Origin of the sequence: Nonomuraea sp. KM90 (assembly GCF_052246675.1) — a bacterium.
Lineage (GTDB): Bacteria > Actinomycetota > Actinomycetes > Streptosporangiales > Streptosporangiaceae > Nonomuraea.
This window is the reverse complement of record NZ_JBQQCB010000093.1, coordinates 1-42,568: the sequence shown is the minus strand read 5'-3', so window position 1 is coordinate 42,568 and position 42,568 is coordinate 1. Positions and strand designations below refer to the sequence as shown.

The following is a 42,568-nucleotide window of genomic DNA, read 5'->3' as shown; positions in this document are numbered from 1 at the left end:
TCGACCGGGACCAGCTGCCCGGATGGGTGAGCGCGATCTCGGCCGCGGTGACCCGGATCCAGCTGGCCCTGGCGCGGCGGCCCTGAGGCCGGCTGCCCCAGGGTGAGCCGCATGAACAGAGCGCTCGGTGCCGGATGACGCCGGAGAGGGCCCCGTACGACGTCCTGATCGTCGGCGGCACCCTGATCGACGGCACGGGCGCCCCGCCCCGCCGCGCCGACCTCGCCGTCAAGGACGGCCGCGTCGCCGCGATCGCCTCTGACCTGGGGGTCTCCGGGGGGCCGGTCGCGGACCTCGTCATCGACGCCAGCGGGCTGGCCGTCGCGCCCGGGTTCGTCGACCTGCACTCGCACGCCGACTTCAGCGTGCTCGACGCGCCGGACGCCGAGGGATGCCTGCGGCAGGGCGTCACCACGCTCGTCACCGGCAACTGCGGCCTGTCGCCCTTCCCCGCCGAGCACGGCCCCCTGCGCGACCTCGACCGGTTCGCCGCCGCCGTGGACGCCGCCCGCCCGGCGGTCAACCTCGCGCCGCTCGTCGGCCACGGCGCCCTGCGCGCCGCCGTCATGGGTCAGGAGCGCCGCCCGGCCGAGCCGGCCGAGCTCGACCGGATGCGGGAGCTGCTGGCCGAGGCGGCCGGGCAGGGCGCGTTCGGGCTCTCCACCGGCCTGATCTACGCGCCCGGGTCGTTCGCCGGCACCGGCGAGGTGGTCGCGCTGGCCGCCGAGGCCGCCAGACACGGCCTGCTGTACGCCACCCACATGCGCGACGAGGGCGACCGGCTCGTCGAGGCCGTCGAGGAGGCGCTCGGCACGGCCCGCGCCTCAGGCGTGCGGCTGCAGATCTCCCACCTGAAGGCGATGGGGCCGGCCAACCACGGCAAGGTCGCCGAGGCGCTGGCGATGATCGACGCGGCGGTCGCCGAAGGGGCCGACGTGGCCTGCGACGTCTACCCGTACACCGCCTCGTCGACCACGCTGACCTCCCGGCTGCCGGGATGGGCGCTGGAGGGCGGGACGCCGGCGCTGCTGGAGCGGCTGGCGGACCCGGAGGCGCGGGAGCGGATGCTGGCCGAGCTGCGGCCCGCGGTCGGCCGTACGTTCCTGCCGGAGGGCGTCGTCATCGCCTCGCTCCCGCCCGGCCCGTACGCGGACCGCGCCGGCGACAGCATCGCCGACCTGGCCAGGGACGGCGGCGTCGAGCCCGCCGTGGTCGTGCTGGACGTCCTGGCCGCCCACCAGGCCCAGGTCATGATCGTCAACCACGCGATGGCCGAGCGGGACGTGGACGCCGTGCTGCGCCATCCCAGCACCGCCTTGGCCAGCGACGGCTGGGTGCTCCGGGCCCCCGGCGACGGCCACCCCCATCCGCGCAACTTCGGCACCTTCGCCCGGGCGCTGGGGCACTACGCGCGCGAGCGCGCCGTGGTCCCGCAGGCCGAGGCGATCCGGAAGATGACCTCGCTGCCCGCCTCCCGCGCCGGGCTCACCGACCGGGGGACGGTGGCGGCCGGGCAGATCGCCGACCTGGCCGTGTTCGACCCGGCGGCGGTCGCCGACCTGGCGACCTACGCCGATCCCTGGCGGTACGCGGAGGGGATGCGGCACGTCCTCGTGTCCGGCGTGCCCGCGCTCCAGGACGGCCGGCTCACGGGCGCCCGGCCGGGCCGCACCCTGCGTCGCGCCAGCTGATGTCACGTCTGATATCACATGCTCGGAGGGAGGGGGTTTGTTCCCTCGCGGCGAGTTCGGCGGACATCATTTTGCGCAATATATGCTGCATGACAGCGAATAAAGCGAAATCTTGCTCCTGCGGTCACGGCTCTTCCTGCTCGTGCGCCAGCGGCTGCAGCTGCGGCTGCAACTCCTGAGCCACGACGCCCTCATCAGCCGCTGGATCCGATGAGGCCCCGGTGCGGGCCGTGGCGGTGACGCCGCCGTCGACCAGCGGATCGGCCCCGGAGACGTAGCTCGTCGCGGGGTCGAGCACGAACGCGGCGGCGGCCGCGATGTCGCCTGCGGTGCCGGCGCGCCTGGCGTTGGAAGCCTCGATCATCGCCTTCGCGCCGGCGCCGTGCTCGCCGCTGAGCACGGACTGTCCCATGGGCGTCGCGATGACCCCGGGGCTGATCGAGTCGACCCGGGCGTCCCCGGCTCCCCAGGTGGTGCTCGCGGCCCGGACGCGTAGCACGTCGGCGTGCTTTGGGCGGGGGACGACCGGCGCGGCCATGCCGACGACCCGTCAGAGATCCCCCACGACCCCGTGGCGGCCTTCCTCGCCGGCGCTCCGCTCGGCAGCGTCCTCGGCCGGCTGCGCCGTGGCTGCCCCGGCGCCGCGCGGCGGATGCGCGCCGCGATCCGGCCCCTGCTCCCCGGTGCCGCCACCGCGGCCGGAGCGGTGCCGGCCGCCCAGTGACGGCTGCTCCGTGCGGCGGTGGTCGCGCCGGATCCAGGTGACGACGCGGGGGCCGGTCGGCCGACCGGGCCGATCCCGGCGGATCCAGGTCGTGGACGGTCGGTCCGCTTCCGGGCGGGGGCACCGGGGGCGGCGGGGCCGTGGGAGATTCATTCGGGCCTCCTCGAATCTTGACGGTTGCCAGGATCCGCCTCCCCGACGTACTTTGTCTATGGCTTAGGCTAAGTCGCCTATAAACGGGAGGAGGCGTCATGCGAAGGGAACCCGGTAAGTGCCCTCCACCCGCGCGTGCGCCTCACCGTTCATGGAGGATCTCGAACGGGCCGGGAAACCGGCCCGGCCCAGTGCCCGGATTCCGTTTCCGCCGCCTGAGAGGGATCACTCCGATGAGAAGAGCTGGTTGGGCGCTCGCCGCCGCGGGCTTACTCGCACTCACCGCATGCGCCGGCCCTGGCGCCGGGGCGAACGCCGGTGGCGCCCCCAAGGAGCTGACCGTCTGGATCATGGGCGACAGCTCCGCCCATTTCGAGCAGCTCGTCAAGCCGTTCGCCGACCGGAGCGGCATCGGCGTCGACACCGTCGCCATCCCGTGGGACTCCATCGACCAGAAGTTCACCACCGCCGTGGCGTCGGGCAACGGACCCGACGTCCTGCAGATCGGCCTGTCGAAGCTGCGCACGTTCGCCGACTCCGGGGCCCTGCTGGAGCTCGACGAGCGGATGCTGAAGGACCATCCGGGCCTCGCCACGGCGAACTTCCTCGACGGCGTCGCCGGATTCGCCACGACGGACGGCGGCCACCCCGTGAGCGTCCCGTGGGTCAGCGACACCCGCGTGCTGTTCTACCGCACCGACATCCTCGCCGACCGGGGCCTCACCGAGCCGCCCGCCACCTGGGACGAGGTCCGCGCCCACGCCAAGGTCCTCGCCGGCCGGGGCAAGGGCCGGTACGGCTTCCACATCCCGCAGTGGGACAACGCGCTGCCCGTCATCATGACCTGGACCCAGGGCGGCCGGATCGTCGACGCCGCCGGTGCGATCGACTTCGACACCCCCGAGTTCCGCAAGGCCGTCGACATCTACACCGGCCTGTACGCCGACGGGAGCGTGCCGGCCGACCCCGACTTCGACCAGGTCCAGGGCTTCGTCTCCGGCGTGACCCCCATGCTGGTCTCCGGCCCCTACCTGGGCAGTGCCATCGCCGCGGCCGCGCCGGAGCTCGACGGCAAGTGGGCGGTCGCCCCGATCCCGGGCGGCGCCGCGCGTACCTCCCTGCTGGCCGGCTCCAACCTCGCCGTGTGGCACGCCAGCGACAACCGGGACGGCGCCCTGCGCCTCCTCGACCACCTCTCCCAGCCACAGACCCAGCTGACCTGGTACGCGCTCGACGGCCAGCTCCCCGTGACCAAGGCCGCGCTCGGCGACCCGAAGCTCACCTCCGACCCGTTCACCGCGGTGTACGCCGAGCAGCTGGCCGACGCCGAACCCCTGCCGCCGGTGCCCAACTGGGACGGCGAGACCGGAAAGGCCCTCCTCGACACCCTCAACTCCATCGTCCTGACCGGCGCGAACCGCGACACCGCCCTGCGGGACCTGTACGCGGCGACCAGCGGCACGTCGGCCGGCTGACCGGCGGCGGGAACCACCATGAGACAGCCGCTCGCCCCCTACGCCTTCGTCGCCCCGGCGCTGCTCCTGCTGCTCGCCTTCGGAGTCCTGCCGATCCTGGTCGCCCTGCCGGTCAGCGTCACCGACCTCAACCTCGGCGGCCTGGCCGACTGGTCCAGGGTCGGCTTCGTCGGCCTGGACAACTACCGCCACCTGTTCGCCGACCGCGCCTTCTGGCAGGCCCTGGCCAACACCGGGATCTTCGCGCTGATCGGCGTGCCCGCCGTGATCGCCGTCTCGTTCGTGGCCGCCCTCCTGCTCCACCGGAGCGAGAACCGCTTCTTCCGGGCGCTGAGGGCGTTCTACTTCGTCCCGGCGATCACCGCGATCGTCGCCGTCTCGCTCGTGTGGGGCTACCTGCTCAACACGCAGTTCGGCCTGGTCAACCACCTGCTGTCGATCGTGGGGCTGCCGCCGGCGCGGTGGCTCGGCGACCCCGTGCTGGTGAAGCTCTCCGTCACGCTCGTCGCGGTCTGGCGCGGCACGGGGCTGAACATCATCATCTTCCTCGCCGCGCTGAAGGCCGTCCCCCGGGAGTATCTGGAGGCCGCGGAGCTCGACGGCGCCTCCGAGCTGCGCAAGGTCGTCTCGATCGTGATCCCGCTGCTGCGGTTCGCGTTCTTCTTCGTCGCCGTCACCACGGTCATCGCCTGGCTGCAGTTCTTCGACGAGCCCTTCGTGCTCACCAAGGGCGGGCCGCTCGGCGAGTCGACGAGCATCTCCCTGTTCCTCTACCAGAAGGGGTTCGCGGCCGGTCAGTTCGGCTACGCCGGCGCCGGGACCGTCGTGCTGTTCGTGATCATCGCCGGGGTGACCCTGATCCAGCTGCGCGCGCGGAGGTCCGATGCGGATCGTTAGCCCGCGCGGCCTGACCGTGACCATCGGCGTCGTCCTGAGCGCCGGGGCGCTGCTGACGGCGTTCCCGTTCCTCTGGATGATCTTCGGGTCGGTGAAGCCGCACTCCGAGGCGGTCGGCCACCCGCCCCGGATCCTGCCGGAGGAGCCCACCCTGCGGTATTTCGCGCAGCTGTTCGGGGAGCTGGACTTCGCCCGCTACCTGGTCAACACGGTCGTGGTCGTGCTGATCAGCATGGCCGGGGTGGTCCTCATGGCGATGGCCGGATACGGGTTCGCCAAGTTCCGCTTCCGGGGCCGCGGCCCGATGTTCTTCCTCGTGCTCGCCACGATGATGATCCCGGTGCAGGTGACCATGATCCCCACCTATCTCATCCTCAACGGCATGAAGCTGACCGACACCCTGGTCGGCATCGCGCTCCCGGGGCTGGTGTCGGGGTTCGGCGTCTTCCTGTTCCGGCAGTTCATGGTCACCGTCCCCACCGAGATGATCGAGGCGGCGCGCATCGACGGGGCCGGCGAGGCGCGCATCTTCTGGCGGATCGTGCTGCCGCTGTCCAGGCCGGTCATGGCCGTCCAGATCATCCTGACCTTCATCGGGGCGTGGAACAGCTTCCTCTGGCCGCTGATCATCGCCGGCGACGAGCGGCTCTACACCCTGTCGGTCGGGGTGTCGCTGCTGAACCGGCAGATCGCCACCAGCCCGTCGCTCCAGATGGCCGGCTCGACCCTCATGGTGGTGCCGGTCCTGATCGTCTTCGTCCTCTTCCAGCGTCACATCGTGCGGGGATTCACCCTGTCCGGTCTCAGGTAAGGCCCTCTAGGAACACAAGGAAGCTCCATGACCAATCGTTTCGCCGGCTTCGTCCGCGCCAGCGGCACCGAGCTCGTCGACGGCTCGGGCACCCCGCTGCTGCTGCGCGGCATCGGCCTCGGCAACTGGCTGCTCGCCGAGGGCTACATGTGGAGGTTCGGCGACGAGATGAATTCGGCCCGCCTGATCGAGCGCCGGGTGGAATCCCTCGTCGGCCCCACCCGGGCCGCCGAGTTCTGGACCAGGTTCCGCGCCGCCTTCGTCGCGGAGGAGGACATCGCCGCCATCGCCCGCATGGGCTTCGACCACGTCAGGGTCCCGCTCAACTCCCGCGAGCTGATCGACGAGGACGGCGCCTTCCTCGGCGGCTTCGCGTACGTCGACGACCTGCTGCGCTGGTGCGCGACCCACAACCTGTGGGTGCTGCTCGACCTGCACGGGGCGCCGGGCGGGCAGACGGGCACCAACATCGACGACTCCCCGAACGGCATGCCCGAGCTGTTCATGGACGAGCGCCACCGGCGCAGGACGATCCGCCTCTGGGAGGAGATCGCCCGGCGGTACGCGGACAACCCCGTCGTGCTCGGCTACGACCTGCTGAACGAGCCGCTGCCGAACGAGTGGCAGCACCTCTACCCCGACGAGCTCGTCGCCCTCTATCGCGACCTGACCGCCGCGATCCGCGCGATCGACCCCGCCCACCTGATCATGTACGAGGGCTCCCACTGGGCGACGAACTGGTCGATCTTCACGGAGGTCTTCGACCCCAACTCCGCCCTGCAGTTCCACCGCTACTGGTGCCCGCCCGACCGGGCGAGCATCCAGCCGTACCTCGACGTCCGGGACCGTCTCGGCGTGCCCGTCTACATGGGAGAGGGCGGTGAGAACACCCCGGAATGGGTCTACACCGCGCACCGGCTGTACGAGGGGCACGGGATCGGCTGGAACCTCTGGCCGTGGAAGAAGCTCGACACGCTCACCTCGCCCGTCTCCGCCCCGCTCCCCGAGGACTGGTCGCTGATCGCCGATCCGGACGCGACGGTGGAACCCGGCCCGGCCTGGAAGATCCTCGAGGGCTTCCTCGACTCCGTGGCGCTGGCCGCCTGCCAGGAGCGTACGGAGATCGTCAACGCCGCTTTCGGGCGGGCCCCGCTGCGGATCCCCGCGTGGGGGTTCGTCGACGGGTCGCCGGAGCACCGCGACCGGTTCGCCGGGTTCGGCCTCGAAGGCATCTGGCACCGTTCCTCCGGGCGGCCGTACACGGAGGCGGAGCTGATGCCCATGACCCTCGACGCCGGGGACGAGCTGCACTTCCCGCTCGAAAGCCGGCCGGCCGGCTGGCGGGCCGACTCCGACGAGCCGGACGCGTTCGAGATCTCCTGGCAGGAGGGCCGCCTGGTCGTCCGCGCGACCAGGACCGCGCGGCTGCGCGCCCTCGACGTGACCGCGGCCGGCTGAGACGGGCGAGGAAGCATGAACGTCGAATCCGGAGGCGGCCGGCGCGTCACCTCGCTCCCCGAGGTGTCCACGGTCACCACCCTGCGGCAGCGGAACAGAGCGCTGGTGCTCAAGCAGGTCATCCTCGCGCAGGAGACCACCCGCGCCGACATCGCCAGGGAGAGCGGCCTGTCCACGGCCTCGGCCGGCAACCTCGTCGCCGAGCTGATCGCCGCGGGCCTCGTCGAGGAGCGCGGATCGGTGTCCTCGCGGGGCGGCCGCCCGATCACGCTGATCGGCCCCCGCGCCGAGAGCGCGATCACGATCGGCGCCGACGTCGGCGAGCGCGGCGTCGCGGTGGAGATGTTCGACCTGGCGATGAACCGGATCGACCGCGAGTTCCGCGGCGGCGCCGAGGACGAGGACCCCGAACGGATCGGCGCCGACATCCACGAGGCCCTGGAGGCCCTGCGCGACCGCAACGCCCGCCGGTGGCCGACCCTGCTCGGCATCGGCCTCGGCCTGCCGGGCATCGTCGAGACCGCCCCTGACGGAGGCCAGATCCTGTACGCCCAGAGCCTCGGCTGGCCGCCCGTCCCGGTCCGGTCCCTGTGCGACGTCGGCAGCATCTCCGTCCTGGCCGAGAACGGCGCCAAGATGCAGGCCCGGGCCGAGCACTGGTTCGGCAACGCCCGCGGCACCGGCCACGCCCTGGTCGCGCTGCTCGGCAGGGGCGTCGGGCTCGGCGTCGTCACCGGGGGCCAGGTGGCCTACGGCGCCCACTCCAGCGCGACGGAGTGGGGGCACATGGTGATCGAGCGCGGCGGCCGGGTGTGCCGGTGCGGGAACCGGGGGTGCGTGGAGGCGTACCTCGGCTCCGACGCGATCCTGTCTGCGTGGCGGGCCAGGGGCGGCGTCTTCGAGGGCACCGGCTGGCGGGCCGTCGGCGAGCTCATCGCCGCGGCGCACCGCGGCGACCCGGACGCGAGCGAGATCGTCGAGGACGTCGTCGACTGCCTGGGGGCCGTGCTGGGCGGCATGGTCAACCTGGCCGGTCCGGAACGGATCGTCATCGGCGGCTGGGTCGGCCTGCGGCTCATGGAGTCGCTCGGTGACCGCATCACCGCCGCGATCAAGAAGTACAGCCTGTCCAGACCGGGCGGCCAGTTCCAGTTGCTGGTCGCCAAGTTCGGGGGTGACGCCGTGGCCACCGGCTCGGCGCTGTTGCCCCTCGAAGCGCTCATCGCCGCCGATCCCATGTCCGAAAGGGGACCCAGATGAACGGCTTACGCGAGGCGAGCTCGTCCCTCGGACGACCGACCATCGATCCGCGTCCCGCGCATCGTACGGTCCTCACCCCCATGCTGGATCCCCGCCGGGCCGAATGCGAAAGGCTCGACCGGCTGGTGGCAGCGGTCCGCTCGGGCGAGAGCCGGAGCCTGGTGTTGCGCGGGGAGCCGGGCGTGGGCAAGTCGGCCCTGCTCGAATACCTGGTGGATCGGGCCGAGGGCTGCCGGGTGGCGCGCGCCGCGGGCATCAGGTCCGAGATGGAGCTGCCGTACGCGGCGGTGCACCAGCTCTGCGCGCCGATGCTGGACCGGCTCGACCGGTTGCCGGAGCCGCAGCGGGACGCGCTGGCCATCGCCTTCGGCCTGTCCGCCGGGCCGCCGCCCGACCGGTTCCTGGTGGGATTGGCCGTGCTGACCCTGCTCACGGAGGTGGCGGAGGTCCAGCCGCTGGTGTGCGTGATCGAGGACGCGCAGTGGCTCGACCGGGCCTCGGCGCGGACGCTCGCGTTCGTCGCGCGGCGGCTGTCCGCCGAGTCGGTGGCGTGCGTGTTCGCGGTCCGCAGCGGCGGCGACACGTACGACCTGGCCGGCCTGCCGGAGCTGGCGATCGGCGGGCTGCGGGAGGAGGACGCGCGGGCACTGCTGCACTCGGTGCTTCCCGGCCCGCTCGATCCGCTGGTACGGGACCGGATCGTCGCCGAGGCGCACGGCAACCCGCTGGCGCTGCTGGAACTGTCGCAGGCGATGACCCCCGCCGAGCTGGCCGGCGGCTTCGGCCTGCCGGACGTGCAGGCGCTGCCCGGCTGGATCGAGGAGAGCTACCGGCGGCGCCTGGACCCGCTGCCGCCGGAGACCCGCTGGTTGTTGCTGGTCGCGGCCGCGGAGCCGCTCGGGGACCCGGTCCTGGTCTGGCGGGCGTCGGCGCGGCTCGGTGTCGGCACGGTCGCGGCGGGTGCGGCGGTGGCGGCCGACCTGTGCGAGTTCGGCGCCCGGGTGCGGTTCTGCCACCCGCTCGCGCGTTCGGCGGTGTACCGGGCCGCGGCGCCGGAGGAGCGCAGGCGGGCGCACCACGTACTGGCCGAGGCGACCGACGCCGGGACCGACCCGGACCGCCGGGCCTGGCACCGCGCGCACGCCGCCGCCGAGCCCGACGAGGAGCTCGCCGCCGACCTGGTCCGCCTGGCCCCCTGCGCGCAGGCCCGCGGCGGCCTGGCGGCGGCGGCCGCGTTCCTGCAGCGGGCGACGGAGCTGACCCCCGAGCCCGCCCGGCGCACCGAGCGCGCGCTCGCCGCGGCACGGGCCAAGCAGGACGCCGGCGCGCCGGAGGCCGCGTCCGGCCTCCTCGGCGTGGCGCTCTCCGGCCCGCTCGACGACCGGCAGCGGGCGCACGCGGCCGTGACGCACGCCGGGATCACGTTCACCGCCGACCACGGGAACGCCGCCCCGCCGCTGTTGCTGGAGGCCGCGCACCGGCTCCGGCCGCTGGACCGGGCGCTGGCCCGCGGGGCCTATCAGGAGGCGTTGACCGCGGCGATGTTCGCCGGCCGGCTGGCGTCCGGGGAAGGCGGCCTGCTCGACGTCGCCGCCGCCGTCCGCGCGGCGTCGGCCGCCTCCCCGGTGTCCGGGCGTACCGAGGACCTGCTGCTCGACGGGCTGGCACTGCTCTTCACCGCGGACGCGGGCACGGCGGCACCGGTGTTGCGCCGGGCCGTGACCGCCCTCCTCGACCCCGCCACCGCCGGCCCTTCGGGAGCCTCCGTTGCGCAGGGACCCACCGGAACCGCCGAAAGCCCCCGAGGAGACGAACTCCAGCAGCTCCGCCTCGCCTCCATCGCCGCCGTGGCGCTGTGGGACGGTGACGCCTGGAGAGAGCTGGCGGAGCGGCACGCCGGCCTGGCGCGGGACACCGGCGCGCTCGCCGAGCTGCCCCTCGCCCTCGGCTCGCGCATCACCGTGCACCTCTTCGAGGGCGAGCTGGACCAGGCGGCGTCGCTGAGCGCGGAGGTGCAGGCGATCACCTCGGCGACCGGGCTGCGGATGACCAACCGGGGCGCCCTCGCGCTCGCCGCGTGGCGCGGCCGTGCGGCGGAGGCCGAGGAGCTGATGCGGACGAGTTCGAGCGAGGCGGCCTCCCGCGGGGAGGGCGCCGGGATGACGGTCGCCGACTGGGCGAGAGCCGTGCTCTGCAACGGTCTGGGCCGGTATGACGAGGCCCGCGCGGCGGCCGGGCGCGCCTGCGCCGACCCGCAGGCCCCGGGCGCCCCGTCCCAGTGGGCGCCGGCCGAACTGGCCGAGGCCGCCGCCCGCAGCGGCGACCTCGAGCTGGCCCGCCGGGCGGTCGAGCAGCTCGCCGAGGCGACCCGCGGCAGCCGGAGCGACTGGGCTCTCGGGATCGAGGCCCGTGCGCGAGCGCTGGTCAGCGAGGAGGGTGCGGCGGAGAGCCGCTACCTGGAGGCGATCGACCGGCTCGGCCGCACCCGTCTGCGCCCCGACCTCGCCCGGGCCCACCTCCTCTACGGCGAATGGCTCCGCCGCGAACGGCGCCGGGTCGAGGCCCGTCAGCACCTCCGTACCGCGCACCGGCTGTTCACCACGATGGGCATGGCGGGCTTCGCCGAGCGGGCGGAGCGGGAGCTGCGGGCCACGGGGGAGAGCTCGCAGCGGCGCGGCGTCCCGTCCGGTGGCGACCTCACCCCTCGCGAGGGCCAGATCGCCCGGCTCGCCACCGAGGGCCTGACCAACTCGGAGATCGGCAGCCAGCTGTTCGTCAGCCCGCGTACCGTCGAATACCACCTCAGCAAGATCTTCGCCAAGCTCGACATCACGTCGCGCAGCCAGCTCGACCGCGTCCTGACCGACGACCACGTCCATGGCCGCCGCGCGGGCTGACCGCCCGGCGGCACGCCGCGGGTGCTTCACGCGCCACGGGCGCGCCGCGTACCGCGGGTGCTCCGCGGCCTCCCCGGGACGCGCGGCGGCCCTGCCTGCCGCCCGCGCGCCCCGGAGAATCCGCGGACAGAGCCGGACGCGCGCCATGCCGGCCGGGCTTTCCCACGGCGTGCTGGTCGAGGTGGATGCGAACCGGTAGCTTGCTGCGTTGGCGGACGTGAATGCCGACAGTGGGGATGCGATGCGATTAATCACGGGGATCGTGCTGCTGCTCGCGGCGGTCGGCGGGTGTACGGTCGCGCCGATCGAGCCGCTGGACCCCGGCGACTACCTCACGTCGAGGCCGCCGGTCGACCTCCGGTCCGTCGACCCGCCCACCCGCTTCGACGACGCCGCCGCCGGGCCGCTGGAGGTCTCCACGGACGCGCACGAGGTGCTGCTGCACGGCACCACAGCGATCGTCCCCATCCACGGCAGCAAACCGACCGCGTCCTCCGGAGAGGAGATCCGCCTGGTCGACACCCGCACCAGCAAGGTGCGGGAGGTGATCAAGCCGACCCACCCGCAGCCGAGGTCCGTCACGGTGATCGCGCTGCCGACGCTCACGTCCGTCGAAGGCCGGCCGACCGTGCTCGCGGCGTTCCTCGGCGAGGCGCCGGGACAGGGCACCACCCCGGGCCGCCCGCTGGTCGAGGTCGTGTCGATCGACCCGGAGAACGGGAAGACCGACTGGCGCGCCGAGATCCCCGTCAAGGGGTGGACGGGGACGGGCTCTCCGAGCGACGTCGAGGTCTCGTTCGCGGGCGTGGCCGACGGGGTGGGGATCGTCCGGATCGTGGACCCGTCACTGTCGGCCGGGCGCGGTGACACGTACGCGCTGGACCTGGGCAGCCGTAAGGTGCGGTGGAGCAGGCGCGGGTTCGAGGCCCGGGCCGTGGCGGCCGGGGTGGTGACGGGCCGGCAGCCCGGAACCGGGCGGACGCCGAAGATCCAGGTCCGCGGGATCGACGCCCGGACCGGCCGGCCGCGATGGGTGTCGCCCCGCGACGCCTTCTCGGTCGAGGTGTTCCCGGCCGGCCCGTCCAAGGCCGTCGTCCGGGGACGCACCGACCCGGACGGGAAGCCGTACGTCGACGTGGTGGAGATCGCGACGGGACGGGTGGTGGCCGTCACCAAGGCGAGGCCCGGCAAGCCGGTCTCCCATCCGTCGAGCTGCCGGTACGACGAGCAGGCCATCACCGTCTGCTCGGGCGGTGACTGGGTCGGCGCGCTCGACGCGCGGACCGGCTCGTGGCTGTGGTCGATCACGAAGAGCGGCGGGCGCCTGGTTCCCCACGTGACCGGAGCCTGGCACGGGGCCGTCTACGGAAGGACCGACAACGGGCCCGTCGTCCTCGACGGCAGGACCGGAAGGGACCGGGAGACCCGACCGGGAGTCGCACCGTCAGTGGTGAACAGCTCCATGGCGATCGGCCCATGGCCCGGCGGGGGTCTCGGGTCGAGCAGCTACCCGGTGATCGGCTGAGACGGCGATCGTCATCGCCCTGCCGACCATCGACAACCGCGGATGCCGGTGAGGGCGTCGAGTGCGGTGCGCCGGCGTACCCCCGCTCGATGGCCATCCGGATCGTGCGCTTCCGGAGAGCGGGGGTACGCGGCGAACCGCGACCGCGGCTGAGGCGCCGGCTGCCGGCTCGCGAACCGGTCGGTCACGCGGGGGTTCTGAGGTGACGGGCGCGTAAGCTGCGGCGTTCGTCGGGGGTGGTGCCGCCCCAGACGCCGTCGGGTTCGCCGGTGCGCAGGGCCCAGTCGAGGCAGGCCGCCCGTACGGGGCAGGCGTGGCAGATGCGGCGCGCCTGGTCGAGGGTCTCGGTTGCCAGGCCGTCCCAGGTGAAGGGGAAGAACAGGCCGGGGTCGGCGTCCTTGCAGGCGGCGCGGGTCGCCCAGTACAGATGCGGTCGTGGCTCGTGGAGCTGGTCAAGGTGGATGGTCATGATCACCGCCTGGTGGATGATGGGGAGCGGGTGCGCGGTCGGGGTGACGGGCCGTGGGGGATCGTTGGTGGTTGATCTCCCGGCGACGACACTTCGACGGTCGCGTGTGCGGGTCCCCCTTCGCATCCGGGAACCCCCAGCCACTCACCGGGGTGGCCGCCTGGCCACGGGGTTTCGGCCCGCCGGCGGGAACGCCGGACGGACACCAGGGGTCGGCGCCGGGCGCCGGCGGATGTCCGATACGGGTGAGGGCGCCGCCCGTCCCGAAGGGGACGCGGTCATGCCGGAACGCGTCGGCTCCCGCCGGGCCGCCGAACCGGCGAACGCGTGGCGGTGCGGGAGGGCCGCGGCGGCTAGGGTTGCTCGTTCAGCACCAGGTCGAGGAGGCCCGGGAAGCGGGCATCGAGGTCGTCGCGGCGCAGGGTGATGAACAGTTTGCGGCCCTCTGGGCGCTGCGAGATCACGCCCGCCTCCCGCAGGACCCGCCAGTGCGTGGTGAGGGTGGATTTGGGCACGCCGGGCACGATCGAGCCGCAGAACTGCTCCTCGCCCGACCCCAGGGCCCGGACGATCTCCGCGCGGACGGGATGGCCGAGGGCCGCGAGCACGTCGAGCAGGTTGAGCTGGTCGCGTGACGGGTGGAGCATGCCTTGATTGTACGCATGTCCCGAACAATGAGTTTGACGCGGCGACCTCGTATGTACGAATATCTCGTACAGTACGACTTTCTCGAACAATGTGAGCGGTGCGGGTCCGGAGGAGTGGTGATGTTCGACGTCGCGATCGTGGGTGGCGGGCCGGTGGGCATGTTGCTGGCCGCCGAGCTCGGGCTGCAGGGCGTCCGGCCGCTCGTGCTCGAACGGCTGGCGATGCCGTCGGGGGAGTCCAAGGCGGGGACGCTGCACGCGCGCACCGCGCAGAGCCTCGACCGGCGGGGGCTGCTCGACCTGGTCGGGAGGTCGAGCAGGGGCAGCGTGAGCTTCCACTTCTCCGGCATGTTCGGGCTCGACCTGGGCGCGGTCGTGGAGGAGGGCGCGAGCATCGTGGGCAGCCCTCAGGCGTGGGCCGAGCAGGTGTTCGCCCGCCAGGCGGCCGCACTCGGCGCGGAGATCAGGCGGGGGCAGGAGGTGACCGGGCTGGTCCAGGACGACGAGCGGGTGGTGCTGACCGTCAACGGGCGGGAGCTGGCCGCGCGCTACGTGGTGGGCGCGGACGGCGCGCGCAGCCTGGTGCGCCGTGCCGCCGGCATCCCGTTCACCGGCACGCAGGCGCGGGTGGCCGCGCTCATGGGCGACGTACGGCTCCTCGACCCGTACGGCGTGCCCCCCGGCTACACCCGCACCCCGCGCGGCTGGATCATCGTCTGGCTCGACCCGGCCGGCCACAGCCGCCTCACCACGTACGACTTCCGCGCCCCGCACCCCGACCGGCAGGCCCCGGTCACGCTCGCCGAGCTGAAGGAGGCTGCCGAGCGCATCCTCGGCAGGCCGGTCCCGATGGCCGAGCCCCGCAACCTGTCCCGGTACGGCGACGCCGCGCTGCAGGCCGAGACGTACCGCGCGGGCCGGGTGCTGCTGGCCGGCGACGCCGCGCACGTGCACTTCCCCTGGGGCGGGCAGGGGCTGAACACCGGGCTGGAGGACGCGTTCAACCTGGGCTGGAAGCTTGCCGCCCAGGTGCACGGCCACGCGCCCGACGGATTGCTCGACACCTACCACGCCGAACGGCACCCGGTGGGCGCCCGCGTGCTCTGGAACGTGCGGGCGCAGACCGCGCTGGCCGACCCGGACCCGTCGGTCGATCCGCTCCGCGAGCTGTTCGCCGAGCTGATGCGCTTCGACGACGTGAACGAGTACCTGAGCGGGATGATCAGCGGCGTGCACACCGCCTACGACGTGGGCGTGCCCGGGGCCGGGCGGATGGCCGTGGACATGGTGCTGAAGATCCCGGAGGGGGCGGGGCCGCCGGTCCGGCTGGTGGAGCTGTTGCGGGCCGGGCGGCCGCTGCTGCTCGATCTGGCCGGCCGTGACGACCTGGTGGCCGTGGCCGAGGGGTGGGCGGATCGGGTGGACGTGGTGCGGGCCGCCGCGGACCATCCCGCCGAGGCGTTGCTGATCCGGCCCGACGGGTACGTGGCTTGGACGTCCGAGGCCGCCGGGCACCCGCTGCGCGACGCGCTCGTCCGCTGGTTCGGCCCGAGCGCCCGAAATGACAGCGCTCAAAATGACAGCGCTCCAAATGACAGCGCCCGAAATGACAGCGCTCAAACGCGATAGCGCTCAAACGTGACGGCGGGCCATCATCGCGGCCTCGCCGGTTCCCGCCATTTCCGAGGACACCTGATCAGCGCCGAAGTTCTTTTCTCCGTCACAAACCATGAATCCTGCACGTCTTCGGCCCGCTGAATTCATGACAACGCATGTGGGGCACACTTTTGTGCCCTGCACATCCTTGACATCGTGGAGACGGTCAGCTCGAAGAAAAGCATGTTGAGGGGACGCCGTCTCTATGGAGATCAAGGTTCTGGGCCCGCTGGTCGCACGTGAGAACGGAATGTCGATCACTCCCATCCCCCGCAAGCCCCGGCAGGTGTTCTCCCTGCTGGCGTTGCAGGCAGGCAACATGGTGACGGTGCCGGCCTTCATCGAGGAGCTGTGGGGGATGCATCCACCCGCCAGCGCCCTGTCGACGCTCCAGACGTACATCCTGCAGGTACGCCGCGGGATCGCCGCCGCGCTGGGCGCGAACTGCACCGACTCGGCCAAGGACGTCCTGAGCACCTCCTACGGGGGCTACCTGCTGGACATCGACCCGGCCGACGTCGACGTCAACCGCTACGAGCACCTGGTGGCCGCGGGAAAGCGGGCCTTCGAGGCCGGCCAGTGGGAATCGGCCTCCGCGCTGTTCAACCAGGCGCTGGACATGTGGCGCGGCGAGGCGCTCGTCGACGTGCACGCCGGCCTGCGGATCGGGGTCGAGGTGGCCCGCCTGGAGGAGAGCAAGCTGGGCGTGCTGGAGGCGCGCATCGAGAGCGACCTGCGGCTGGGCCGGCACGTCGGCCTGCTGGCGGAGCTGTCGGCGCTGACCGCGCGCTACCCGATGCACGAGAACTTCTGGGCCCAGTTCATGATCGCGCTGCATCGGGCGGGCCGGAAGAGTCAAGCGCTGGAGAACTTCGTCAAGCTCCGCACGACGCTCGTGAACGAGCTCGGCGTCGAGCCGTCGGCTCGCCTCCAGCACCTGCAGCAGGCGCTTTTACGGTCCGACCCGAAGCTGGACGCCGGCCGGGTCTACGTATGAGGAGGGGGTCGTGCCGACCTATGTGTGGAATTACCTGACGGAATACCAGCGGGAGCGCGCCGACATTCTGGACGCGGTCGAGACGGTCTTCGAATCCGGCCAGCTGGTGCTGGGCAACAGCGTCGCCTCGTTCGAAGCGGAGTTCGCCGGATATCACGGCGTCCCGCACTGCGTGGGCGTCGACAACGGCACCAACGCGATCGTGCTCGGCCTCCAGGCGCTCGGCGTCGGCCCGGGCGACGAGGTGATCACCGTGTCGAACACGGCGGCGCCCACGGTGGTGGCGATCGACGCGGTCGGCGCGACGCCGGTCTTCGTCGACGTCAGGGCCGAGGACTACCTGATGGACACCACGCGGATCGGGGCCGCGATCACGCCGCGTACCCGCTGTCTGCTCCCGGTGCACCTGTACGGCCAGTGCGTCGAGATGGCGCCGCTGCTGGAGCTGGCCGGGGAGCACGGGCTGCGGGTGCTGGAGGACTGCGCGCAGGCCCACGGCGCCCGCCATCACGGACGGCTGGCCGGCACGATGGGCGACGCCGCGGCCTTCTCCTTCTACCCGACCAAGGTGCTCGGCGCGTACGGCGACGGCGGCGCCACGATCAGCTCCGACCCGCGCGTCGAGGCGAACCTGCGCCGGCTGCGCTACTACGGCATGGAGGAGCGCTACTACGTGGTCGACACGCCGGGGCACAACAGCCGGCTCGACGAGGTGCAGGCGGAGATCCTGCGCAGGAAGCTGCGCCGCCTCGACGCGTACATCGAGGGCCGCCGCGCCGTCGCCCGCCGCTACCAGGAGGGGCTGGGCGACATTTCCGACCTGGTGCTGCCCTCGCTCGCGGCCGGCAACGACCACGTCTACTACGTGTACGTCGCCAGGCACCCCGAGCGCGACCGGATCATCGAGGCGCTCAAGGCCTACGACATCCACCTCAACGTCAGCTACCGGTGGCCGGTGCACACGATGACCGGCTTCGCCCACCTCGGCTACGAGAAGGGGGCGCTGCCGGTGACCGAGCGGCTGGCCGACGAGATCTTCTCGCTGCCGATGTACCCGTCGCTGCCGGCGGAGACGCAGGACAAGGTGATATCCGCGGTGCGTTCCGTACTGGACGTCTGATTGACGGGAGCGGGGGCGGCGCTCAGGCCGTCCCCGCTCCCGTGGAGGCGGACGTGGAGGCGGACGTGGTGGCGGAGGTGGAGGCGGACCACATGGCGTGCACGGACTCGCGCAGGCCGATGCGCGGCTCCCACGACAGCGCGCGCCGGGCCAGGCCGATGTCGAGCTGGGTCCAGTCGCCGCCCTTGCTGCGGACCTCCCGGTCCAGCTGCTTGATCCGGTCGTGGGGGAAGCGGGAGGCCTCGATGAGCCACCCGACCAGCGAGCTGATCGGCACCGCCTCGCCCCGGCCGATGTTGATCACCCGGCTGTCCAGGGGCGCCGTGGCCGCCCGGACGATCGCGGCGGCCACGTCGCGTACGTCGATGAAGTCCCGCCGGGCGTCTGCGACGCTCAGCTCCAGCACCTCGCCGGCCGCCAGAGTGCGCTTGATGCGCAGCGTCAGGGCCGCCAGGAAGCTCTCCTGCGGCGGGTAGGGCCCCGACATGTTGGCCGCCCGCAGCACCACCGCGTCGATCCCGCGCTCGTCGGCGGCCGCCAGCACGGCCTGCGACGTCGCCAGCTTGGCCTGCGCGTACGGCGTGACGGGGCGGGGCACGACGTCCTCGCGCAGCAGCGTGCCGTGCGGGACGGGGCCGTACTCGTGCACCGAGCCGACGTGCACCAGCCGCGGCCGGTGCGCCACCAGGGCGAGTCCCTCCAGCAGCCGGTCGACCAGCCGGAGGTGCGAGTACGTCATCTCCTCGGGCGTGTCGCCCCACCCGCCCGCCGTGTTGACCACGGCATCGGCCCTGGGCGTGCCGAACAGCTCGGCCAGGCGCCGGGGGTCGGCCGCGGTGATGTCGAGAGCGGTGAACGGGGTGCCCGCCAGGTGCGGCGCGGCGGACCTGGCCACGGCCAGCACGTCCCAGCCGTGGGCGGCGAAGGCCGCGCACACCTGCCTGCCGACGCTGCCGGTGCCGCCCAGCACCACGACGCGCGGGGAGGTCATACCCACAGCGCCCGCTCCACCGCTCGGGAGGTCTCGTAGCCGGGCAGCAGCCCGGCCACGCGCGCCTCCTCCAGCGTCGGCGCCACCCGGTCGCGGTCCGACAGGAGCGGCTCGCCCCACTCGGTCGGGATCGGCAGCCCCAGCGCCGGATCCAGCGCCGACAGCGCCAGCTCGTTGGCCGGGGTGTACTCCTCGGAGAGCATGTACGCCATCACGGTGTCGTCGTCCAGGGCGATGAAGGCGTGCCCCACGCCGACGGGGAGGTAGGCGCACTGGAACTCGTGCGGGTCCAGCAGCACGGCCTCCCACCTGCCGTACGTCGGCGAGCCCTCGCGGACGTCGACGACGATGTCGAGCGAGCGCCCCTTCGGGCAGTAGACGTATTTGGCGGTCCCCGGCGGGGTGACCGTGTAGTGGATGCCGCGCACCACACCCAGGCGCGACCTGCTGTGATTCGTCTGCCGTACCGGGAACAGGGGGTGCCCGACGGCCGCCTCGAACGCGGTGTGCTGGAACGGCGAGACGAACAGGCCGCGCTCGTCGGGGAAGATGTCGGGCACGAACTCGTAGGCGCCTTCGACGGCCAGCTCGCGGGCCTTCATCGCAGGGCCTGCCCGCTGAGGTAGTCGACGCCGCCGGCGTAGTTGTAGGGGTGCATGAACCCGCCGGCCCGGACGTCCCTGTACAGCCTCGACAGGGGATGGGAGCCGGTGTAGGCGGCCCCGCCCACCACGCTCAGGCAGTCGTCCACGACGTCCACCGCGTGCCGGTTGACCAGCAGTTTCGCGTACTGGAACGGCGTCATCATGGCCCGCCCGCGCTCGGCCGGGTCGCCGCTGTGGTCCTCGGACAGCCGGTCGGCGTTGTCCAGCGCGGCGGCGACCGCGCAGCGCAGCGCGTAGAGCCTGATGTCGATCTCCGCGATCTTCGTCAGCACGGCGGGCGCCGCCCGGCCCCGCTTGCGCACGTGCGCGACGGTCAGTTCCCGCGCGGCTTCGGCCAGCGCGGTGTAGATCCCGAGCATCGTGATCGAGCTGACCGTCTGGCCGGCCAGCGCCGCGTCGTCGGGCTCGCCGAGCGCCCCGCGCGGCAGCACGTGACTCTCGGGTACGGGGACGGCGTCGAAGGTGATGTCGACGCTGCCGGACGAGCGCATGCCCATCCCGTCCCAGTTGTCCTCCACGGTCAGGCCGGCGCTGTCACGGGGCACCACGGGGGCCGCCAGGCGTACCGGATCGCCGTTCTCGCGCACCTGCGCGGAGATCACGAAGTGGGTGGCGATCGGTGCCATGCTGACCAGCGTCTTGCGCCCGGTCAGCGTGTAGCCGTCGCCGTCGGCCCTGGTCAGCGTGGTCGGCTGCCCGACGTCCTTGACCGCGCCGCACACCACCGCCTCGCCCGCGGCCATCTGCCGCAGCAGGTCGTCGGCCAGCGCGCGGGACCGCGGCGGGCCGTGCCGCCACTCGTAGGTCAGCGTCAGGCCCCGGCTGAACTGCATGTGCAGGGCCAGCGCCACCCCGGCGTCGGCCTTGGCCACCTCGCCGAGCGCGACGGCGACGTCGTGCATGGAAGTGACGCCGAGCCCGCCGTGCCCGGCCGGCACGGTGGCGCCGAGCACGCCGTCCTTGCCCAGCTGGGCGAACAGGTGCGCGGGCAACCGCGCCGCGCGGTCGTGCGCCTCCGCCTCGCGCTCCAGCACCGGCAGGTGCGGTCGCAGCAAGGAGAGGAGCCGGCGTCCCTCGGGGGTCACGGGCGCTCGCAGATCAGGTGCCATGGTCGCTCCGTAGGCTCGTCGGGTAGGTCGGGTGAACCGTCGGGATCAGCCTGGGCGATGGCGCTGGAGAAGCGCTTTCGGGTGTTTGGTCCACCCGCGCTCCAACCACACTCCAGCGGCAACCGCTGTGCTCGAAGGCGACGGATCGAGTGAGCGGATCGAGTGAGCGGATCGAGTGAGCGGATCGAGTGGCGGGAGGCAGCCGGTGCGGTTGGTCGACATCAGCAGCTCTGTGGACGCGTCAGCGTGGGAGCCCGACCCGATCGGGCACGAGATCCTCACCCCGGCCCAGGGGGCCGCGCACATGGCCGAGGAGATGCGGGAGCACTTCGGGGTGGTGTTCGATCCGGCCGAGCTGCCCGACGGGGAGTTCCTGTCGCTGGATCGCCTCTCCCTCACCTCGCACACCGGCACCCATGTGGACGCGCCGTCGCACTACGGCTCGCGCGCCCGTTACGGCGACGGCCGGCCGCGGGACATCCACGAGCTGCCCCTGGAGTGGTTCTACGGCCCGGGGCTGCTGCTCGACCTGACCGGCTGCGAGGGGTCCGTCGCGGGCGCGGCCGACGTGGAGAAGGCCGTCGAGCGGGCCGGCCGCCGGCCCCGGCCGGGCGACATCGTGCTGCTCAACACCGGCGCGTCGGCCTGGGCGGGGACGCAGCGGTACTTCACCGACTTCACCGGGCTCGACGGCCCCGCGGTCCACCTCCTGCTCGACCTGGGCGTACGGGTGATCGGGACGGACGCCTTCAGCCTGGACGCGCCGTTCGGCGACGTCATCGCCCGCTACCGGGCCGGCGGCGACCCCTCGGTGTTGTGGCCGGCGCACGTGGCCGGGCGCAGCAGGGAGTACTGCCAGATCGAACGGCTGGCCAACCTGGACGCGCTGGGGGAGCCGTACGGCTTCCAGGTGGCGTGTTTCCCCATCAAGATCACAGGCGCCGGAGCGGGCTGGGCCCGAGCGGTCGCCATCTTCGCGGAGTAGAGCAGGAGCCCGATGTGAGCAAATGTCGTGTCTGTGAAGGTGAAGTCAGGAAGTTCTTCGACTTCGGAAAGCAGCCGCTGTCCGACACCTTCCTCACCGAGCAGGAATCCGGCGAGGCCTACCACTTCCGGCTGGCCGTGGGGCTGTGCACCCGGTGCACCATGGTGCAGCTGCTCGAAGAGGTGCCCAGGGACCGGATGTTCCACCACGACTACCCGTACCACTCCTCCGGATCGCGGCGCATGCGCGAGCACTTCGCCCAGACCGCCCGCGACCTGCTCGCCACCGAGCTGACCGGCGAGGACCCGTTCTGCGTGGAGATCGGGTCCAACGACGGGGTCATGCTCGGCGTGATCAAGGACGCGGGGGTGCGCCACCTGGGCGTGGAGCCCTCGGGCGGGGTCGCCGAGCTGGCCAGGAAGGACGGCGTACGCGTACGCACGGACTTCTTCGAGGAGACGACGGCCCGGCTGATCGCCGGCGAGGACGGCCCGGCGGACGTCATCTACGCGGCCAACACCATCTGCCACATCCCCTACCTGGACTCGATCTTCCGCGGCGTGGACGCGCTGCTGCGCCCCGGCGGGGTGTTCGTCTTCGAGGACCCCTACCTGGGCGACATCGTGGAACGCAACACCTTCGACCAGATCTACGACGAGCACTTCTTCCTGTTCACCGCCCGGTCGGTGCGCGGCGTGGCCCACCGGTTCGGCTTCGAGCTGGTCGACGTGCACCGGCTGCCCGTGCACGGCGGCGAGGTGCGCTACACCATCGCCCGCAGGGGCGAGCGCGCGCCGAGCCCGGCCGTCCCGGCGCTGATCGCGGAAGAGACCAGCCGGGGGCTGGCCGAACTCGGCACGCTGGAGAAGCTCGGCGACGGCATCGACCGCATCTGCGCGGACCTCGTCGCACTGCTGCGCGACCTGCGCGGGCGGGGGCTCAGCGTCGCGGGATACGGCGCCACCGCCAAGAGCGCGACCGTCACGAACTACGCGGGCATCGGCCCCGACCTGCTGCCGTGCGTCTACGACACGACCCCGGCGAAGATCGGGCGGCTGATGCCCGGCTCGCGCATCCCGATCAGGTCGGCGGAGGAGTTCGGCCGGCCGTACCCGGACTACGCGGTGCTGTTCGCGTGGAACCACACCGAGGAGATCCTGGCCAAGGAGGAGGAGTTCGCCGCCCAGGGCGGCAGGTGGATCGTCTACGTGCCCGAGGTCCGCGTCCTCTAGGGGGTCCCACGAGACATCGCCGGGCGGATCCCGCCCGGCGATGTCTTCCTGCTGTGCCGCGTCAGGGCAGCCGGACCGACAGGGCGTGGCGGAAGGTGTCGCCCGGGTCCCAGCGGGCCTTCACCCGCTGCAGCGCGGCGTAGTTGTCGCGGAAGTACAGCCGGTGCCAGGGGACCCCGCTCCGGTTCAGCTCCGGGTCGGCGAGGTCGGCGTCGGCGTAGTTGACGAACGCGCCGCCGTACCCGCGATCGGGGTCGGGCACGCCGCCCGCCTCGGCGAACAGGCCGTGGTAGGTCTCGCGGATCCAGCTCAGGTGCAGGTCGTCCTCGCGGGGGTCCCACCAGAACACCGACCCGTACGCCTTCAGCACGGCGTCCCGGTGCGCCATCGCCGTGTCCGCGGGCCCGGCGGCGTTGATCGCCCCGCCGTGGGAGAGCAGGTAGAAGGCGGCCGCCGGGTTCTGGTACCCCGACTCGTCGGTGAGCCGGCGGTACAGGCCGGCGATCGTCTCCTCCGTCCACGACGAGCGCAGGAACGCCGCCTTGGACTTGAAGCGGCCCTTCACCCCGGCGTACTCGTCGGGGACGAGCGCGGCGGCCAGGAACGGGCTGGTCGAGACCTCCGTCTCGGGCTCCGCGCGCACGGCGCGGCGGACCTCGGCGAGGAAGGCGTCGGCCAGCCCGGCGTGGCCGTCCTCGACCGCGCTCTCCAGGGTGATCGGCCCGCCGCCGGCGCGGGGCAGGGTCAGGCTGTTGTCGAGCCGGGCGCCGGGGCTGCCGGGCGCGCTGTTGTGCTCGTGCCAGGCCGAGAACGCGCGCACGAGCCCGACGAAGCCGTCCTCGTCCAGGTCGGCCCACTGCCAGCGGACGGTCTGCTTGGTCACGGCGGCCGGCGGCGCGGGCAGCGACAGCTCGCCGCCCGGCGAGCGGAACAGGAAGCGGGTGACCACGCCGAAGGCGCCGGCGCCGCCCCCGGTGCAGGCCCACCACAGGTCGCGGTGGGGGTCGTCCGGCTCGCGGGTCGCCAGCACGGCGCGGGCCCGCCCCGACTCGTCCACCACGACGACCTCCACCCCGTAGAGGTGGTCGACCGACAGGCCGTGCGCGCGCGAGAGCGCGCCGCCCCCGCCGCCCGGCACGTGCCCGCCGACGCCGATCTCGGGGCAGCGGCCCGCCGGGACGGTCACGCCCCAGCGGAGGAACAGCGTCCGGTACATGGCGCCCAGGGTCGCGCCCGGCTCGACCGAGAACGCCTTCAGCTCCGGGTCGAAACCGACCGCCTTCATCTCCGACAGGTCCAGCACCGTCCGCGTCCCGGGATGGTCGACCAGCGCCTCGAAACAGTGCCCGCCGCTGCGCACGGCCGGCCGCTCGCCCGCCCTGACCGCGTCCTCCACGGCCCGGACCACGTGCTCGGTCTCGCCGGCCAGGACGATCTTCGCGGGGTCGGCCGGGAACCGGGCGTTGATGCCGCGGCCGGCCAGGTCCGGGTAGCGGGGATCGGCCTTGTCGACGGTCACGGGGTACATGTCGCTCCTCACAGGTCGGAATGCCAGCCGGGGTGGTCGGCGTACCAGCGGACGGTCTCGGCCAGCCCGGTCTCGAAGCCGACCGTCGGGCGGTAACCGAGCGCGCGCAGCTTGGCGTCGTCCAGGGAGTAGCGCCGGTCGTGTCCCTTGCGGTCCTCGACGTGCTCCACCAGCTCCCAGCCGGCGCCGCAGGCGGCCAGCAGGCGTTCGGTCAGCTCCAGGTTGGTCAGCTCCGCCGTGCCGGCGACGTGGTAGACCTCGCCCGGCCGGCCGGCCTCGGCCACCAGCCGGATCGCCGCGCAGTGGTCGCTGACGTGGATCCAGTCCCGCACGTTGCCGCCGTCGCCGTACAGCGGGACCTTGCGGCCCCGCAGCAGGCGGGAGACGAACAGCGGGATCATCTTCTCCGGGTACTGGTACGGCCCGTAGTTGTTGCCGCAGCGGGTGATCGAGACGTCCAGGCCGTGGGTGATCGCGTACGCGCGGGCGAGCAGGTCGCCGCCCGCCTTCGAGGCCGCGTACGGCGACCGGGGCCGCAGCGGCGCGTCCTCGGTCCACGAGCCCTCGTCGATCGAGCCGTAGACCTCGTCGGTGGAGACCTGCACGACCTTCGGCACCCCGGCCTCCAGGCAGGCGTCGAGCAGGGTCTGGGTGCCCAGCACGTTGGTCCGCACGAACACGGCGGCGCCCTCGATCGAGCGGTCCACGTGCGACTCGGCGGCGAAGTTGACCACCAGGTCGTGGCCGGGCACCACCTCTTTCAGCAGCCCGGCGTCGCAGATGTCGCCCTGCGCGAACGTGTACCGCACGCCGTCCAGGTTGGCGAGGTCGCCGGCATAGGTCAGCTTGTCGAGCACGGTGATCTCGGCGTCGGGGAGGGCCCGGGTGAAGTGCGAGCCGATGAACCCGGCGCCGCCCGTGACCAGCACCTTCCTCATGAGCTCAGCTGGACCTTGCTGTGGTCGCCCAGCACGAGCCGGTGGGCTCGGGGGGTGTCGGGCGCGGGGGTGACCTGGACCTCGTGGCCGATCAGCGACGCCTCGACCCTGGACACGCCCGTGATGGAGGCGCGGGGCAGCATGATCGAGTATTCGATCTCGCTGCCCACGATCGCGCAGTCCGGCGAGATCGAGGTGAACGGCCCCACGTAGCTGCCCGACACCAGGGAGCCGGTGCCGATGATCGCCGGGCCGACGACGCGGGAGCGTTCGACGACCGCGCCCGGCTCGACCACGACCCGGCCGATCAGCTCGCTCTCGCCGTCCACCCGCCCGTCCACCCGGCTCTCCAGCGACTCCAGCACCAGCCGGTTGACCTCCAGCATGTCGGTGACGTTGCCGGTGTCCTTCCAGTAGCCGGAGATGGTGAGCGACTCGACCCGCCGGCCCTCCTCGATCAGCCACTGGATGGCGTCGCTGATCTCCAGCTCGCCGCGGGCCGACGGCTTCAGCTCGGCCACCGCCTCGTGCACCTCCGGGGTGAACAGGAAGACGCCGACGAGCGCCAGGTCGCTCTTGGGCTCGCGCGGCTTCTCCTCCAGGTTGACCACCCGGCCCCGGCCGTCCAGTTCGGCGACGCCGAACTGGCGCGGGTCGTTGACCCTGGTGAGCATGATCTGGGCCGAGGGCCGGTCCCGGACGAACCGGGCCACGATGTCGTCGATGCCGCCGACGATGAAGTTGTCGCCGAGGTACATGACGAAGTCGTCGTCACCGAGATAATCGCGGGCTATCAGTACGGCGTGGGCGAGCCCGAGCGGCTTGCGCTGCCGTAAATAGGTCACCTCGAGGCCGAATTGCGAACCGTCGCCGACGGCGGCCTCGATTTCGGCATGCGTGTCACCCACGACCATGCCGAGTTCTCGAATGCCGACGTCGGCGAGCGCCTCCAGGCCGTAGAACAGCACGGGTTTGTTGGCCACTGGCACGAGTTGTTTGGCGGAGGTGTGCGTGATGGGGCGCAATCTGGTGCCCGAACCTCCGGCAAGCATGAGTCCCTTCACCCAATAATTATAGAAATCGCCGTTGACCAGGCGTAATGGCGAATATTCACGGGCATGCGTGAAGGAATCATCTTGACGGCAGGCGGCCGGCGTTCCACCGGATTGCGGCCGGATTCTGACCGCAACGCGTGCCACGATGGGGTGCATGGCTAACACGCCACAGCGCATGCTGCGCCTGCTGTCCCTGCTCCAGAACAGCCGTTACTGGACGGGGCCCGACCTGTGCGAACGTCTGGAGGTCAGCCCGCGCACGCTGCGCAGGGACATCGACCGGCTGCGCGAGCTCGGCTACCCCGTGCACGCGACGCCGGGGGCGAACGGCGGCTACCGGCTGGAGGCGGGCACGGCCATGCCGCCGCTGCTGCTCGACGGGGAGGAGGCGGTGGCCGTCGCGATCAGCCTGCGCACCGCGGCGGGCGGCTCGGTGGCCGACATCGAGGAGACCTCGGTGCGGGCGCTGGCCAAGCTGGAGCAGGTCCTGCCCGGCCATCTGCGCAGCCGGGTGAACGCGCTGCAGAACTACACCGTCCCGGTGACCGTGGCGGGGCCCGTCGTGGACCCGGAGTGCCTGATGGTGATCGCGCAGGCGTGCCGCGACCGCGAGCGGCTCAGGTTCGCCTACGCCAAGCGCGACGGGAGCGAGAGCAACCGGCTCGTGGAGCCGTACCGGCTGGTCCACGTCGCCAGGAAGTGGTACCTGATGTCGTGGGACCTGCAGCGGGAGGACTGGCGCACGTTCCGGATCGACCGGCTCTCCGCGCCGTACGCCACGGGGGTGCGCTTCAAGGCGCGCGAGCTGCCCGCCGAGGACGTGGCCGCGTACGTGGCGGAGTCCATCACGTCCTCGCTGGCCCGCTACCGCGCGCTGATCACCTTCCACGCGCCGATCACCCGGATCGCCGAGCGCATCAGGCCGCGCGACGGCATCCTCACCGAGGTCGACGACAGCACCTGCATGCTGCGCACCGCCGCCGACTCGCTGCAGTGGCTGGCGCTCACGATCGGCATGTTCGACGTCGACTTCGAGGTGCACGAGCCGCCGGAGCTGATCGAGTACATCCGGCTGCTGTCGGGCCGGCTCATCCGCGCGGTGTCCGGGCCAGAACCCTGGTGAGCGCGGCACGGACGGCGGCCTCGGGGTCCCGAGCCGGGCCCGTCGCGCGCCAGGCGACCACGCCGTCCGGGCGGACCAGGCTCGCGCCCTCGCGGCCGATGCCGTAGAGCCGGGCCACCTTTCCTCCGGCGTCGGCGAGGTCGCGGCCGAGGGCGTGGGCCCGCAGGGTGACGCCGAGGCCGCGGGCCGCCGCCGAGGCCGCCCCGGCCCAGCCGGCGTCGCCGATCAGGACCCAGGCGTCGCCGTACAGCTCCACCGTGGAGAGGCGGACGCCGTCGCGCTCCACCCAGACGTGCGGGGCGCGGAAGCCGGGGCGGCCCGTCGGGCGCAGCGGGTCCTCGACGGGGGCCGGGTCGTCGTCCTCGCTGATCACCGCGCCGGAGCGGTAGCGGAAGCCCATCAACACCTCGGCGGTGCCGCGGCCGCGCGGCACGCTGTCGGCCAGGTGCGGCGCCATGCGCTCGGCGTAGATGCTCAGCGACTCGTCCACCACGAGCCGGGCCACCTGCCCGCGCTCGTGCCCGTAGCTGTCGAGCAGGCCGTCGCCGGCCTCGCCGCGCAGCACTGCGGCCAGCTTCCACGCCACGTCGAAGCCGTCGCCGACCGCCGTGTTGCCGCCCATGCCGCCCGTCGGGGGAGTGACCTTGGCCGCGTCGCCGGCCAGCGCGCCCCCGACCACGATTACCTCGAATTCCACGCCGGCCTCCTGACTCGAACGGAATCCCAGGGTCGGATTATTTGGTCGAGTTTCCGCTGAGTATCGCTGGAGAAATCGGCTGCGCCGGACAATGCGGTCAGGAACTGACCGCGCTGCCGGGTTATCGTCGGAAGCATGAGGAATAACGGCACGCCAGCTATAGAAACCGCGGGCCTGCGGAAGAGCTTCGGCGAGACGAAGGCCGTCGACGAGATCGACCTCGTGGTCCCGTCCGGTGTCGTCTACGGCGTCCTCGGCCCCAACGGTGCTGGGAAGTCAACGTTAATCCGCATGCTCGCGACGCTGCTCCACCCCGACGGCGGCACCGCCACGATCTTCGGCCACGACGTGGTCCGCGAGTCCGACACCGTACGCCGGCGCATCAGCGTCACGGGGCAGGCCGCCTCGGTCGACGACGCGCTCACCGGCACGGAGAACCTGGTCCTCATGGGCCGGCTCCAGGGCTACGGCTGGCAGCGCGCGAGGGAGCGCGCCGCCGAGCTGATCGGGGCCTTCGAGCTGACCGACGCCGGGGACCGGCTGGTCAGCACCTACTCGGGCGGCATGCGCCGGCGGCTGGACATCGCCGCCAGCATCGTGGTCACCCCCGACCTGCTCTTCCTCGACGAGCCCACGGCCGGGCTGGACCCGCGCAGCCGCAACCAGGTGTGGGACATCGTCAAGGCGCTGCTGGCCTCCGGCACCACGATCCTGCTCACCACCCAATACCTGGAGGAGGCCGACGAGCTCGCCAGCCGCATCGCGGTCATCGACCACGGCAGGGTCATCGCGGAGGGCACCACAGGCGAGCTGAAGTCGTCGGTCGGCTCGATCGCCCTCCAGGTGCAGCTGCGCGAGCCCGAGCTGCGGCCCAGGGCGCAGGAACTGCTCGGGCGCGAGCTCGACGTGCCCGTGCACCTGGAGACCGACCCGGCCCGCCTGTCGGCCAGGGTCGACGACAGCACACGGGTCATCCCCGCCCTGGGCGCCCTGGCCACGGCGTCGATCGAGACCGTCGAGTTCGCCGTGCGGCAGCCCAGCCTCGACGAGGTGTTCCTCACGCTCACCGGACACAAGGCCGACGACACGCCGGTCAGGGAGGAGAGCAAGGCATGACACAGTCCACCCAGCGAGTCGAGGACCCGGTCAGGGCGGCGGTGTCGGTGCGCGAGCGCCCGCCGCGGGCGAGCGCGCTCTCCGCCACGGTGACCCACCTGTGGCGCGGCGCGATGGCGTTCAAGCACTTCCCGGCCCAGCTCATCGACATGCTGCTGCTGCCGATCATCTTCCTGCTGCTGTTCACCTACATGTTCGGCGGGGCCTTCGCCGGCTCCACCCAGGAATACCTGCAGTTCTTCCTGCCGGGCATCGCCGTGCAGAGCGTCATCCTGATGACCGTCTACACCGGCACCGCGATCAACACCGACATCAACAAGGGCGTCTTCGACCGGTTCAGGACGCTGCCGTTCTGGCAGCCGGCGACCATCGCCGGCAACCTGGTCGGCGACATCGTCCGCTACGTGATCGCCCTCTCGGTGACCGTCGGGCTCGGGCTGCTGCTCGGCTTCAGGCCCGCCGGCGGGATCACGGGCGTGCTCGCGGCCATGGCCGTGCTGATCGTCTTCGGCTTCAGCATCAGCTGGATCTTCGCCGCGATCGGCGTCGTGGCCAGCGTCCCCGAGCGGGTCTCGGGCACCAGCATGATCGTGATCTATCCGCTGGTGTTCACCAGCAACATCTTCGTCCAGCCGGAGACGATGCCGTCGTGGACGCAGACGCTGGTGCAGATCAACCCGATCAGCCACGCGGCCACGGCGTCACGCACGCTGATGCACGGCACGGCGGGGTTCTGGGACGTCATGTGGGGGCTGATCATCGCGGCCGTGACCACGCTGGTGTTCGCGCCGCTGGCGGTGCACCTCTACCGCAACAAGAACGCGCACTGACGCCCTCACCTCCTGGAGATCAGGACGTCGATGCCGTCCAGGACGCGGGCGAGGGCGAACTCGAAGGAGCGGCACGGATGGCCCGGCCGCTCCGCGTCGTGGCCGGCCATGCCGTGCACCAGTCCGTCGATCAGCGTCAGGACGGCGTCCATCTCCAGGTCGGTCAGGCCGATGCCGTCGATCGCGCGTAGCTCGTGGTCGTACTTGGCCAGCGCGTTCGGACCCAGCGCCGGCCGGCTGGTGGCGACCCGCAGGAGCCAGGAGTGGCGGAGGTGCAGCTCCCGGTTCTCCCTGGCGATCCGGGCCAGGCGGGCCCGCCAGCCGCCCCCGCTCCCGCTCCGGTGCGCCTCGCCGTAGACGAGGTCGAGCATCACGTCGAACAGCTCGGCCTTGCCCGGCACGTACGTGTAGAGCGACATCGTGCCCACGCCCAGGCGCTCGGCCACGCGGCGCATGGACAGGGCGTCCAGGCCCTCCTCGTCCGCCACCTCGATCGCGGCGCGGGCGATGCGGCCGACGCTCAGCTCGGACCTCCCCCTGCGCCCGACCGGCTCGGCCGTGCGCCACAGCAGCGCCAGCGTGCGCGCGGGGTCACCGCTTCCGGTGTACTCGAAAGTCACTCGGTGGTCATCGCCTTCACCGCCAGGAACAGAGAAAGCCGCGCCGGACGGGGCCGGCCACGGCCGCGCGACCAGCGACTGTCACTGTTCGCATCGACGCGTGCGGATCGTGATATTCGCCTGCGGGCATGTGATGCCGTCATGGGGGTACGGGCCGCGGGGAAACGTGCGGCGACATTCCTCGCTAGGGAGAAACTAACCTCCATGGATTCGAGTTTCAACAATCAGCCGGGGAATCAGGACGGCTTGCCGCGTCCGGCCGGCTCCCCCAATGGCGTCGGGCCGGGACGGCGGCCCGGCCGAGGGCCGCTCGGAATGGACGCCGGTATCCAGGCCGGAACCGTCGAGCTGCGCATTCCCACGGGGCTGACCCTCGAATCCTGGGGCCGGATCGGACGGCACCTGAAACGGATCACCGATTCGTCGGCGTGGTGGCTGGGGGATTGGCTGTTGTACGGGGAACGGGCTTTCCCCGACCGCTACCGGGTGGTGATCGAGGAGACCGCCCTCGACTACCAGACATTGCGCAACTACGCGTGGGTGGCGCGGAAATTCCCGGTGTCCCGTCGACGGGACACGCTCAGCCTCCAGCACCACGCCGAGACAGCCTCCCTGCCGGAGCCGGACCAGGACGACTGGCTGGCCCGCGCGGAAAAGGAGAAATGGTCGGTGAAACGTCTCCGCCGGGAGCTCCGAGAACGCCGGAGATTACGCGGGCGCGGCGAGCGGAATCCCGCACAGGTGGTCATCCCGCTGGATTCCGAGCGCGCCGAACGCTGGTCGCAGGCCGCCGAGGCGGCCGAGCTGCCGCTGGTCGACTGGATCGCGACGACCCTGGACGACGCCGCGACGGACGACGCCCCCGACCTCTAATCGGCGTCAAATGCCAATCAAATGCGCAGGCAGCGCTCCCGCGTATTTCACCGATGCCTGAATCGGCGCATTCATGTCGGTTGACATGCCCGAACGTGAATGTTTGTATTGCATTCCTGGAGATCAGAGAAATGCCCGGATAATTCACGGCGGCAATTTGGAGTATGTGATGACCTCAGTCGCGCAGCCGATTCGCGACATCGACGCCCACCGCCGCATCGACATGCTGGTCGACCCGGGCTCCTTTCTGGAATTCGGCAGCCGCGCGCGGCACCGGGTCACCGCCTTCGGCATGGAGGCCAAACGTCCCGTCGGCGACGGGGTCGTGACGGGGAACGCGACCGTGGGCGGCCGCCCGATCGGGCTGTTCGCCCAGGACTCGGCCGTGCTCGGCGGCTCTCTGGGAGAGATGCACGCCGCGAAGATCGTGGGAACCCTCCGGCGCGCGGAACGCGCCAGGATCCCGGTGGTGGGGCTGCTCGACTCCGGCGGCGCCCGCATCCAGGAAGGTCTGGCGGCGCTGGACGGCTACGGGGCCATCTTCCGGGCGAACGCCCAGCTCTCCGGCCGGGTGCCGCAGCTCAGCCTGATCCTCGGCAACTGCGCCGGGGGAGCGGTCTACTCGCCCGCGCTGACCGACGTGGTCATCATGCTGCGCGAGAGCGCGCACATGTTCCTCACCGGGCCGCAGGTCGTCAAGGCCGTCACCTTCGAGGACGTCACGCCGGGCGAGCTCGGCGGATCCGAGGTGCACGCGCGCCACTCGGGCGTGGTCCACCTGGTGGCGGACGACTCCGCGGCGGCGATGGACCTGGCCCGCCAGGTCCTGTCGTACCTGCCGGACTCGTGCTGGTCCGAGGTGCCCATGGGGGAGCCGGCCGGGCCGGGACCCCTTCCCGTGTTACCCGCCAACCCGCGCACCGCCTACGACGTCCGCCAGGTGATCGGCGGGATCGTGGACCGCGGCAGCTTCCTCGAACTGCAGGCGCGCTTCGCCCGCAACCTGGTCATCGGGTTCGCCCGCATCGAGGGCCGCTCCGTGGGCATCGTCGCCAACCAGCCGCAGGCCCTGGCCGGCGCCCTGGACATCTCGGCCTCGGAGAAGGGCGCGCGATTCGTCCGCCTCTGCGATGCGTTCGGAGTGCCGCTGGTGACCCTGGTCGACACCTCGGGCTTCCTGCCCGGCACCAAACAGGAGTCGAACGGCGTTATCCGCAAGGGCGCCAAGCTGCTGTACGCCTTCTCCGAGGCGACCGTGCCGCGGCTGACCGTGGTGCTGCGCAAGGCGTTCGGCGGGGCGTACATCGTGATGAACTCCAAGTCGCTGGGCGCCGACGCGGTCTTCTGCTGGCCGGGCGCCCAGATGGCCGTCATGGGCGTCGAGGGGGCGGTGGACATCGTCTATCGGCGCGAGCTGGGCCGGGATCCGTCCGCCCGCCAGGACCTGATGGCCTGTTACGAGCGCGAGGTGATGGCCCCTCACCTGCCCGCCGAGCGGCTGTCGGCCGACGAGATCATCGAGCCCGAGCAGACCAGGCCCGTCCTGGCCGCCACGCTGCGTACGCTGGCCAGCGCCGTACGCCCGCGCTTCCGACACGACAACCTCCCGCAGTGAAGGTCACCGACATGTCCGCCAGAAGAGACGACGTGATCCGAGTCATCATCGCCGAAGACATGGACATGCTCCGAGGCGCGCTGGTCGCCCTGCTGGACCTCGAGGCCGACATCGAGGTCGTCGGCGCGGGGCCCGCGAGCAAGGAGATCGTCGCCACGGCCAAGCACCAGAACCCGCAGGTCGCGGTCATCGACGCCGACATCCACGGCAGGGACGGCCTGGAGGCGGCGGTCGAGGTGAAGGAGAACCTGCCCGACTGCGAGACCCTGCTGCTCAGCAGCCTCGCCAAGCTCCCCACCGTGCGCCAGGCGCTGTCGGCGGGGCTGGGCGGGCTCATGCTGACGAAGTCGTCACCCGAGGAGCTGGCCGACGCCATCCGCCGGGTCGCGGCCGGCCACCGGGTCTTCGACACCGACGTCACCCTGGCCGCGTGGGGCTCCATCGGCTGCCCGCTGACCGAGCGCGAGCTGGAGGTCCTCCAGCTCACCGCGGAGGGCGACGAGGCCAAGGAGATCGCCGGCCGCCTCTACCTCTCCCCGGGGACCGTCCGCAACTACCTGACGGTCATCGTGAACAAGCTGAAGGCCCGCAACCGCATCGACGCCATCCGCATCGCCAGGGAATCCGGCTGGATCTACTGACCGGCCGGGCTGACCGGCCGGGCCTACCGGCCGTCCGGGGTGAACTGCCCGAAGCGTCCCCGGTGGTAGAGGAGCGGCTCCCCGCTCCCGGCGATCCGCGTGCCGGTGACCAGGCCGACGACCAGCACGTGGTCGCCGATGTCCGCCGTGGTGTACGGGGAGCAGGTCAGGTGCACGGCCACGCCGTCCAGCAGCGGGGTGCCCAGGTGGTCGGCGCGCCAGAGTGTCGGCGGGCCGAAGCGGTCGCCGTTCGCGCCGGCGAAACGGGCGGCCAGGTCCGCCTGGTCCCCGGCCAGCACGTTGACCGCGAACCGGTCCGCCTTGCGCAGCCACGGCCAGGTGGACGACGACTGGCCGATGTAGAACGACACCAGCGGCGGCCGCAGGCTGACCGAGGAGAACGAGGTGGCGGTCAGCCCGACCGGCACGTCCCCCACCGCGGCGGTGACGACCACCACCCCGGCCGCGTGCCCGGCCAGCGCCCGGCGGAACTGCTCCTCACTCACGTGTTCGCCGTTCATCAGCAGCCGTTCTCAGCAGGGGTGCGGGCTCATCCGGGTACGGCGATGCGCCACGGTCAGGTCCTCCAGCGCCGGCACCACGTCGTTCGGCGTGGGGCAGTCGAGCATCTCGTCTCGGATGCGGGCCGCGCCGTCCTGGAACGAGCTCTGCCCCAGCAGGTGGGCCAGGCTGTCCCGGACGCTGCACGCCTCGCGGGCCGGGCCGGGCGGCAGGTACATGCCGGCGCCCAGCTTCTCCATCTGCCGGGCGCGGTAGACGTCGTCCCACTGCCAGGCCAGGTTCAGCTGCGGCACGCCGTAGAAGGCCGCGCTCGCCCAGGTGCCCGCGCCTCCGTGGTGCAGCACCGCGGCGCAGTCCGGCAGCGCCACGTGCAGCGGGATGTTGTCCACCACGCGCACGTTGCCGGGCAGCGGGCGCAGGCCGTCGCTCTCCTTCACCGTCGCGATCACCTCGACGTCGAGCTCGGCGACCGACTCCAGCAGCTCGGCCACCGCGTCCAGCCCGGAGAAGCCGGTCGTGCGCGCGGTCATGCCCTGCGTGACGCACACCCGGGGCCGGTCCGGGTCGGACTGCGACCACGGCGGCACCACGGCGGGCAGCGGCCCGTTGTACGGGATGTACCTCATGGGCACCAGCGGCTGGTCCAGATCGAACCGCACGCTGGCGGGCATCTGGTCGATCGTCCACTGCCCGGTGACCACCTCGGGGCTGAACGAGCACCCGAAACGGCCGAGAGTCCAGGTCAGCCACTCGCGGATGGCGTCGTCCCGGCGCTCGGCGGGCTCCGGCGCCAGCAGGTGCAGGAACCGCTGGTACGCCTGAAGGAACAGGTCAGGCCCCCACAGCAGGCGGGCGTGCGCGGCCCCGGTGACGTGCGCCGCGACCGCCCCCGCGAAGGTGAACGGCTCCCAGATCACCAGGTCGGGCTCCCACCAGCGGGCGAAGCCGACCAGGTCGTCGATCATGGAGTCGTTGTTGATCTGGGAGTAGAAGGTGGCCGTGAGCATCGTGGTGGAGGCCTCGAGAAAGGCCAGGTCCAGGAGCTCGGAGCGGCCCTCCAGGTAGTCGGGGTTCTGGTGCAGGGCGAACACGCCGGGGGCGGCCGCCGCCATCACCTGCTCCACCTGATGGTCGCCGCCCACCGGCACGGCGGTGAGCCCCGCGCTGGTGATACTGTCCGCCAGCCTCGGCTGGCTGGCCACCCGGACCTCGTGCCCGGCGGTACGCAGCGCCCACGCCAGTGGCACCATCCCGTTGAAATGGGCGTCCATGGCGAAGGCCGTGATCAACACGCGCATCGTCATCCCCCTGTCGACATCGGCAGCTTCAGCACGGCCTGCACCACGGGCGAGCGCATGCGGTGCAGGAGCGCTCCGTCGGTCCTGAGGCCGGGCATCCGGGTGGCCACGCCCCGCACCGCCTCGGTCGCGATCAGCCGGGCCAGGGGCGCCACCAGCTCCTCGTACCCGCCGCCGGTCAGCGACAGGTTCAGCGCGTTCTTCCTGGCCGGGTCGAAGCGATCGGGGTCGGGGCCGGCCGAGGGGTCGCGGTTGGCGGCGTCCACCAGGATCACCACGTGGTCGTCGGCGTCGATCTCCTGACCCGCGATCGCGATCGGCTCCTGGGCGATCCGGCTGACGATGCGCACCGGCGGCGCCCACCGCAGCGTCTCCTCGACGGCGTCGGCGGCCAGCCCTGGGTCCTGCCGCAGGGCCGCCCACCGGTCCGGGTGGCCGAGCAGCGCCACGACCGCGCCGGCCAGCGTGGCGGTGGCGATCCCGGCCCCCGCCACCAGGTGCAGCAGGCAGACCTGGGCCACGTCGGCCCGGTCGTGGCCGGTCGCCAGCAGGGCGCTGACCGCGTCGTCCCGAGGGCCGGCCGCCCGCTCCTCGACCAGGTCACGCGCCAGCTCGCGGGCGCGGGCGGCGGCCTCCGCCAGCTCGCCGGCCACCGGGAGGCGGGGCGGGCAGAGCACGGAGTCGGGGGCGACGCCGAGCCGGGGCAGCAGCGTGGCCAGTTCGGCGGCCGCCGGGTCCGGGAAGCCCAGCACCGCGGCCAGGGCCGCCGCGACGGCGGGTCCGGCCAGGTCGGTGACCAGGTCGAAGCGGGGGCCGAGCGGGTCGAGCACGGTGGAGAGAGCGCGCCGGACGTCGGCGCGCCAGGACCCGGCGACGCGGGGGCCCAGCACCGGGTTGTTGAGCCGGGCGAGCCTGGCGTACTCGGCCAGCGGCAGCGTGAGCGGCGTGCCGCTCAGCGGGGTGACGTGGCAGGTCCGCCAGGTCTCCCACAGGTTCTCCCGCACGTGGTCCTGGCCCGCGCCCGGGTGGCCGGTGTCCAGCCGGGGCTCGCGCAGCAGCGCGGCGGCCACCTCGGCGTCGGCCGTGACCCAGGGGCCCAGCTCGCTGCGGTACAGCGGGCCGCGCCGCCGGATCTCCTCGCCGATGGCGGCCGTGCCGTCGCCGTCCCCGTGCAGCAGCCGCGCGTAGGGGTCGCCGAGGGCGCCGAGCACGAAGTGGAAGCCGCGGATCGTCAGCAGGTGGCGGCCGAGCTCGCTCTCCGAGACGGGCGTCATCGTGGTGGTCGTCATCGTGGTGCTCCTCCCGTGATGACCTGATGGGCAGCTTGGTGGGTGTGCTCGCAGATCGCCGCGGCCAGGGGCAGGTGGACGGCGGAGGCGAGCGCGTGCCCCATCCCCGGCATGTCCCGTACGCGCGCCCCGGGGATCAGCTCGGCGACGTGGCGGGCGTGCGGCGGCGGCGCGGCCGGGTCGTGCACGGCCTGGATCGCCAGCGTGGGCACGGTCACGCCGGCCAGCTCCGCACCCCGCGAGACCGGCGGCTGGGCGATCAGGTGGTGCGTGATCGGCTCCTGGAACGTGCCCGCGTGCGCGATGGCCCGCAGCTCGCGGCGGCGGAACTCCTCGTCGTCGAACGGCAGGTCCGCGCCGTTGAGCAGCCGCCACTTCTCGACCCTGCGCTCCAGCTCGGCCTCCGGCCCGTCCACCGGCTGCGACATCAGCGCGATCACGTCGAGGAAGCGCTGGGTGGGCGGTGGCAGGCCGTCGGCGGACGGCCGGCCGGCGGTGGCGTGCTCGATGGCGGCGTCGAAGTCGACGTCCAGCGCGCCGCCGAGCATGACGGTGAGGCTGAGCAGCCGCCCGGGATGGTCGAGGGCGAGCAGCTGGCCGATGGTGTGGCCCAGCGACATGCCGACGACGTGCGCGGCGGCGACCTCCCACCCGTCCAGCACGGCGACCGCGTCCAGGACGAGCTCGTCGAAGATGTAGGGGCGGCTCGCGAAGTCGACGCGGGACGAGCGGCCGGTGTCGCGGTGGTCGTAGCGGATGACGTGGTGCCCGCGCGCGGCGAGCAGCTCGACGAACTCGTCGGGCCAGGACATCGCCGACAGGTTGCCGCCCGCGACGAGCAGCATGGGCGGGTCGGCGGGGTCGCCGAAGCCCTCGCTCCACAGGGTGACGTCGCCGCTGGTGATCATGCGCGTGCTCATGGGGCCTCCCCGGCAGGAGCGAGAACGAGCAGGGACAGGTCGAAGGGGATGGTGGGGGAGGGCAGCCGGTGCACGGCCTCCACGTCCAGCCCGGCCCGCGCGGCCAGGTCCCACCAGGCGTCGCGGGTGCGCAGCCGGCCGCCGAGGAACACCAGCATCCGCAGGTCGAGCTCGGTGAACAGCTCGTTGCTCGAGCTCTCCTCCAGGTCGTCGCGCTCGTAGACGAGGATCCGGCCGCCCGGCTCCAGCGACTCGGCGCAACGTTCCAGGATGCGTACGGCCTCCTCGTCCGGCCAGTTGAGCAGCACGAACGACAGGATCATCACGTCGGCCGCGCAGGGCAGCGGCTTGAAGAAGTCGGCCTCGACGACCTCGACACGCTCGGTCAGCCCCTCCGCGGCCAGGTGCTCGCGGGCGGCGGCCGCGGTGCCGGGCAGCTCCACGACGGTCGCCGTGACGTGCGGGGCGAGGCGGGCGATGGCGGTCACGAACCCGCCGGTGCCGCCGCCGACGTCGCACACGTGCCGGACCCCGCTCCAGTCGTAGGCCGCCGCGGGGGCGTCGTAGGCGACGTCCTGGTCGCAGGCCATCAGCGTGTCGAACGACTCGCGCAGGTCGGGCCGGTCCGCCAGGTCGTCGTAGAAGGTCTTGCCATAGAAGTCGGCATAGGTCGGGCGGCCGGTCTGGACGGCGTCGAGCAGCCGGACGAATCCGACGTCGGCTCTGGCCACGATCTGGTTCAGGTCGTGCCAGGCCCGCTGGGCGGCCGGGTGGTCGTCGGCGAGCAGCAGCCCCACCTCGGTCGGGGCCAGCCGGCCCGGCGCGCTCTCCTGGAGCACGCCGATCGCCACCAGGTGGCGGACCAGCCGGGCCAGCGCGTCGGGGTCGGTGCCGGTCCGCTCCGCCAGCTCTCCCGCGCTGGTGGCGCCGGCCCGGATGTGGTCGACCAGGCGCAGCGTGGCCGCCACCCGCACCGCCATCGGGGTGTGCAGACTGCCCAGGCGGATCAGGGTCCTGAGCGCTTCGAGGTCCTTCATCAGGGTCGCCAGCCGCCGTTCTCCGGCCAGGGCTCGCCCAGTTGCCGGTACGTGCCCAGGTAGTCGGGCCAGTCGCGGTGGTCGCGGATCTTGCCGTCGACGATCCGGATCAGGTGGATCTGCTCGCCGGAGAAGCGGCGGCCGGTCGCCGGCATGCCGACGAGGTTGCCGACGTGGCGGCCGTAGAGGACGAGCTTGGCGCGCACCCATTCGCCGTTCTCCTCGTAGCCGACCTCCTCCAGGTGCGCCTCGGGGGAGAAGGCGTACTTCAGCCATTTGACCGCGCCGGCGAACGCCTCCGGGCCGCGCGCGTCGGGGTAGTGCTCCAGGGCGCCGGGGTTGAGATATTCGGGGTGAATGTACTCCGCGACATCGCCGGTTTCACCGGTGTTGTAGGCGTTGACCATGCGGCGGACGGTGGCGATCTGCTGACTCATCACTTACTCCGCTCCAATGGGGAAATCTCCCTTTGATTATTTGCGCCCGGTGTTCGTTCGGACAATGTGACTACACCCGTTCTCAACCGGTTCTCCAGGGCTGCTCGAATACTGGGTATGCGTGGACACATCGACGTACAAACAACAGATCGCAACCGTCTTTCACGCCGCGGCGGCGAAGTACGACAAGATGGGGGTCGAGTTCTTCACCCCCATGGGCCGGCGGCTGGTCGAGCTGGCCGCGCCCGCCCCCGGCGAACGCGTGCTGGACGTCGGATGCGGCCGGGGAGCCAGCCTCTTCCCGGCCGCGGAGAAGGTCGGCCCGAGCGGTCACGTGCTGGGCATCGACCTGGCCCCCGCCATGGTGGCCGAGGTGCGCGAGGAGATCGAGACCCGCGCCCTGGGCAACACCGAGGCGCGGGTGATGGACGGAGAAAGGCCGGAGCTGCCCGCCCGGTCCTTCGACGTCGTGCAGGGCGGCTACAGCATCATTTTCCTGCCGGACGCCCCGGCGGCGCTCTCGCGATATGCCGGGCTAATCGCCGACGGCGGGCGGCTGGCTTTCACCAGCCCCGTCTTCAGAACCGGGGAATTTCCGTTCCTGCCCCCCGAGTTCACCCCGCTCATTTCTCCCGAGCTGCTCCGGCACCTGCCGCCGGAATGGCAGCCGGAATCGCTGGTGCGCCGTTTCAACAGCTGGCTCGAGCATCCGGCGGACCTGGCGGCGACGCTGGAGCGGGCGGGCTTCGGCGAGGTCGTCGTGCTGGACGAGCCGGTACGGATGACCGCCGCCACGGCCGAGCAGTGGGTCGACTGGTCGCACACCCAGGGCATGCGGCTGCTGTGGCAGCACCTGCCGGAGCCTCAGGCCGCCGAGCTGCGCGAGCGCCTCATCGCCGGGCTCGACGCGCTACGCCAGGGGAGCGGGCCGCTGGTCATCGACGTGCCGGTCCGCTTCGTCACGGCCCGCGTCGCCCGGTAGAGCGGTGAGCGCGGTCGCGAACGCCGCTCTGTCAGCCGCCCTGCCCGCCTCCGGGTTCGCCTCCGGGCCACCCGCCCGGGCGGGCAGCAGCGGCACCACCCTGCCCGGCCCCTTGCGCACGGCCCGGTGCCGCCGCGCGATCGTGCTCAGCCCCTGCCCGGGGCCGGCCTCGACACAGACCACGCCGTCCTCCGGGGAGCCGGTGGACAGGATCTCGTCGAGCGCCGGCCAGAACCGCACCGGCGCCACCGGGTGCCGGGCCCAGTAGCCGGGATCGGCCGCCAGCTCCAGCGTCATCGGCCGGGCCGCGTACCCGGAGTACAGGGGGATCCGCGGCGCGCCCACCGGCGTGCCGGCGAAGCTCTCCACGGCCGGTGGGACGGTGGCCGCGAGCGAGGGGCTGTGGAAGGCGATCAGGGTGGGCACGGGGGCGCAGGTGAAACCCTCAGCCCGCAGCGCCCGCTCCACCTCGGCCAGCGGTTCGCTGGGCCCGGCCACGATCGTCTGCCGCGGCGCGTTCTCCGCCGCCACCACGACGTCCTCGGTCAGCAGGCCCTCCAGCGCCGCCACCCCGGCCGAGACCGCCAGCATGCCGCCGGGCGGCGAGGCCGCCAGCAGCCGGACCCGCTGGCGTACCAGGGCCACCGCGTCGGCCAGGGTGAAGACCCCGGCGAGCACGGCGGCGGCCATCTCGCCGATGCTGTGCCCCAGCATCACCCAGGGCCGCACCCCGCGCTCCAGCAGGGTCCTGCCGAGCGCGTAGTCGATGGCGAACAGCAGCGGCTGCGAACGGGTGACGTGGTCCAGCGGCACCCGCGGGCGCTCGCTCAGCCAGTCGCGGCGCAACTCGGCGCCCGCCTCGCCGAAGGCCGCGAACACCTTGTCCATCGCGGCGGTGAACCCGGGCTCCTCGCCGTACAGCCCCCACGCCATCCGCGGGTGCTGGGACCCCTGCCCGGGGAACATCAGCAGGACCGCTTCCATGTCAGGACCTCTCCTCCTCCGGCGCCCACGAGGGGCGGCTCAGCATCTCCACGACCGCGCAGGACCAGGTGAAGCCGGCACCGACGCCGGCCAGCAGGCACAGCCGGCCCGGCCGGAGCGCGCCGGTCGACACCAGGTGGTCTAGCCCGGCGATCGGGTCCCCGGCGCCCAGATGCCCGACGTGCCTGCTCCACGGCCAGGTGGTGCGCTCGGGCTCGATGCCGAACCCGGTGAAGTAGGCGGCCTTGAGCCGGCGCAGGCCCAGGTGGGGCAGCGCGAACCAGTCGATGTCGGCCAGCTCCGCGCCCGCCGCGTCCAGCGCGCCGTACAGGGCGGCCTCCTGGCCGGCGCGCACCTTCGCGGCCGTCGCCGCGGTGCCGATCTCGCGTACGTAGTTGCGCTTGTGCAGGCCGAGGTCGACGGTGGGCTGCTCGTCCGGCGACGGGTCACCGTACGGGTCACCGCCCCTGTGCATGCCCTCCAGCGCGGGGTCGGAGACCGTCGTCAGGCTGCGCAGCCGGGCGAACCCGGCCGAGCGCGACAGCACCAGAGCCGTGCCGCCGTCGGCGTAGACCGTGCCCGGATCGCTGCGCCAGCGGTCGAAGCCCGGCGGGGTCATCCGGTCGCCCGTCGTGATGAGCGCGCCCGTGCCCGGGTAGCGCCGGACCAGCTCCAGCGCGGCCATCCCGCCGTTGGAGACCTGCCTGACCTCCATCGCGGGGCAGGAGTTGCCGACCGCGACCCGCTGCACGTAGGAGGCCGGCGCCCAGAGGTGGTGCCCCTGGAAGTACAGGCTCGCGTGCAGGACCAGGTCGATGTCGGCCGGGCCCGCCCCCGCCCGGTCGAGCGCGGTACGGGCGGCGCGGGCGGCCATCTCGGGCCCCGTCTCCTTGCCGGCGGTGGCCACCGCGGCCATGCCCGTCGAGGACGCCAGAGCGGCCTCGCACTCGCCCGCCGCCAGCGCCTCCCGCACCGGCACGGCGGGCGGCAGCCAGGTCCCGCAGCCGGAGATGTACAGCTCGCCGCTCATGCGCGCACGACCATCGCGCTGTTGAACCCGCCGAACCCTCTGGCCACCACCAGCGCGGCGGTGCCCGAAGCCGGCCGGGGCGCGCCGAGCACGAGGTCGACGGGCAGCTCCGGGTCGACGTCCGTCACGTTCGCGGTCGGCGGCACCACCCCGTCGCGCAGCGCGAGCAGCGCGGTGAGGATGTCCAGCGGCCCGGCCCCCGAGTACAGCCGCCCGGTCAGCGTCTTGGGGGCGGTCACCGGGACCCCGCGCGGCCCGAACACCGCCGCCA

Annotated in this window: 40 protein-coding genes and 1 pseudogene; 21 read left to right on the top strand and 20 right to left on the bottom strand. The window is 72.4% G+C overall.

Annotated features, from left to right (window positions below; all coding sequences use genetic code 11):
* Positions 1 to 134: 134 nt before the first annotated feature.
* A complete protein-coding gene (locus ACTWPW_RS47390; RefSeq protein WP_443172631.1) occupies positions 135 to 1,691 on the top strand; it encodes an N-acyl-D-amino-acid deacylase family protein in 1,557 nt (518 codons plus the stop codon).
* A gap of 124 nt (positions 1,692 to 1,815) precedes the next feature.
* Here ACTWPW_RS47390 and ACTWPW_RS47385 read toward each other — a convergent pair whose 3' ends face one another.
* Positions 1,816 to 2,190, bottom strand: coding sequence for an SDR family oxidoreductase (locus ACTWPW_RS47385; RefSeq protein ID WP_443172630.1), 375 nt, complete (start codon positions 2,188 to 2,190; stop codon positions 1,816 to 1,818).
* Positions 2,191 to 2,196: 6 nt separating this feature from the next.
* Here ACTWPW_RS47385 and ACTWPW_RS47380 point away from each other — a divergent pair, with 6 nt between their 5' ends.
* The 8 genes from ACTWPW_RS47380 to ACTWPW_RS47345 all read left to right on the top strand — a co-directional run bounded on the left by ACTWPW_RS47380 (position 2,197) and on the right by ACTWPW_RS47345 (position 12,891).
* Positions 2,197 to 2,415 carry a hypothetical protein gene (locus ACTWPW_RS47380; RefSeq protein ID WP_443172629.1) on the top strand — a complete coding sequence of 73 codons (219 nt, stop codon included), beginning with the start codon at positions 2,197 to 2,199 and terminating at the stop codon, positions 2,413 to 2,415.
* 386 nt (positions 2,416 to 2,801) lie between these two features.
* A complete protein-coding gene (locus ACTWPW_RS47375) occupies positions 2,802 to 4,043 on the top strand; it encodes an extracellular solute-binding protein (RefSeq protein WP_443172628.1) in 1,242 nt (413 codons plus the stop codon).
* A gap of 18 nt (positions 4,044 to 4,061) precedes the next feature.
* Positions 4,062 to 4,940, top strand: coding sequence for a carbohydrate ABC transporter permease (locus ACTWPW_RS47370; protein WP_443172627.1), 879 nt, complete (start codon positions 4,062 to 4,064; stop codon positions 4,938 to 4,940).
* Entirely contained in the window at positions 4,927 to 5,751 is an 825-nt protein-coding gene (locus ACTWPW_RS47365) for a carbohydrate ABC transporter permease (protein ID WP_443172626.1), read from the top strand. Before ACTWPW_RS47370 ends, ACTWPW_RS47365 begins: the two co-directional genes overlap by 14 nt.
* Before the next feature lie 27 nt (positions 5,752 to 5,778).
* On the top strand, positions 5,779 to 7,209 hold the full coding sequence (locus tag ACTWPW_RS47360; RefSeq protein WP_443172625.1) for a glycoside hydrolase family 5 protein: 1,431 nt from the start codon (positions 5,779 to 5,781) through the stop codon (positions 7,207 to 7,209).
* 15 nt (positions 7,210 to 7,224) lie between these two features.
* A complete protein-coding gene (locus tag ACTWPW_RS47355; protein ID WP_375113828.1) occupies positions 7,225 to 8,469 on the top strand; it encodes an ROK family transcriptional regulator in 1,245 nt (414 codons plus the stop codon).
* A complete protein-coding gene (locus ACTWPW_RS47350; protein ID WP_443172624.1) occupies positions 8,466 to 11,366 on the top strand; it encodes a helix-turn-helix transcriptional regulator in 2,901 nt (966 codons plus the stop codon). Before ACTWPW_RS47355 ends, ACTWPW_RS47350 begins: the two co-directional genes overlap by 4 nt.
* 241 nt (positions 11,367 to 11,607) lie before the next feature.
* Complete coding sequence (locus ACTWPW_RS47345; RefSeq protein ID WP_443172623.1) at positions 11,608 to 12,891, top strand: hypothetical protein; 1,284 nt, start codon at positions 11,608 to 11,610, stop codon at positions 12,889 to 12,891.
* A gap of 184 nt (positions 12,892 to 13,075) precedes the next feature.
* Here ACTWPW_RS47345 and ACTWPW_RS47340 read toward each other — a convergent pair whose 3' ends face one another.
* Both ACTWPW_RS47340 and ACTWPW_RS47335 read right to left on the bottom strand, forming a co-directional pair.
* A complete protein-coding gene (locus tag ACTWPW_RS47340; RefSeq protein ID WP_443172622.1) occupies positions 13,076 to 13,360 on the bottom strand; it encodes a WhiB family transcriptional regulator in 285 nt (94 codons plus the stop codon).
* Positions 13,361 to 13,713: 353 nt separating this feature from the next.
* Positions 13,714 to 14,007 (bottom strand): ArsR/SmtB family transcription factor, encoded by a 294-nt coding sequence (locus tag ACTWPW_RS47335; protein WP_375113824.1) that lies wholly within the window; start codon positions 14,005 to 14,007, stop codon positions 13,714 to 13,716.
* A gap of 120 nt (positions 14,008 to 14,127) precedes the next feature.
* On the opposite strand from ACTWPW_RS47335, the gene ACTWPW_RS47330 reads away from it, so the two are divergent.
* The 3 genes from ACTWPW_RS47330 (at position 14,128) to ACTWPW_RS47320 (ending at position 17,780) form a co-directional block, all read left to right on the top strand.
* Entirely contained in the window at positions 14,128 to 15,636 is a 1,509-nt protein-coding gene (locus ACTWPW_RS47330; RefSeq protein WP_443172621.1) for an FAD-dependent monooxygenase, read from the top strand.
* A gap of 232 nt (positions 15,637 to 15,868) precedes the next feature.
* The gene (locus tag ACTWPW_RS47325; RefSeq protein WP_375113822.1) at positions 15,869 to 16,660 is read left to right on the top strand and encodes an AfsR/SARP family transcriptional regulator; all 792 of its coding nucleotides are present in this window, start codon (positions 15,869 to 15,871) and stop codon (positions 16,658 to 16,660) included.
* Between the two features lie 10 nt (positions 16,661 to 16,670).
* Positions 16,671 to 17,780 carry a DegT/DnrJ/EryC1/StrS family aminotransferase gene (locus ACTWPW_RS47320; protein ID WP_375113821.1) on the top strand — a complete coding sequence of 370 codons (1,110 nt, stop codon included), beginning with the start codon at positions 16,671 to 16,673 and terminating at the stop codon, positions 17,778 to 17,780.
* Positions 17,781 to 17,802: 22 nt separating this feature from the next.
* On the opposite strand, the gene ACTWPW_RS47315 is transcribed toward ACTWPW_RS47320, so the two are convergent.
* The 3 genes from ACTWPW_RS47315 to ACTWPW_RS47305 are packed head-to-tail and all read right to left on the bottom strand — an operon-like array spanning position 17,803 to position 20,545.
* Positions 17,803 to 18,771 (bottom strand): NAD-dependent epimerase/dehydratase family protein, encoded by a 969-nt coding sequence (locus ACTWPW_RS47315; RefSeq protein WP_443172620.1) that lies wholly within the window; start codon positions 18,769 to 18,771, stop codon positions 17,803 to 17,805.
* Positions 18,768 to 19,373, bottom strand: a complete 606-nt coding sequence (locus ACTWPW_RS47310; RefSeq protein WP_375113819.1) for a dTDP-4-dehydrorhamnose 3,5-epimerase family protein — start codon at positions 19,371 to 19,373, stop codon at positions 18,768 to 18,770. Before ACTWPW_RS47310 ends, ACTWPW_RS47315 begins: the two co-directional genes overlap by 4 nt.
* Positions 19,370 to 20,545, bottom strand: a complete 1,176-nt coding sequence (locus ACTWPW_RS47305; protein WP_443172619.1) for an acyl-CoA dehydrogenase family protein — start codon at positions 20,543 to 20,545, stop codon at positions 19,370 to 19,372. The genes ACTWPW_RS47310 and ACTWPW_RS47305 overlap by 4 nt, the downstream gene beginning before the upstream one ends.
* A 205-nt stretch (positions 20,546 to 20,750) precedes the next feature.
* Between ACTWPW_RS47305 and ACTWPW_RS47300 the strand changes: the two genes are divergently transcribed.
* Positions 20,751 to 21,530 carry a cyclase family protein gene (locus ACTWPW_RS47300; protein WP_443172618.1) on the top strand — a complete coding sequence of 260 codons (780 nt, stop codon included), beginning with the start codon at positions 20,751 to 20,753 and terminating at the stop codon, positions 21,528 to 21,530.
* A 14-nt stretch (positions 21,531 to 21,544) separates the two neighbouring features.
* A complete protein-coding gene (locus ACTWPW_RS47295; RefSeq protein WP_443172617.1) occupies positions 21,545 to 22,762 on the top strand; it encodes a methyltransferase domain-containing protein in 1,218 nt (405 codons plus the stop codon).
* 61 nt (positions 22,763 to 22,823) lie between these two features.
* On the opposite strand, the gene ACTWPW_RS47290 is transcribed toward ACTWPW_RS47295, so the two are convergent.
* The 3 genes from ACTWPW_RS47290 to ACTWPW_RS47280 are packed head-to-tail and all read right to left on the bottom strand — an operon-like array spanning position 22,824 to position 26,292.
* Positions 22,824 to 24,290: an FAD-binding oxidoreductase gene (locus ACTWPW_RS47290; RefSeq protein ID WP_443172616.1), complete on the bottom strand. Its 1,467-nt coding sequence runs from the start codon at positions 24,288 to 24,290 to the stop codon at positions 22,824 to 22,826.
* A gap of 8 nt (positions 24,291 to 24,298) precedes the next feature.
* Positions 24,299 to 25,228, bottom strand: coding sequence for a dTDP-glucose 4,6-dehydratase (gene rfbB, locus ACTWPW_RS47285; protein ID WP_443172615.1), 930 nt, complete (start codon positions 25,226 to 25,228; stop codon positions 24,299 to 24,301).
* Positions 25,225 to 26,292: a glucose-1-phosphate thymidylyltransferase gene (locus ACTWPW_RS47280; RefSeq protein ID WP_375113813.1), complete on the bottom strand. Its 1,068-nt coding sequence runs from the start codon at positions 26,290 to 26,292 to the stop codon at positions 25,225 to 25,227. The genes rfbB and ACTWPW_RS47280 overlap by 4 nt, the downstream gene beginning before the upstream one ends.
* A 145-nt stretch (positions 26,293 to 26,437) precedes the next feature.
* Between ACTWPW_RS47280 and ACTWPW_RS47275 the strand changes: the two genes are divergently transcribed.
* On the top strand, positions 26,438 to 27,406 hold the full coding sequence (locus ACTWPW_RS47275; protein ID WP_375113812.1) for a helix-turn-helix transcriptional regulator: 969 nt from the start codon (positions 26,438 to 26,440) through the stop codon (positions 27,404 to 27,406).
* Here the strand turns inward: ACTWPW_RS47275 and ACTWPW_RS47270 are convergent.
* Positions 27,372 to 28,103: an FAD-dependent monooxygenase gene (locus tag ACTWPW_RS47270; protein WP_443172614.1), complete on the bottom strand. Its 732-nt coding sequence runs from the start codon at positions 28,101 to 28,103 to the stop codon at positions 27,372 to 27,374. The genes ACTWPW_RS47275 and ACTWPW_RS47270 overlap by 35 nt on opposite strands.
* A 135-nt stretch (positions 28,104 to 28,238) precedes the next feature.
* On the opposite strand from ACTWPW_RS47270, the gene ACTWPW_RS47265 reads away from it, so the two are divergent.
* Positions 28,239 to 29,219, top strand: coding sequence for an ATP-binding cassette domain-containing protein (locus tag ACTWPW_RS47265; protein ID WP_443172613.1), 981 nt, complete (start codon positions 28,239 to 28,241; stop codon positions 29,217 to 29,219).
* Positions 29,216 to 30,049, top strand: coding sequence for an ABC transporter permease (locus ACTWPW_RS47260; RefSeq protein ID WP_443172612.1), 834 nt, complete (start codon positions 29,216 to 29,218; stop codon positions 30,047 to 30,049). The genes ACTWPW_RS47265 and ACTWPW_RS47260 overlap by 4 nt, the downstream gene beginning before the upstream one ends.
* 5 nt (positions 30,050 to 30,054) lie before the next feature.
* Here ACTWPW_RS47260 and ACTWPW_RS47255 read toward each other — a convergent pair whose 3' ends face one another.
* Positions 30,055 to 30,669: a TetR/AcrR family transcriptional regulator gene (locus ACTWPW_RS47255; RefSeq protein WP_443172611.1), complete on the bottom strand. Its 615-nt coding sequence runs from the start codon at positions 30,667 to 30,669 to the stop codon at positions 30,055 to 30,057.
* 204 nt (positions 30,670 to 30,873) lie between these two features.
* On the opposite strand from ACTWPW_RS47255, the gene ACTWPW_RS47250 reads away from it, so the two are divergent.
* The 3 genes from ACTWPW_RS47250 (at position 30,874) to ACTWPW_RS47240 (ending at position 33,798) form a co-directional block, all read left to right on the top strand.
* Positions 30,874 to 31,542: an LmbU family transcriptional regulator gene (locus tag ACTWPW_RS47250; RefSeq protein WP_443172610.1), complete on the top strand. Its 669-nt coding sequence runs from the start codon at positions 30,874 to 30,876 to the stop codon at positions 31,540 to 31,542.
* A gap of 169 nt (positions 31,543 to 31,711) precedes the next feature.
* Positions 31,712 to 33,157 (top strand): acyl-CoA carboxylase subunit beta, encoded by a 1,446-nt coding sequence (locus ACTWPW_RS47245; protein WP_375113806.1) that lies wholly within the window; start codon positions 31,712 to 31,714, stop codon positions 33,155 to 33,157.
* Between the two features lie 11 nt (positions 33,158 to 33,168).
* Positions 33,169 to 33,798 carry a response regulator transcription factor gene (locus ACTWPW_RS47240; RefSeq protein ID WP_375113805.1) on the top strand — a complete coding sequence of 210 codons (630 nt, stop codon included), beginning with the start codon at positions 33,169 to 33,171 and terminating at the stop codon, positions 33,796 to 33,798.
* Between the two features lie 23 nt (positions 33,799 to 33,821).
* Here ACTWPW_RS47240 and ACTWPW_RS47235 read toward each other — a convergent pair whose 3' ends face one another.
* The 6 genes from ACTWPW_RS47235 to ACTWPW_RS47210 are packed head-to-tail and all read right to left on the bottom strand — an operon-like array spanning position 33,822 to position 39,301.
* Positions 33,822 to 34,319 (bottom strand): flavin reductase family protein, encoded by a 498-nt coding sequence (locus tag ACTWPW_RS47235; protein WP_375113804.1) that lies wholly within the window; start codon positions 34,317 to 34,319, stop codon positions 33,822 to 33,824.
* 12 nt (positions 34,320 to 34,331) lie between these two features.
* The gene (locus ACTWPW_RS47230; RefSeq protein ID WP_375113803.1) at positions 34,332 to 35,618 is read right to left on the bottom strand and encodes an activator-dependent family glycosyltransferase; all 1,287 of its coding nucleotides are present in this window, start codon (positions 35,616 to 35,618) and stop codon (positions 34,332 to 34,334) included.
* A 2-nt stretch (positions 35,619 to 35,620) separates the two neighbouring features.
* A complete protein-coding gene (locus ACTWPW_RS47225) occupies positions 35,621 to 36,907 on the bottom strand; it encodes a cytochrome P450 family protein (RefSeq protein ID WP_443172609.1) in 1,287 nt (428 codons plus the stop codon).
* The gene (locus ACTWPW_RS47220) at positions 36,904 to 37,827 is read right to left on the bottom strand and encodes an alpha/beta fold hydrolase (protein ID WP_443172608.1); all 924 of its coding nucleotides are present in this window, start codon (positions 37,825 to 37,827) and stop codon (positions 36,904 to 36,906) included. The genes ACTWPW_RS47225 and ACTWPW_RS47220 overlap by 4 nt, the downstream gene beginning before the upstream one ends.
* Positions 37,824 to 38,864 (bottom strand): methyltransferase, encoded by a 1,041-nt coding sequence (locus ACTWPW_RS47215; RefSeq protein ID WP_375113800.1) that lies wholly within the window; start codon positions 38,862 to 38,864, stop codon positions 37,824 to 37,826. The genes ACTWPW_RS47220 and ACTWPW_RS47215 overlap by 4 nt, the downstream gene beginning before the upstream one ends.
* Entirely contained in the window at positions 38,864 to 39,301 is a 438-nt protein-coding gene (locus ACTWPW_RS47210) for an ester cyclase (protein ID WP_364129779.1), read from the bottom strand. Before ACTWPW_RS47210 ends, ACTWPW_RS47215 begins: the two co-directional genes overlap by 1 nt.
* Positions 39,302 to 39,422: 121 nt before the next feature.
* Between ACTWPW_RS47210 and ACTWPW_RS47205 the strand changes: the two genes are divergently transcribed.
* A complete protein-coding gene (locus ACTWPW_RS47205; protein ID WP_375113798.1) occupies positions 39,423 to 40,283 on the top strand; it encodes a class I SAM-dependent methyltransferase in 861 nt (286 codons plus the stop codon).
* Here ACTWPW_RS47205 and ACTWPW_RS47200 read toward each other — a convergent pair.
* From ACTWPW_RS47200 to ACTWPW_RS47190, 3 genes and pseudogenes are all read right to left on the bottom strand, one after another.
* The gene (locus ACTWPW_RS47200) at positions 40,212 to 41,267 is read right to left on the bottom strand and encodes an acyltransferase domain-containing protein (RefSeq protein ID WP_443172607.1); all 1,056 of its coding nucleotides are present in this window, start codon (positions 41,265 to 41,267) and stop codon (positions 40,212 to 40,214) included. The genes ACTWPW_RS47205 and ACTWPW_RS47200 overlap by 72 nt on opposite strands.
* 1 nt (position 41,268) lies before the next feature.
* Complete coding sequence (locus ACTWPW_RS47195) at positions 41,269 to 42,297, bottom strand: ketoacyl-ACP synthase III family protein (protein ID WP_443172606.1); 1,029 nt, start codon at positions 42,295 to 42,297, stop codon at positions 41,269 to 41,271.
* A pseudogene (locus tag ACTWPW_RS47190) lies at positions 42,294 to 42,568 on the bottom strand (ketosynthase chain-length factor); the annotation flags it as partial. The gene ACTWPW_RS47195 and the pseudogene ACTWPW_RS47190, both read right to left, overlap by 4 nt.

What these genes read in the sequence shown, in the direction of transcription:
- ACTWPW_RS47390 (WP_443172631.1), top strand. Translation starts at nt 135, where the DNA reads ATGACGCCGGAGAGGGCCCCGTACGACGTCCTGATCGTCGGCGGCACC.
- ACTWPW_RS47375 (WP_443172628.1), top strand. Translation starts at nt 2,802, where the DNA reads ATGAGAAGAGCTGGTTGGGCGCTCGCCGCCGCGGGCTTACTCGCACTC.
- ACTWPW_RS47370 (WP_443172627.1), top strand. Translation starts at nt 4,062, where the DNA reads ATGAGACAGCCGCTCGCCCCCTACGCCTTCGTCGCCCCGGCGCTGCTC.
- ACTWPW_RS47365 (WP_443172626.1), top strand. Translation starts at nt 4,927, where the DNA reads ATGCGGATCGTTAGCCCGCGCGGCCTGACCGTGACCATCGGCGTCGTC.
- ACTWPW_RS47360 (WP_443172625.1), top strand. Translation starts at nt 5,779, where the DNA reads ATGACCAATCGTTTCGCCGGCTTCGTCCGCGCCAGCGGCACCGAGCTC.
- ACTWPW_RS47355 (WP_375113828.1), top strand. Translation starts at nt 7,225, where the DNA reads ATGAACGTCGAATCCGGAGGCGGCCGGCGCGTCACCTCGCTCCCCGAG.
- ACTWPW_RS47350 (WP_443172624.1), top strand. Translation starts at nt 8,466, where the DNA reads ATGAACGGCTTACGCGAGGCGAGCTCGTCCCTCGGACGACCGACCATC.
- ACTWPW_RS47345 (WP_443172623.1), top strand. Translation starts at nt 11,608, where the DNA reads ATGCGATTAATCACGGGGATCGTGCTGCTGCTCGCGGCGGTCGGCGGG.
- ACTWPW_RS47340 (WP_443172622.1), bottom strand. Translation starts at nt 13,360, where the DNA reads ATGACCATCCACCTTGACCAGCTCCACGAGCCACGACCGCATCTGTAC.
- ACTWPW_RS47335 (WP_375113824.1), bottom strand. Translation starts at nt 14,007, where the DNA reads ATGCTCCACCCGTCACGCGACCAGCTCAACCTGCTCGACGTGCTCGCG.
- ACTWPW_RS47330 (WP_443172621.1), top strand. Translation starts at nt 14,128, where the DNA reads ATGTTCGACGTCGCGATCGTGGGTGGCGGGCCGGTGGGCATGTTGCTG.
- ACTWPW_RS47325 (WP_375113822.1), top strand. Translation starts at nt 15,869, where the DNA reads ATGGAGATCAAGGTTCTGGGCCCGCTGGTCGCACGTGAGAACGGAATG.
- ACTWPW_RS47315 (WP_443172620.1), bottom strand. Translation starts at nt 18,771, where the DNA reads ATGACCTCCCCGCGCGTCGTGGTGCTGGGCGGCACCGGCAGCGTCGGC.
- ACTWPW_RS47310 (WP_375113819.1), bottom strand. Translation starts at nt 19,373, where the DNA reads ATGAAGGCCCGCGAGCTGGCCGTCGAAGGCGCCTACGAGTTCGTGCCC.
- ACTWPW_RS47305 (WP_443172619.1), bottom strand. Translation starts at nt 20,545, where the DNA reads ATGGCACCTGATCTGCGAGCGCCCGTGACCCCCGAGGGACGCCGGCTC.
- ACTWPW_RS47290 (WP_443172616.1), bottom strand. Translation starts at nt 24,290, where the DNA reads ATGTACCCCGTGACCGTCGACAAGGCCGATCCCCGCTACCCGGACCTG.
- rfbB (WP_443172615.1), bottom strand. Translation starts at nt 25,228, where the DNA reads ATGAGGAAGGTGCTGGTCACGGGCGGCGCCGGGTTCATCGGCTCGCAC.
- ACTWPW_RS47275 (WP_375113812.1), top strand. Translation starts at nt 26,438, where the DNA reads ATGGCTAACACGCCACAGCGCATGCTGCGCCTGCTGTCCCTGCTCCAG.
- ACTWPW_RS47265 (WP_443172613.1), top strand. Translation starts at nt 28,239, where the DNA reads ATGAGGAATAACGGCACGCCAGCTATAGAAACCGCGGGCCTGCGGAAG.
- ACTWPW_RS47260 (WP_443172612.1), top strand. Translation starts at nt 29,216, where the DNA reads ATGACACAGTCCACCCAGCGAGTCGAGGACCCGGTCAGGGCGGCGGTG.
- ACTWPW_RS47250 (WP_443172610.1), top strand. Translation starts at nt 30,874, where the DNA reads ATGGATTCGAGTTTCAACAATCAGCCGGGGAATCAGGACGGCTTGCCG.
- ACTWPW_RS47245 (WP_375113806.1), top strand. Translation starts at nt 31,712, where the DNA reads ATGACCTCAGTCGCGCAGCCGATTCGCGACATCGACGCCCACCGCCGC.
- ACTWPW_RS47240 (WP_375113805.1), top strand. Translation starts at nt 33,169, where the DNA reads ATGTCCGCCAGAAGAGACGACGTGATCCGAGTCATCATCGCCGAAGAC.
- ACTWPW_RS47235 (WP_375113804.1), bottom strand. Translation starts at nt 34,319, where the DNA reads ATGAACGGCGAACACGTGAGTGAGGAGCAGTTCCGCCGGGCGCTGGCC.
- ACTWPW_RS47230 (WP_375113803.1), bottom strand. Translation starts at nt 35,618, where the DNA reads ATGCGCGTGTTGATCACGGCCTTCGCCATGGACGCCCATTTCAACGGG.
- ACTWPW_RS47225 (WP_443172609.1), bottom strand. Translation starts at nt 36,907, where the DNA reads ATGACGACCACCACGATGACGCCCGTCTCGGAGAGCGAGCTCGGCCGC.
- ACTWPW_RS47220 (WP_443172608.1), bottom strand. Translation starts at nt 37,827, where the DNA reads ATGAGCACGCGCATGATCACCAGCGGCGACGTCACCCTGTGGAGCGAG.
- ACTWPW_RS47215 (WP_375113800.1), bottom strand. Translation starts at nt 38,864, where the DNA reads ATGAAGGACCTCGAAGCGCTCAGGACCCTGATCCGCCTGGGCAGTCTG.
- ACTWPW_RS47210 (WP_364129779.1), bottom strand. Translation starts at nt 39,301, where the DNA reads ATGAGTCAGCAGATCGCCACCGTCCGCCGCATGGTCAACGCCTACAAC.
- ACTWPW_RS47200 (WP_443172607.1), bottom strand. Translation starts at nt 41,267, where the DNA reads ATGGAAGCGGTCCTGCTGATGTTCCCCGGGCAGGGGTCCCAGCACCCG.
- ACTWPW_RS47195 (WP_443172606.1), bottom strand. Translation starts at nt 42,297, where the DNA reads ATGAGCGGCGAGCTGTACATCTCCGGCTGCGGGACCTGGCTGCCGCCC.